Source organism: Microbulbifer sp. YPW1, assembly GCF_013367775.1.
GTDB lineage: Bacteria > Pseudomonadota > Gammaproteobacteria > Pseudomonadales > Cellvibrionaceae > Microbulbifer.
On the sequence record NZ_CP055157.1, the window covers coordinates 518586 to 576256 of the forward strand.

The window sequence follows — 57671 nt, forward strand, 5'->3', positions numbered from 1 at the left end:
CGCGGTTACCGGACAGCTCGGCGGTGCGCTGCACAAAACCGAACGCATTCCAGTCTGCACCGGAATCGTAACTGGCCTGTACCGCCACATCGGTACGCTCACCCTGGGTCTGGGTAACCGGCACCACCGGCGACAGGTCCTCGCGGGAATCGGAGCGGGCCGCAGCGGCCAGGCGCCAGCGATCGCTCAGGCGATAGCCCAGTTCCACATCGGTCGCTTCGGTCTGCAGGCCCTGCTGCTGTTCGCGGGTATCGGTCTTGAGCCCCACATCAAAGCGCTCACCAATCGGTACATTGACTGCCGCACCGTATTGCTCGGTCTCGCGGGTGGCGAGCTGGCCAGGGCCGGAGAAGCCGGCATCGCGCTGCTGTGCATAAACAGAAGCGGAACCGCGCATGCCCTCAAAGAAATCCCCAACCTGCAGCGCGGCTTCAAACTTGTTGGCACCGGCCTTGTCTTCGGGATCAAACGGCGCGGCCTGATCAAAGCTGCCCTGTTCGAAACTGCCCGGGTTAAAGCTGTAACCACCGTCCAGGGAAGAGAGACTGTCGAGGGTATTGCCCTGGCTCTCTGCCACTTCCACCTTCATCCAGGTGCCGGCGGTTTTACGCAGGGTCAGGTCGACGCCGCTCAGGGAAGACTCGTTGTCCTCTTCATCCTGCTGGCTGGCGCTTACCCCGATTTTCACGTGATCGCCGGCCCAGTAATGGGCACGGCCACCAACCGCAAGGGTATCCAGATCGTCAAAGCCCGGCGTGTATTCGTAGCGGGCAACCAGGTACTGCGGATTACCGTTGTAGGATCCGTCCTGCACGATCAGGTTGTCATTGGCGATGGCCGACAGCGGACGATTCAGCAGCACGCGGCCCTGGATGTAATCCATGTCGTAGTCGATGACCGGGGTGAGGTTTTTCACTCCCAGTACGATGCCCGAGTTTTTGTCCCGCACTTCCACACGCAGGCGTTCGGAACCGGTGAGGATATCCTGGTGACGCATGTAGTAGAGAGAGCCACCGGTACCGCGGAACTCATCCCGTCCAGCAATGGTGCCCGGCTCTGCACTGAAGGCATCGATCTGGAAACGTTTCTCGCCGAAGTCGGTCACGTCGTCGGTTTCGAAGTGGAAGTTGGCCCCGTACAGCGCGCGGTCAATGTGTGCCAGCTCGTTGTCGGTGTAGGACGCGTTGAAGTTACCCCACAGGCCGTAATCGTCGTAATTCTCCAGCTTGATATAGAACTTGCCGGAGGTGGGGGCATCTTCCACCACGGTAGAGTCGTCACCAAAGGTGGGGTAGTACAGATCGCTGTCCAGACGGCGGAACAGCGCGTCCGGGGTTTTTTCCATAAAGTTGGTGAACAGGTCCTCTACCGGGCCCTCTTCGGTATCCGCACTGGCGGACAGCTGCCAGCCGTCACCAAAGCTGCCGCTGGTGTAGAACGCCAGGCGGCCATCGTAACTGGCAGAGTTGTCGTAGTGGGTTTCGTCACCGGTCACCAGTGCCGCGGGGCCATTGGTCTTGTCGCGGGCGATGGTCAGGTCGGCAATACCCACAGTAAACCAGTCGTCGCGATTGAACTCGAGGTCGCGCAGGAACAGTTCGCCGTTGCCGCTGTCATCCAGTACCGCCACTTCCACGGTGTGCAGGCCCTTGGCAAAAATTTCCTCGGCAACAAATTCACCGCTGTTGCTGACCGGTACTTCGCGCCCCGCCAGCCACACGCTGTGGTTTGCGGGAATATCCGCACCGTTCACCAGCACCGCATTGCCATTCACCGGTATATTCTGCTCCGCAAGACGGTTTTCCCCGTAACCCACCAACAGCTCTTTCTCGGTGGTGGTTTCCTGCAGTTGCGGTTCGAAGTTATCCACAATCCACAGGGTCTGCGGACGGGTTTCGTCGAAGCGCTGTTTCCAGTCGTAAACCCGCAACACGTATTTCAGCTTTTTCAGCGGCGCCTGGTACTCCTCAAAGTCCGCATCCCAGCTGCCCTCACCGTTCTGGTCGAGGGTGACCACCGCAATGGGTTCATCGCGCAGGGACTGCTCTTCCTCGAACAGGCGCACTTCCGCGCGGGTGATGAACGACGGATAGTTAGTGTAGCGCTTGAACTGCACGCGACTGTCGGCAATCTCGGTCTCCGGGTCATCCGCATAACGGATGGTGCTCGGGAACGCAGTGACGTTCAGACGCGGCTGCATGGTCTGGTTGTCGAAGCGGAACTGGATATTGGCTTTTTCCAGTGCCACGTCGGTACAGCGCTGCAGGTCGGCGGAATTTTTGTGAGGGTCGTATTCCGGCGCACCGTCCACGGTGATACGCATCAGGTTCAGGGCATAGGGGTTGTGGGCCTCGGCCTCCTGCTGAATACGCTCGATCTCGAGACGGTCTTTTTCCGCGAGTACCGCGAGCTCGTCGTAGAGCACCTGCACTTCTACCCGCGCGCCATCCATGTGGATAAAGCCGGTCTGCACCACGTCTTTGGATTCCACAAAGCCTCGACCTTCGAATTCCACCTGCTCGTCTTCCAGGCCCAGGTGCTGCTGTACCGCGCGCATGGTTTTTTCCGCACGCGCCGAGGACAGGCCGACATCATCGCCGTACACCATGGCTTCGCGGCGTTCCATGCGCTCGTTGTCGCTGTAGCCGATAAAGCTCAGGCGCACATTCTGCTTGCCGGAAACCTCGTCCATCATGCGCTGCATTTGTGCCAGCTGCGCGCTGGAAATCTGCGGCTCGCCGCTGTCGAGGAAGATCGGCGGCACGTCGCCCGTGGGGGATTCGTGGGCAATGGTGATGGTTTCCGCAGCCGCCGATTCCGGACACGCCTGCAGGCCATCGGCAGCGGTTTCCAGTAGATCGTCGTACCAGAACTCCACTTCCACGCGGCGGTTGAGGGCGCGGCCCTTGGCGGTGTCATTGGCGGCGATGGGCTGGCTCGAACCCTTGCCACTGCTGGTTACCATATAGCCCGGCATATTCAGCTGATCGGCCACCGCCAGCGCTACGCGGCGCGCTTCCGCGCGGGAGAGTGCCATCTGGTCGTCGTAGAGTTCGGCAGGGCCTTCCGGCAATGGCTTGCCATCGGTGTGACCGACAAAGTGGATGGTGAGATTGGGTTTATCCAGCAGGGTGTTGCGCACTTCCTGGATACGGCGCACAAACGGCATCGGCAGATCCACCTGCCCCGGTTGCAGTCGCAGCGGCGACACCAGGTTTTTCAGGCGCGCGCGCTTGTCGGAACCGGCGGTGTAACGCAGTTTACACACGGTTTCCTGGCGACAGACCTGTACCCGGTTCAGCTGAGCCGCTTCGGCGCGACGCTGGGCATCGCGGGCCTCCTGGTCCAGTTCAAAGTAGCGCAGCTTCACCTCGACGCGACGGTTCAACTCGCGGCCTTTTTCGGTGATGTTTTCTGTCAGCGGTTCGCTGTCGCCGCGGCCTTCAAATACAACGGCCTCTTCCGGCAGTTCCAGTGCGGTCTGGAAATATTCCGCGACCAGCTGCGCACGGGCACCGGTAAAGGCTTCTTTATCTGCGAAGGCATCCAGCTGCTCTTCACTCAGGGGATCGCTGTCGGTGTGGCCGGTAAAGATCAGTTGCAGCTCGTGCGCGTCTTCCAGTTCGGCGAGTTTTTCCTGTAGTTCTTCCACCAGCTCGGGAGCGATCTCATCGTCGACTTCCCGGTACACCAGCGGCGGGAGTACGTCGGTTTCCAGCACCGGTTCCTGCGGATCGATAAACGCTTCCGCGTCCTGTACCCACAGCTGGCCAGCTGCGGGAATCAGGGTGGTTTCGGTATTGCTGCCGAGTGGCTTTTCGCTGTACTCACCGTTGCTCTCGACCCCCGGGGACAGGCCGGGAATCAGCTGCCACCAGGCACTATTGTCTGCAGCGCCCGTCTCAGCAGCATTCTCGGAAGTCGCATCCTGTGCGAACACGGATACGCTGCTGGCGAGAACAATGGCAAACGCACAACCGGGTTGGATCATTCGCTTCAAGTTAAAAACTCGGTTAGAAGGACGGAACATCAATGGAATCCTCCCTGATCGCCATCATTTCCTAATGCGCGATCCACACTGCGTTTAAGGCCATCGAGCAGCCCGCCCCGACTGGGCGGCGCCCCTCTACGCCAGAATATTTCGGTTTCGATATTGAGCGGGTAGCAACAATCCAGTGCCGCCCAGTCTTCCGCGATACGTGCCTTGATGGTTTCAAGACGCGCGTCTACCAGGGCCGGATCTTCATTTTCCGCCAGGTAAGACAGACGCAACACGGAAGGCGCATCTTGCAGTTTTTCCAGCAGCAGTTCTGTGCGCGAATGCCACTGCGGACGCAACTCGGTGGAACCGGGCTCGAATACCGCTTCCGCCAGGTCCAGACGTACCACGCGATGCAGGCTGGTACCGAAGTTGAACTCCAGCATCTTGCCTCGGGTGGCGCGCTCTACCCGCGGGTTTTCCGTGGTCAGGCGGTAGCCGCTCGGCAGGCTGCGGTCGTCCAGCTTCAGTACAAAGTTGGAACCGCGATCCGGGTTGGGCACTGCCGCACAGGTAATGTGGAAGCGACCGTGGGCGTCGGTGGTGGCCCGCAGGCCCTGCGCCGTCACCACACGCGCTCCCGGCACACCGCCTTCGCCGCTGTCCTGGTAACCGTTCAGGTTCTTATCGTCGTACACCTTGCCGATCACATCGGTACAGTCGAAGGTCGGGTCGGGTACCACACGCACCGTCGCAGAAGCTTCACCGGAAGCCTGCTGGCCGGAGAGTTCATTGAACATGCGTGCGCGGTTGACGTACTTGCCTTCGCCCACACCGGAGCCCACCACCAGCAGCAGCTTCAGGGTGCGGGTCTGCTCGCCCTCGGCGCGCAGATGCGGCCACTGAAGTTGCAGGCCGTTTACCTCCGGCTCGACCGGGACACCATCCAGATTTGCAGAACCGGCCACATACTTGAAGCCCGCGGGGAAGTAATCCACCAGCTGCAGGTCGGTCAGCGGCACCGCCATGGTGTTGGTAAAGGTGATGGTGTACGGCACCAGCTGGCTGCGGGTCACATTGGTCATGGCCGAGGTCTTGGTAAGCGCCAGCGCGCCTTCCAGCAGCGGATCCAGGGCAATGTGGTTGTTGTACAGCTGGCTGCTGCCCGGCTGATTGGTGTCGTCCAGGTTCAGGCGCAGGTAGTAATCCGTTTCACTGGAACGCGCATCCATATCGATGGGCGGCGGCAGTTCCGAAAGCTGGATTTCACAGTGATTCGGGGTACCCGGAATCAGGTCCGAAGCACTGCCGAGACAGGCGCTTACATCAAAGGCGCCGGTTTCGGTACCGGTCTGCGGCGGAATAATCTGGGACGGGCCGGACATATAGTCTTCGTTCGGCACTTCCACTTCGATCAGGTAATCCGCATTCACGGCACAGGCCGCACTACTGAAGTTCAGGTCGAACTTGTAGTAACCGCCGGGCAGTGTCACCTGGTCCTGCTGCGCCGGATCTTCGAAACAGCTGTCCGGTAATGCCTGGCCACTGGAAGCCTGCAACATGCGGACACGGGCACCGGCGATGGGCCCGCGCACCACAGAATCGTAGATTACGCCGTTGGGAGTAATCGGCAGATTCAGGTTCTGCGGGTTGGCACCGGAGCCGATATAGATCTCGCGGATCTGCTGTGGACCATTGGTGAAGTCGGAGCTGGCGATACCCAGGGACGCGGTGGACTCCACGGCATTCGGGGCCGAGTAGCGCAACTCGTAATTGGCACCCGCCATTTCCGCACCGTCCATGTTCGGCACCAGGCCGGCGAACTGGAAGTAGCCGTTCTCGTCACTCTGTACGGTTTCCAAAAACGCGTTGTTGAAGTACAGGTCCACGGTCCAGTTGCTGAGCAGACGCTCTTCACTGTCGGCGGTTTCACTGAAGTTCACATCGTGCCACAGGTAGCCGCTCAGGTTGGCGATGCCCGGGGTACCGCCGATATCGATGGCCACGGTGGCCTCGTTGTATACGGGCGGATCATTCCATTTCACCTGTGCGGTATTGAGCACGGTGTAACCCATCGCCAGGTTTTCACCCAGCTTGGCTTCAAAGCGCAGGGTGATGGTTTCGCTCGGTTCCAGGTCTCCGTAGTTGGTGCTGTAGTCGACGGTGATCAGCGAGCCGTCGACCATCACCCCATCGGGCTGGCCATTCAGGCGCGCGGAGTCTTCCACGTAAGTGAGTACCCCTTCACCTGCGGTGAGCAGGTCGTCGTAAATACTCACCAGGCTCGCGGGCACCGCACTGATGTTGGTAACACGCACGATGTATTCCAACACCTTGCCGGACTCGGCAGCACCGCCACCAACTACCGCCACCTCTTTGGTGATGGACAGCTGCTGGGCATCCCCTACCACCACTTCCGTGGGCTGGGCGCCGTTGCTGCTGTTGCCATCCGCATCGGACAGGGTCAGCGGCAGCTCGACGCTGTAGACACTGCCCTGGTTGCTGATGATGGTGCCGCGCTCGGTGTCGGCATTGACCATCACATCGAACACGATCGTCGCACTCTGCGCGGTAGTGATCACGCCCTCACCTTCCGCCGGCATCGGCGGGGTCAGGTCGTCACTGCTTACCGGCAGACCCGCCACCAGCGGCGACTCACCGCCGTTATCGGCCACGGCCAGTCCATTCAGGGTGGTGCTGTCGGCAACATAGGTGGTGTTGTCCGGCACCAGATCCACCAGGCGGACCTCGGTCGCGTCCTTGCCGCCCATGTTGCTGATGGTGATGGTGTAACGCAGCACGTCTTCCGGATCGACGATTCCAGAGGTCAGGTTATCCACCGCCAGTTCCACGGTTTTCTGTACCCGCAGCAGCGGCACGTTACCGACAATATCAATGGTGGGATCGTCGACCACTTCCGTGGTCGGATCATCGGAAGGCTGCTCATCCACCGCCGTGTTTTCACCACCGGCGCCCAGACCATTGGCAAAGCCCTGGTTGGAAATCACGGTACCGTCGTTGACGTCATTGATGGTCACATCAAAGGTGATGATCGCGGCCTGGCTGCCGGACGCATCCGGATCTGCCAGTAGTTGTCCCTCTTCGGCATCGGGGGACTGGATAACCAGTGTCTGTGCCAGCGGCGTGCTGCCGTCGATATCATCCAGCGCGACACCGTTCAGGGTGGTGGAACCGGCAACGTACACGGTGTTCGCCGGCACCTGGTCGCGCAGGCTGGCCTCAAGCATGTTCTCGTTACCGGTGTTTTCCACACGGATGGTGTAGCGCAGGGTATCGCCCGGCATCAGGCTGTCCGGCTCACCGGTGAGGTCCTCGGAGGTTTTCTCGACCTTGAATACCGGTGCGGATTCGATGATCACCCGGGTGGGGTCCTCGTCGCCAGCTACCTGCGGATCTGCCGCGCCATTGATATTTGGATCGTCACTGTCGATCAGCGGCTGGCCGGGCAATTCCACCTGGGCCTGGTTCAGCACGGCGCTGGCACTGTCGATCACATTGATCAACTGCACCTGATATACCAGCTGAACTTCTTCGCTGCCGCTGCCGGCCGCGCCCAGGGTAATGTTGCGCACATCCACCAGACCGGAGCCATTGATTCCGCCGTTGGCATTGGTTGCGGTGCTGTCACCGGCAGCAGGTGCGCTGAGCAGCTGCAGGGTGCCGGCCGCAAACAGTGCGGGCGCATTCAGGCGATCCAGCTCGTCGGTGATCGCGATGTTTTCCACATCCAGATCACTGAGGTTGCGCAGGGTCACGGTGTACTGCAGTACATCGCCGGGGGTCGCGGTGGTCGCCGGGCTGTCACCGGAGGTGATGTTTTCCACCACTTTTTCGAACACAACGCTGGGCACCGCAGCAATCACGGTGAACACGTCCTCGTGGTCTTCCACGGACGGTGTGCCGTCGGGCGGATCGGCCGCATAAGTGCGCTCGTAAACGCGTGCATCCGGACCGTTGCTGTCCCAGCTGTACCAGCGCTCGGCGCCGGCCACATTATCCAGTGCGGTGCCATCTACAGTGTTTTCATCCAGCCAGGCATCGTAGGCAAACTGCAGGTGGTGATCCGCCGGCAATACGGCATTGGCGCCAGCGGTAGTGACCGTCAGGGTGCAGTTTTCCGCATCGAATACCACGGAGAAATCACTGCCCTCACTCAGGGTTGCCACGGCATTGCCGCCGGCATCCACAACCGAGGCTGCGAAGTTGGCAGGCGGAGTCTCACACATGCCACCCTGTTCGGTACTGGGCAGGAAGTCACGCAGGGTCAGATCCCAGGCCGGACCGGTGCCGCGGTTGTGCACATCCAGGGTGAAACGTCCGGCCAGACCGGACTGAATTTGTGCGTCGCCGGTTTTGGTCATCACCAGCTCGTAGGGTTCGACAATCTCGATAGGTGCCGAATACTCGCTGACTTCGCCCATGCCGCGACCCGCATCCGGATCGTCATTGGCATAGCTGTAGCTGTAACTGGCGCGCGAGCTAAAGGAATTGCCGAACTGGTTCTGAGCGGTATCGCGCAGGCGCAGGGTCACGTCGATGACCGCTTCGCTGCCCGCCTCGATATCGATACCGCTGGTGTTATCCACAATGGTCAGCAATCCGCCGTCTACAGAACCCTGCGGGTTGAACGGGATATTGCCGGATACCTGTGCGGCCTCCACGAAGGCGAGATCCACCGGATCGATACCGGAGTCTGCGAGGTCCATCTGGATCGCCACATCGTGCAGCGCGCCCACCGCCGGAATCGTCAGACGATAGACGAAGGGCTCGCCGATCGACGCCTGCTCCCGGGTAGTGGGCTCGACGGCAATCTGCAGCGGCTCGGCGTCCGGCGTACTGAACAGCACGCTCACTGCGTCGCTGGGGCCATACGGCTGGCGGTTATCCAGCACCGCGCCTTCGGGGATCTCGCTTTCGCCGAAGGAGTAATACCATTCGATGTAAGCGTTGTTGCCGATTTGCAGGCCAGCGGCGAGATCGCTGTCGGTGGTAACCCGGTAAACAACCTCGAGCACACCGCCCGCGGGAATTTCGTTAACAAAATTCCACACGGTTTCACCGGTGGCAGCATCAAACGTCGGCTGCAGCGGATTCGTTGTACTGCCGTTGACGGAAACAGTGTCAACACCGGCCTTGCGCATGCCCACCGGAATCACATCCCGCAGCACAATGTCGTATGCCGGTGCAGTACCGTTATTCGTAACGGTGGCGGTAAAGGTGATCGTCTGGTCCGGTGTCAGCGCCACGGTGCCGTCGGGGGTAGCCGTGAGTGCAAATTCCAGATCCGGTTGCAGCAGGTTCAGCACCTGCTCTGCCAGCAGCGGGGTGCTGGGACCGGCGGCAGTATCGAACTGGAAGCTGGCCGCGTTGCGCATCTCGATACTGGCGGCATTCAGCGGCAGGACATCCCGCTGTACACGCGTGCGGTAGGTAATCACCAGTTCGTCACCGGCGGTATTCACCAAGGAACCGAAGTTCCAGATAATTTCACCTGCCGCCTCGGCCATTGGCTCCTGACCTAGGTCGTAAGTCATGCCGTCCGCAGCAATGGAAACTGTATCTACAAACACCATGCCTTCTGGCAGGGTGTCGGTGACGATCGCATTCGGCAAGGTGCCGCGCTGCGCACCCAGACGCAGCTCGTAGGTCACCAGATCGCCGATTCGCAGTTCACCGTCGTTGAGCGGTGCGGTTTCGCTGATGACATTCTTCTCGAGTGTCGCTGTGTTGTTGATTGCCAGCGGCGGCAATTGCTCGGGACCGAGGAAGTAATTGTTCAGCGCTGCCGGGTCGGGCATATCGGAACCGTCGCGCTCCACGTGCTGTGGCGCACCGGCCTGGCTGGTCCACTGTACGCTGGTGCTGCCAGTCAGCTCCTGGCCTGCGAGTACGCTGTCGAGAACCCGCACATCAAATTCCAGGGTGCGGGTTTCACCCGCGGGAATATCGGTGTTGGCAACCGCATCCCAGTTCAGGCTCTGCGCGGTATTGATACCGTCGCCGGTAATCACCGGCTCGGCAATCGCGGCACCATTAAAGGTGGCACTGCCGGCCTCATAGGCCCAGCCGGTGCTCAGCTCTTCCAGTACGGAGAGATCGTACGCAGTGGAACCATTCGCGCCCTGCTCCGCCAGCGCCAGGCTGAAGTGATAGATATCACCAGCCACCGGCTCGGGATTGCCACTCTGGTTGACCGCGCTCTGGGTCAGGGCCAGTTCCGGCTCGACAATGGTGAGCGTCGCGGAGCCACCACCCATTTCCGTCACCACACCGGCTTCGTCATAGGTATAGGTAGCGCTGATATCGTAGGTCTGTCCGGACTGGGCGGCATCCACATTGGCGATCCAGCCGGTGAAGACTATTTCACGCACTTCATTGGGCGGAATATCGCCCACGTCGATGGTGAATACCTCACCATCGGGGACAGTTACCGGTTCACCAGCGATGGTGACGGTATCCAACACAATCACCGTGTCGCGGCCCTGAAGGGTGTTCTCGACCTTCACATCCGCCAGGCTGGAACTCGCAATGGGACTTGCCGGAACGGTGATCCGGTAACTGACCGGCTCACCAATCGGCGCGCGGCCATCGGAGGGTTCCATCAGCTGCAGCGTCAGGTCTTCCGGGTTTGCCACCGAGGTCATCAACTGGAAACAGTTCGCGGACAGCGCGGATTCACAGGCCGGCGCGGTACCTTCGTACAGGCGGCTGCTGGTGCTGTCGATATCGTTGGAAACGTAGTTGTCGATATGGAAGCGGTTGTACCAGGTGTGGCCGCTGGGAATATTGATATTCAGGCCGACTTCGTAATCGATCTGAATAGTCGCACCTTCAGGGACTACATCGCTGAGAGTAAATTCGATAATGCCCGCATTCACCGTGTGGGTGTAGTTCGCGGCCACATTATTAATCAGTACCTGAGTGACATTGACCGAAGTCTCATCGAATTCCGGGTTAGCCGGATCGATATTCAGGGTATCGGCAATCACCATACCGTAGGCAGGTGCACCGCCCGTGTTCTGTGCCTGCAGGCGGAAATTCATCACCTCATTGGCGATATCCACTACCGTATACGGGCTGGTGACGCCGCTGCGGGAATCGATTTTCTGCAGGTCGGTGATATTTGGTTGTACAACCCAGATGCTCGCCTGATCCTGCAGCAACGCTGTAGCGCCGTCGTAGGTCAGCTCGGCGCTGTTCGCCCGCTCGATTTCACCACTACCCGCAGGGAATACGGTTTCGTCGTCGAGCACCACCGCGGTATAGACGATGGTGAACGGCGGTGTGGAATCGCTCTGCGCATCGATATCCCCCAACTGCCACTGCAGTGTGCCGGTGGCACCCGTTGTCGGCTCGACTGGAGCCTGGGAACAGGTAAACCCGTTGATGCCGCAATCAATGTTATCCACAGAAACCAGTTCCAGGCCTGCCGGCAACTCGTCGGTAACCACAACGTTGCGGGTAATACCCGGCTGGATAAACAGGTTCAGGGTGTACTGCACCGTATCGCCAATACGCGCGCGATCCGCCGCACCCCAGGCATCGGAAACTGCCGTTTTGCTGAAGTCGGTGCTGTCCTGGGTGGCTACGGTTTCATTGGTAAAGGTGCAGTATTCATTCGGTGCCACGGTATCCGGGCAACCTTCACCGTGACGCTGGTAAACACCGGGATAGGAGTCCTGGCCTGGCACACCGTGATCCAGCGACGTCCAGTCCACGTGCACGATATTTTCGATCTCACTGCCGAATGCAGACAGTACCGTGGTGTTGTAGATAAGCGTAAGGGAATCACCGGGGGCGATATCCAGGCTGTTGTCACCGTTTTCACGACCCCACACAAACGCACCGTCAGCGCGAGTGCCCGGCATATAGTCGGCACCGTTAACGGTCGCGCTGTCCAGACGCAACTGTTCCGGCAGCAAGTCCGCAATATTGACGTCATAGGCGGTGGAAACATTCGCACCGGTATCGTTGGTAATGGTGATGGTGTAGTCGAGCGTGTCGCCGCTCACCGCACTGGTGGCGCTCGCGGTTTTGGTTACCGTCAGTTGCGGCTCCGCCACCTCAACAGGACCCACGTCATCACTCAGGGCACTCGGCGCATTCAGGTAATTCAGCTCCGCACTGTTGGAAAGCGCAGTGCCGGCAACCACGCTGCCGGTATTCTCGATACGCGCCACATAGTAGATGTGGATAACCGGATCGATGGCATTGGTGGCGCCGTCTCCGGTGTCATCTTCGGTTTCGGTCTCGACCTTGCCGATATTCCAGGACAGAACCCCGGTGTCACCGTTTTGCGGCAAGGCGCCGGCGAATTGTCCACAGGCGGCATCCGGCGCCTGGTCGTTGATGGTGCGGATAGTGCTGTCGTATTCACAGCGGATTTCGTAGCCGTGTGCAGGATCGGCGATGGCGTAACCCGCAGACATGGTGTCAGTCACAACCACATTTTCGGTCACGCCTTCCGGCAGGCTGATATCCAGGCGGAAAGTACGGTGTGCACCGATCGCGCGGGATTCCGGGGTGTTACCGTTTTCGGTGACGTCCTCTTTCAGGAACGCCAATCCGGCCACAGTGGCATCCACGGTTTCGCTGTTGGTTTCGTAGTCGTTGATCGCATCATCCGCGTGCGGCAGCGCACCAATTCGCTGGCCATCCGCCGCGCCATCTACACCAATCTGGCCGGCCGGATTCAGCGCAGTACCCTGCCCCGGCAGTGAGGTCCAGACCGCTTCCGCAGTATTTTCCAGTTGCTGATGTGGCTGGGCGGTGTCATCCACTGTCACCTCGAAGGTGAACTCGCGGCTGTCGCCCGGAGCCAGCGGGTTTTCTGGATTCCACACAAATACCGGCTGATTTGCACCGAACGTGGTCGTATCCACGCTATCCGGCACATTGGCGCCACCGACACTGCCAGGTACAAAGGTCATCTCGCTATCGAGCAGATCGTCCAGGATGCGCAGGTTATAGGCGTTGGCGGTACCGTTGTTGGTGGCGATCAGGGTAATGATGATGGTATCTGCAGCATCAATATCACCGCTCGGTGCATCCCAGCTTTTGGTCAGTGCAATCAGCGGCTCGGTGATCTGCACTTCCACCTGGCCGTAATCCAGGCTGTTATCGGTGCCGCTTTCATCGCGCCACTCCAGCGTGGCATTGGTTGCAGGCACACCATTGATCAGAGAGTCGGTGTCATTATTGCCCGCAGTGTTCTGGACCCGAGCGGTAAACTTGAGCTCGAACGTGAAACGATTGGGATCCCGGTCTGACGAGGGATTGGTCAGTACCACGTCACCGAAGGACCACTGCACCTGATTGTCGGAACAGATCGGCGTGACATCCCCAACATCGCTCAGATCGGGACGCTTGAAGCCGGCCGCGCTCCAGGGGGCGTCGTTGCTAAGGTCGATGGTGGGGGCATCCGCACACATCAGTCCCACGGGCAGTTCATCGGTTACCGTAAGCGCACGCAACTGGGCGACAGGCAGTTCTGCGGTAAGGGTGTATTCGATTTCCTCACCGATTTTCACCTGCTGTACGCCGCTACCCGCCAGCGGAGTTTCCGACAAGGCGGTAATGGTTTTCGGCTCGGTGGTCGGTTCACTGAAGGTCATAGATGCGGTTGCTTCGGTATCCGCATCGCCGGTTACCGGATAAATACGCGCACCGCCCAGCTCGCCACTGCCCGGGGTAACCACGGTCTGATTGCTATGGTCGTTGGCGCTGCCTTCCAGGGAATCGTAGTAGGTAACCTGTACGTTGTTCGTCAGGGTTTCAGACGGGGCAATGCGATCATCCGGATCCACGCGGTAGTACATGTACACACTGGCGCCGGATTCGAGACGGCGCAGACCTGTGCCATCAACACCCTGGGTGTGGGAGAAGGTGATGGTGGTCGGATTACCATCGTTCATCACGTTTCCGACAATAACCCCCTCTTCTCCGGGCTCGTCGGTGCTGCCATCGCCGTCGTTGTCGATACCGTCGCTGTCCAGGTCTTCGATAAACAGCAGGTCCGGCAGGGTATCTTCAACGGTCAGGTCGTATACCGGCGGACGAGGATGGCCGTCCGCTGCCGCTTCGCTGGTAACGGTAAGACGATAGATGTAGTCATTGGTAGTGACTGCGCCCTGATAATCATTGGTCCAGCCGGCGCCACAGGAGCCGGTACCGTTGTCGAAATCAGACGCCGCACAGATTTCCTTCACTACCTCGATGCGGGGTTCGGTAACCACCACATCGACACGACGGATAGGTTCTTTTGGATAACCGACGGTTTCACCACCGCCATAGCTACCGAACTCGTAAGTTTCCCAATCACCGGTATTGTTATTGAAGAAAATCCCTTTGAACGAGGAGTCGAGCACATTGGCGCTGTTGAGACCATGCGCGTTGGGGGCTGCCCTATCGTTCTGCAACTTGTTGAGGATACGGCTGGTGGTGTTGATGGTGAACCACTCATCGATATCAACAATATAGGAGCCCTCATCGGGCGCACCGCTGTAACCGGAGTTCTGGTTACCGGTAAAACGCCAGCCGAAGGGAGTGAATTCGCCCAGCGGAGATGTGGTGGGGTCATTGGGCGCCTGAGTCGCACCAAAGATTTGCGGCGTCACCAGAGGCACGGAGCTGGAAATATAGCTCTGTCCATTGGGAATCAGGTCCAGCACCTGGATATCGCGCACACCGATAAAATTGAAGCCGCGGGAATCAAATCCGAACCAGCCGCCGGTCTGTATACGCACGGTACATTCTTCACCGATCTGCACGTGTTCTGCAGGCTTGGTCTGGCCGGAGAAAGTATCGGCTGCGGCGCGGGTTACGCCAGTTGTATTTTCATTACAGACGCCGAGATCCGGTACACCGCCATAGTTACCGGAACCGGTATCACCCGCGGTCACCTGGTCTTTTTTCAGGTTAAAACCGATACCCCGCGACCAGTGCGCATCCAGGGAGTAAAGGTTGCCACGGTCCACTTCGCCATCACTACGGACATTGTCAGCACTACCAGGGACCGGGAACCACAAGGGATTGCCATTGGTAATCGCGGTGGGATTATTAATTGCGATGGAGGAAATACTGCGGTTACCACCGTTGGTAACCTGGTTCACACCCACGTTGCTGGTATTCACCTGAGTCGCGGCAATGGTGAAATCACTAAGAGTGAAAATTTCGCCCACTACATCCGCGCGGAAAGTCAGGTCGTCGGCCAGAATACCGGCGGAGTCCGTCGTCTTGTTAACCTCGAAGTTGAAGGTCGCACTACTGCCCGCTGCCAGGGCTGCATTCAACGGTGACCCCGTTGGCTGACACTGATACACGGTGCCATCACTGGGCAATAGCATATGCATCTTGTTGACCTGGTCGGGAGCCGGGTTCACTGCCCAGACCTTGTACGGATCCGGATGCCCCATGGGACGGCCGTTGCCGTCGACACTGGTCTGAGTAATGCTGGTCTGCGCACAGCTGAAACCGGCAGGCGCGCTGCTACTGACCACGTTGATGGTCGCACCAAAGCTGACAAATACGCTGAAGTCCCGCGCTTCGTCACCGCCGCGGTTGGTCAGGGTAACGGACAACGGTGTTGTCTGAGTGCGATCGTCGGTAATGATGAACGTAGGCTCGTTGATGTTTACATCGAGCTCTTCCGGTGCGAAATCGACCGGAGTACCGGCATCATTTGCGGCGAAGGTGTCATTCAGACCATTGCCTGTCATGACGGACTGCAGCACACCCTGTGTATCGCACAGGGTCTTGATCTGCATGGTCAGGGTGTTATCGAGAGCAGAGAAAGGACTCAGGTCCGGGTCGGTCGGCTCCGGCCTGGCGTTCAGGTCTATGGTTGGGAGCTCCTCAAGAACGTCCAGATCTGCAGCGCGGTCAAAATACTCCTTGTCTTTCATCACCACCGCAAAGCGGATCACGATCACATCGCCGTGACGCATCAGACCGGTGCTTTCCTCTGCCTGGTCGGCATCGGGGTCCGTAGTGCTGCTGGTCAGTTTAAATTGCGGGTTGGAGTTATTGAGATACTCGCTTTCACTACCGGATGTACCGGGAATGGGACCATTGGCATTCACCCACTCCAGGGTGTCTACACGCCCGTCATAACTTCCATAGAGAGAAAACGCATTTTCCATGGTGGGTTCAAAGCTCGGATCCACCACGTATTCGCTGGGCAACTCGTCATTCAGGTGCCAGGTCATGCTCGGGTCAAACCAGACGGTGCCACGGCCTTCATTGCGCAGGGTAATGGTCATCAGACCCCGGGTGCCCACAGCACCACTACCGGTAATACCGGTCAGCTGTCGCTCAACGCGCAGGGCATTGGTGCCGCCGTTCAGGCCGTAATAGGTATCCAGCAATGCCGTTTCTTCCTGCCCGGAGGGGATTCCACCGGGCGGCGTCTGCACAGCACAGCCGAACTGAACATCTTCAAAACTGTTGGTCAAACGAGCGTTCGTACAAGAGCCATCATCATGGATCTTGCCAACCACATAGAGATTGATGTTGCCACCCGTGCGGATATCGATGGCATCGGTGGAGGTTCCCGGAACCACGGAGTTCACGGTGTTCGCATAAGGAGTTGGTATATCGTCGTTATGTCCAAAGGGGGCATCCAGATCCCAGTCGCTCAAAATCGTTCCCGTGACGGCATCAGTGGGCACACAACTTGAGCCACCCGGTAGAGTACCGTTCTGGGCGGCAATCGCATTGGCATCCGCAGCGGATGGACACACGTAATTCGCGTCCATCACGTTGGCATTACTTAGCAGGTCATCAATGCGCAGATCCTGCAGTGGCGCATCACCGGTGTTTCGGATATTGATACGCCAGACGATGTCGTCGTCGTTGTGCCCGAAAACCTGGTCACTGCGGCTACCTTCGCGCTGGCCACTGTCGTAGTTCCAGCCCTGCTTATTGAGGGCTATACCCGGCTCGCGGATATCAACGCTCGCGCTGTGCTGGCCGTCAGGGCGGGCATAATCCTGCCAGAAATCCGTGGGATAATTACTCGGGTCCTCTGACCCAGAGCAACGGTTGCCACCACAGCCGTCATACCAGGTATTGTCATCGCGGAAGTTTTCGCGCAGCCCTGGGTTATCAGTACAGCCATCCGCCATGGTGTAGCTGATGGTAGCGGTAGCCTGGGGATTCGTACCGAAGAGGGACTCTGGGCTGTTGGTTGGTGCGCGATGTACCGGGATGCGCAGCGTAACGGTATTTCCTGGAGGCAAGTCCGACATGCCGTTGACGGAAATGGTACTGGTACCACTGAGCGTACCGCCCAATGGAAGTGTTGCGGCCACACCGGTGTAAAGCTCAAGGCCGTTATCCAGAGCAAGAGTCAGACCACTGGAGTTACTGAAATCGAGTGAAGGGTTTGACGAGCCGTAATCAGAATTACGGCGAGTCTGGGTTCGCGTATCACCAGAAATGGTAACCACACGCGTTTCGTAAGGCTGGTCGCCATCGGCGGCATTGGTGCCCTGCCGGTAGGGGTTGGTAATCTGCACCTCTACGTAGCCATAGCTACAAAACTCACAGTAGCTGTTTTGTACAGTCACCAGATTGGTAGGCGGGTTCTGCTGTCCCACCACACACATGCTGCCATACGCAGCGAATGCCTGCCCTGAAGCTAGCAGTAATGCAACTGACAGCAGCCACCGCACTGAATACTTCAGTGCCGCTAGTGCATTTCTGAATGATTTTCGCCCAGTTACTTCAGACTTCATCGCGTTCCGCTGCCAGTCAAAAATTTGAATTTGCCAACTGCCGCACAGGCGGCACCACCGGAGGAGGACCCGGTCGCGGAACTTTATTTCAAGGGGGGAGTCGGCGCCGTGAAGCAAGTCATACTTGCGCGCCAGGGAGGGAACTTTTTCTACGTTTGCCAAACAGTTCTCAAGTAAAGCTAAGGTACTTTCTTAAGAGCTGCAATGAGCTACCCACTACTCCAGAAATTCCGGAGCAGTGGGCTAAGCCGGCCGACTTACGCTGCGGGCAGGAAGTCGATCGGGTACAGGATGGTGATGGTTGGAACACCTTCCTTGGGACCGAAGTTGAACCGCTTCACGCGGGCAACAATCTTGCTGTCCAGGGTGGGCGAGTCCATATCACTGTTTTCAACTTGTGCCAGTGATACAGAACCATCCGGCTCGATGGTGATCTTGAGGACCATCTTGCCCTGGAGGGCCGGGTTGTTACGCAGTTCGCGATTGTAGATCCGGTAGAGCGCCGACTTGTAACGGTCGAATACGATCTGGATCTCTTCGTCGGTACGGGATGGACCCATGCCGTCGCTGAGCGGACGCTCTTCGCCGGCGAAGTCACCCTCGGTGCCGATACCACTGGATACCCGCGAGAAGCTGACCCCATCCAGCGCGGTACCTACACCACCGGCGTTGCGGCTGAGAGCGGCGGTATTGATACCGTCCGACCCGGATTTCGCCGCGGCGGTGATGAGTGAACGCTGACTGCGGTTTTCCTTCTTGCCTGCGGTACTCAACTGAGTCTGCTGGCCGAGACGCTGGTCGAGGTCATCCTGGATGAGATCCTGGAAGTTGTCCTTGAAGGCCAGTACCCCGGCGCGCTCAACCTTTTTACGAACCTGCTTCTTCTCAACATTGGAGGGCTTGGGTTCTTCCTTCGCCACTTCCTGCTTCGGTTTCTCAGGCTCTTTCTTTTTCTCTTCCGGCTTCTTCACCACCTGCTCGGGCGGAGGCTTGGGCTTGGTCTTTTTCTCCAGCACCAGCTTGGCCAGGCGCTCGGGGACCTCTACCACCTCGTTTTCATCAGGCTCGGGCAGCTGCCACATATGGATGCCGAAGCCCAGGAAGAAGGCCAGCAACAAGCACGCGAGCACGCTGAGGCGGAAGCGCCGCTCATCATCGCCGTTGGTACTCCAGGGCATGATGGCTTCGCGGAAGGCGTTGTCGCCCAGCTCGCGAGTCACTTCGTACTCGTAGTGGACATCCTCTTCCGCCTGACGGATCTCCCGGAACTCGGCATCCAGGTCGAAAAGGTCATCCCGGCAGTCTTCCATCTGGTCTTGGAGCTTGCGCTTGCGCTCAAGCAACAGGTCCAGATTGGCGTGGTAGATACTGACGGTTTTCTGCAGGCGGTGGATCAGCGCCTTGGAAGCATCCTGCTTGTAGTGCTCCGCCCAGAAGAGATCACCGGCACCGGCATCTTCGAGTTTTCCGAGACGTTCGGAAATCTCATCGAGCAGCTGGTGCTTGGCTTCATCTTCGCGCAGCGACTCAAGCTTGCCATCAACCTGGCTGCTCTCGTCCTCGAGCGCAGCCAACTGCTGGCGTACAGCTTCCTGCTTTGCTGTCAGTGCCTGTTTTTGTTGATGAAAATTATTCACAAAGGCTCACTAACTCTGAGATGCTTTTTGAATCACCGCCAGGGAAATTCGCGTGTATCCAGCATTGGTACAGCTGGACATGACCTTTTTCAGCACACTGAAGGGCACTGTACGGTCTGCCAGAATGTTCACTTCCGGGGGCTCGGCGAGCAGCTCTGCCACCTCTTCGGTGACATCTTCACCGGCAGCGGCGCGCTCGGCCAGTGCGGCCTTGGCCTCTTCCAGTTCGGTGTCCGCCATGGTGATCGCCTTACCCACCGCTTCGATCATGCCCTGCTGAATAGCCTCTACTACCAGGTCTTCACTCTGGTAGAGGTCTTCAGTCTTCATGATCGGCTTGGTTTCGATCAGTACTTCGTCGTGGGTCACCATCAAGGTGACGGTCTCCCGCGGCTTGGATTCCACTACCGAGTCCGGCAAGGTGATGACCTTGGGCGCTTCGATGGCTTCATTGCTGGAACTGTTGGTCAGCAGGAAGAACACCAGAATGGTGAATACATCCATCAGCGAGGTCAGGTTCATACCCGGCGTCTTGCGCTTGCGGCTGCGCGCCATGCGCTTCATGCGTCTGCTTTCACGTTTCATGGCGCATCCCCCAGGGAAATATCGGGAAAGAGTTCCAGTGTTTCCGGCTTGGCTTCGGGATCCGGCTGCGCGCCCTCTTCCAGTTTTGGCATGACCTGGGCGCTACGCACCGCATCCATAACGCCAACCAGATGCTCATAGGCCACATCGGGCTCCATCAGCAACGTGGAATCGGTTTTATCCGGATAGGTTTCCTTGATACGCAACAGCTGCTCGCGAAGCTGGGCCAGATCATAGATCTCCTCGGTGGGAGGAATGATCGGCAGACCATTTTCATCTACCGGCACTTCACCTGCGGCCTCGCCGTCAGCAGGAGCTTCAGCACCCGCCTCTGCACCACTCTGTTGATTCAGGTTGGGAAAACGCGCGATCACTTTTGAGCCATCGCTGATTTCCAATGCTGTTTTGCGAACGACCACTTCCAGGGTCACTCCGGGGTCTTCCGCTCCGCCCCCGGCACCGGTGGGCATGTTGAGCTCCAGGATGGTGACCCGGGAAAACACTGCGGAAACCAGCAGAAACGGTACCAGTACCACCATCAGGTTAAGGAAGGCGGTAATGTCCAGTTCCGGGGTTTCTTTTGTTCTACCGTGACGCCTGCTTCTCATTACGCGGTTTCCGGCTTGGTCTTTTCTTCGGTAGTGGCTTCAGCTTTCTGCTGGGCCTGCTGGGTTTGCTGCACGTCGCGGTTAACGGGTTTGGCTTCAGCGGCACCTTTACCTGGCTTGGCTTTCTCGTCCTTTTCCGCATCGCTGCGGCGACGGGTACCGGAAGACATGATGTTCAGAGCCTTTACGGAAACCATCTCGAGGCTGTCGACGATGCTGCCGGTCAGGGAGTTGAGCAGTGCGTGCACGATCAGCAGCGCGATACCCACCATCAGACCAAAGGCGGTGGTGTTCATGGCCACGGAGATACTGGCGGAGAGCAGGTCGGCTTTTTCCGCGGGGTTGGCGTTGGCTACCGCGGTAAAGGCTTCGATCAGGCCCATAATGGTACCGAGCAGGCCGAGGAGTGTGGCGATGTTGGAGCCGAGCGCGACGTACGGGGTACGTTTTTCGAGCTGCGGAATGGTCTCCATGATGCTTTCTTCCATGGCAATCTCGATGTCTTCACGGCGGCGTACGGCGCCCTGACGTTCGAGGCCCATGGCGAGCAGTCGGCCGACACCGGTGTTGTCGTCTTTGACCAGGTTGCGCGCACGGTCAAAGTCGCCAGCATTGAGCACCGGCTGTACTTTTTCCCAGGTAGCGCGGTTGGTGTGACGCTCGTAGACGAGGCGAACGTAACGTTCGATCGCTACCGCGGCGCCGAGCGCGAATACCACCAGAATGGGGTACATGAATGCACCACCAGTCTGAAAAAACGCGACTACACTGTTCAAGAAATCCATCACTTGCCCTCTTGGTTTTCTTTCTCGGTTCCGCGGTATTAGTCCGCTTTACCTTGGCTTGACCCTGATTGGTCGTTCTTTGGTTAGTTTTTCATTTGAGCTCTGTCTGGAGCTCGATGGCGGCAAGCCGCCTTCAATTTACGTATCTAAACTTCGTAAGCCACCTGGCTTACTCATCCGTGAGGCTGAGTTCGTAGAACTCCAGCTCTCTTTCAAACACTTCCTTATCCAGCGGCTGCAGGCTCGGGTCCAGCAGGCTGGAGTTCAGTCCGCTTTCCACACCCACTTCGGAGCTTTTCCACGGCACAATATACAGCGATTTTGGCGCTTCCTTGTTACCGATAATGGAAATACCGGAAAGTGACTTCACTTCGTTATCGACTTTTTTTCCGGTTTCCTTTTCTTCGTCCTGGGCGAATGCCTGGGGCAACCCCAGGGAGGAAAGTAGCAGGAGAGAGCCGAGGGATTTTACGATTATTTTTCCAGTCATCAGTTGGCCCGCCGTTTCAGGTCTGCCACCCAGATGGAGACTTTGGGATCTTCAGGTTGATATTTCAGGTACTGCTCGAATTGTGCGAGTGCACAATTCACATCCTGAAGATATAAGTCACACAGAATGCCGAGGTTTTTGATCAGCGGCAGATATTCCGGGTGCAGTGCGAGTGATTCGGTATAGGTTTTGCGAGCCTCATCAAAGCGTCCCTGGTGTCGATAGAGCACCGCCAGCTCGTTGCTGGCAACCGGGTCCAATGGCGCTGCGCGCAGGGCTTCAAGGAAGGATTCTTCTGCGTGCTTTTCATCACCGGTACGGAAATAGGCAATGCCCAGATTCACGTAGGGCGCGGACAGACGCTGCTCGCGGGTAACCACGTCCTGCAACAGTTCAATGGCTTCCGGGTAGCGCTCGCCCTGGATATATTCCACGGCCTGCAGGAAATCCCGGTTGACCCCGCCGGCGACCTTCACGTTCATCGGGTCGACCGGGCGATTGGAGGTTTTCGGGCCACTGGCACAGGCGCTCAGCAACAGTGCGGCAACACAGGCCAAAGCGGTGAGGAGGCGTCTGTAATTCATTATCCTTTATCCTCCTCGGTTTCCATTTCGGCGATCACAGCGGGCTCGGCCGATTCGGGCTCTGCCACGGTTTCCTCCTCAAGAGAGTCTTGCTCGAGAACCTCTTCCTGAGCCTCCCGCGAGGATTCTGCGGGAACCTCTTCAGACGGCGCTTCGGCGACTTCTTCCGGCGCTTCCGGTACGGGAACAATGGTCATGACCACATTGCCCGCATCTTCCGGACGGTCATAACGGGCGGGCACCAGGCCGGCCAGCTGACCGATACTTTTACCTACCCAGCGGTTGTAGATACCGGCCGCCATCAGGTCGATGTTTTTCTCGTGAACGGAGATGGCGCGCTCTTCAAACGGATAGATCTGCTCTTCCAGTGCCAGCTCGTACTCTTCGAGCTCCATGGCGTTCAGGTTGGTCGGACGCTCGGAGTCTTTCAGTGCACGACTGAAGTGCAGGTAGATTTCACCCAGATAGAAAGTCGCAGCGGCAGTGACGTCGGCGACCTGGTAATCGATCAGGTCACTGAAGGCGTTGACCGCGGTTTTCATCCGGATACGCTTGGTATTGAGGTTCTGCTCCAGTGGTGCAACCAGCGCAATTTCCCGGAACGCCTCGTATTTTGGCTCTGCCAACTGCAGGGCGGCACTACCGGCGAGATAGCGGGTGCGGTCGTTGCGCTCGTTGCCGCCGCGGGCTTCGATGCGCACCATTTCCTCAAGCGTTCTGAAGTAGGCCGCGCGGTTGCCGCTGTTGTTGTAGATGTCGGCAATTCGCTGCCGCGTCTCCAGCGCCGGCTCCATGGGGCTCGGGAACAGTTTGACGTACCGGTTGAGGACGGTGAGTGCCTTGTCATAGCTCTTCGCAGCGCCGTAAAGGTCGGCGGCCTGGGTGAGCGCTTCGCGGCGCACGTCTTCGTCGTCGGACTCGCGTTCGATGCGCTCAAACTCGGCACCGGCCAGCAGTAGCTGACCGCTCTCCTGGTAAACCACGGCGAGTTTCTTGGTGACTTCTTTCTGCAGCTCGTGCTCGGGATGGTTTGCGCGGAAGGCCTTGAGCACATTCGCCGCGCGGGCCCAGTTTTCCAGCTGAATAAGTGAAGCTGCCGCATCGTATTCGGCGGTAGCAAGGATGCTCGCCCCGGGCGCTGCGTTGCGGATGCGCAGGAAGTGTTCGGCCGCGGCCAGGTGATCTTCCGCACGACGCGCCACGTCGCCCTGCTGGTAGATGGCACCGGCGAGGTTGTCGATCAGGTCGGCGCGGTCCCTGGCGTCCGCAGCGGTCATGCCGAGCGCTTCGCGGTAGCCAGCTTCTGCATCCACATAGGCCTCGGTATCAAACGAGGCGTGGGCCACCAGCAACCAGGCGGAGCGACGAATTTCGTGTTCTGCTGCAGGGAATTTCTCCAGCAACAGACGACCATTCTGGATGGTTTCTGCAAAGCTCTTCAGCTTGTACAGATCGTCCACCGCGCCCAGCAGGATCTGCGGCGCCTTGGCGTGTTCGGGGAAGGTTTCCGCAAAGGTCAGGGAAGAGCGGATGATCTCTTTCTGGATTGCGGTCTTCTGCGCGGTGCTGCCCTTGGCGAGATCGTTCTTCAGGTGTTCGCGATAGGCGAATACCGCCGCGTACCCGGCTTCGCTGGCCTCTTTGTGCGCGGCGTACTGATACGCGGTGCGCTCGTATTCCTGGGCCGCATTGAGGAAATCCTTGTTTTCCAGCATCAGGCCGGCGAGCTGGTAGTTGATCTCCGGCGCTTTCGGCTGATCGGCAAAGGATTTCAGGTAACGGCGGTACCAGTGAATGGCTTCCGCGTAGTTCTCGCTCCGCTTCTTGGCGAACTCTTTATCCTTGGGCTTCACGTTCTGGTAAGCCGCATGATAGTGGCTCGCCAGGTCGATCAGGTTGGTCTGCAGGAACTCCACCACGGTGGCGTAATCCTGAATATCGAATACGGTCCAGTACTTCGCCTCCAGGGCGTAGGTATTGGCAAAGTCTTTCTTCGCTTCCAGCACCAGACGGGGGAAGCCGCCCTTCTGGTAAATCTCGATTACGCGAATGGAGAAGTCCGGAGATACCCGGTGCAGCGGATTGCGCTCCACAAAAGTGTTGTAGGCCTTAGCGGCGTCCTGATAGCGACGCTTGTCGAGGTAGTACTCACCCAGGTGACTGTATACGTAAGACTCGTAGTCCCGCGCACCCTTGCGAGCAAAGTAATCGACGATGGATTCCGCCCCGCCGAGATAGGAAAAGCTCAGGCTGATAACGCGGAAGGTATCTTCGATATGTTTGCGTTCGGTCTCGTTGGTCTGCTGTTCGAAGTCGTAGCCCTGCTCCACCTTGTAGTCGAGCATGTGTACGAAGTCGTCCAGCGCCATCTCGTACATATCCTGCTTGAACAGGGCCCAGCCGCGCTTGTACAGGGCAAGCTCGAAGAAACTGGATGTCTCGCCCATGTCGATGACGCGTCCGTAGGACTCTTCGGCATCGAGGAATTTTTTGCGGGTGAAGTAGTACTCACCGAGACGGAAAAAGGATTCGTCCAGATGGCGCGAGGCCGGGTACTTGGCCACCAGCTGACGCAATACATTAACCGCCTCATCTATCTGCCCGGTTTCCTCATAGGCGCGGGACAGCTGGTACATCACCTGATCGTTGCGCTCGTACTGCGGATATTGCACCAGCAGCTTTTTATACAGCGCGATGGCTTCGCGGGCATTGGCCGCAAGCAGTGCATCCGGATCATCGCCCGGCAGACTGCCGCTGACTTCCGCACCCTCGATGGCCACGGACGCTGTGGCGCGGGCCTCGAAGTCCGACAGGCTCTCGTCGCCGGTGCGGGCAACGCTGTCCAGTGCGGCCTCGGTTGCCGGTGCTGTTGCGGCAACCGCCGCGGCTTCCGGCGCATCCAGGTCAGCGCGATTGCCGGTGGTCTTGCGTGCACTGGCCGCCCCAACGGCAGAGGCTACCTCTTCTTCGGAGAGAATCCGGGTTTCGGTTGAAGAGCGGTAAGCGCCCTCCTCGGCCCGATGTGCCTGTTTGATCTTGAGGTCCGCAATACGGCGAATGGCTTCCGGAGTCAGTGCGGTTTCCGGGGTTTCCTGCAGGTATTTCTGGTAACTGGCCAGCGCCTTTTCCAGGCTCCCGTCGATGCGGGTTTCCTGAATTTCGATATCCACTTTCTGCAGGCTGCCAATGGTCTTGCCACTGTTGCTGGCACAGGCACTTAACAGCAGTGCCGCCGATGCGGCGGACACCATGGCAACCCGATTGATATTCAGGCTGAGCAGTCGTTTATCCATTTTGCGGTTATTCATCGTCTGCAGTCTCCACCCCTTCGGCCCCATCTTGTGCGGGCGCCTCCAGTTCCGGCGGATTATCTGTGGGCAGAGGCTCGCCATCGGGGTTTGCCACCGGCGCCGACTGCTGCATCTGTTCTACCTGCTCGCGGTACTGCTCGACCTTGCGCTCGTCCTCGCGCTGCTCCTGCAGCTCGTTGGCGCGGTCATAACTGTCGGCGAGGGCAAAGCGGGCCTTGATCTGGTAGCTCTCCAGCTGCGCGCGGCGCTGGTCGAGTTCGTTAATGGCAAGCTGCTCGAGCATGCTGCCCTGACGGGCCATCAGCTGATCGATACGATCCTGGGCGCGGTTGAGGCCGCCGCGCAGGGAGGCGATCTGATCGGTGTAACCCTCGTAACTGTGGGTTGCCGCCTGACGGGTGCGCACATAGCGCTGGTAGGTTTCCTGCAGGGTGGCGATCACGCCATCCAGCTCCTGCAGATTCTTGTAGGCTTTGGTAAGGCGGTCATCAAACTCGCGGGACAGGCGGAATTTCAGCACCCCTTCGAGACGGGCGATACGGTCCCGGGTTTCCTCACTGCTGAGGTTGGGATTGTAAGCGAGGATTTCGCGCATCTGCTCGAGAATCAGGCGCGCCTCGGTCTCGTCGCTCTTCGCCAGCAGCTCCGGACGGCGGTTGACCAGCAGGTTATCGATACGTGCGGCGAGGCGCTGACGCTGCTCCAGACGCATCTTGATACGTGCGTCGATCTGGCGGAAGGTCACATCCAGGCCCGGCAGGATTGGCTCGTAATAGCTGCGGCGCAGGGCGATGATTTCCTCGAACGCGTCCAGGCTCTGCAGCCAGTCGCGGTTGCGCTCGAACAGGTTGTTCAGGTCTTGATAGTTGCGCAGGAACTCTTGATAGTCATTCGACGCCATCAGGTCCAGCAGGTAATGGGTTTCCGGCGCGCCGGGCAGTTTGCGCAGTTCCACCACCCAGTTTTTCACCTGGCTGGCCTCTTTACGGCGCAGTGCCTCCAGCAGTTTGCCTTCGCGGATACTGTTAATGGACTGGGAGAGCACGTCTACCTGAGTGCCGAACGCATCCAGTGCCTGGCCGTAATTCACCGCCGCAGTACTGTGTACATCCAGCTTGCCGTAGGCATAGGGCACTGCCAGCATGGCCTCGTGCACCGCGGCATCGGTAGCGCGACGCTGCTTCAGCATCTGCCACGGCACCAGTGCGCGATCGTAGCGGCCCGCATTGGCCTCTACCCAGCCAGCACCCAGCAGGGCCTGATCGGAAAATGGTCCGGAGAGCTGTACGCGGTCAAAATACTGACGGGCGCGGTCGTACTGCTCTTCCTTCATCAGCTGGTTGCCCAGCAGCAGGTTGGTTTTGTCCTGCAGCGCCTGTTTGGCTGAACCGCTACCCGCGTTACGCCCCAGGCCATCCAGTACCACCACGCCTTTTTCCGTTTCACCAGCTTTCAGCAGTGCGATACCCAAATTGTATTCGACAAAACCCTGCAGGGATTTTTCGCCCTTCAGGTCTTCGAGCAGCTCTACCGCCTCACTAAAACGGCCCAGCTGCATATACACCCGCGCACGCAGGAACTGCTCATCGGCACGCACACGTTCCGGCACCCGCCCCTGAATCAGCTCAAGCGCATGCAATGCGTTGGCGAACTGCTGCTTCTGGTAGTGGATTTTTGCCAGGCGATAGGCGGCCTCGTTCTTGATCGGCTGTGCCACATTACCCTGCAGCACCTGCTCCATGGCCCGCCCCGCTTCCTGGTGCATGCGGTAAGACAGCTCGAGGTCACCCACGGCGAATTCCGCCTGGCCGAAGTGCACACTGAACGGATCCAGTTCCGGGTCATCCAGCAGGCGGTGCTGTTTGATTTCGGTATCCAGGGCTGAGATGGCATCGACGTAGTTGTCCTGGTAGGCATTGAACAATGCCTCACCAAAGAACAGGTCTTTGAGCTCATCGGTATGCAGCGCGCCCGGATCCACGGGCGCTTTGGCCTGCACAGGAATACTGTGCAGCGAGGTCAGTGCCGACAGCGTAACGCCGGCAATTGCGCAGGCCAGACGGGGAAACATGCTTACCAGTCCTTGAAATTGATGGCTGACTGGGTTCCGGCGATCTGGATTTCAACAAACTTGGGACCTACCGCCTTTTCTACGCTGAAGCTGGCAGTACCGCTGTACTCTTTGCCAGACTTGGATTTGCCGTGGTAACTGACCACCAGCGGATGTGCGCCGGTCTGAACATTGGCGGTGTGGATACGCTGTACACCGCCCTGCTGCAGGGCTTCGATTTCGCGATAGGTATAAAGGTGGTGAGCAACCACCTGGTTACCGAGCTTGACCTCGACAGACTCGAGGCTGAACTCTTCGCCACTGGCACTACCGGCCAGGGAGACAAAGAAAGCAGCCTGGGTATTGGACGGGAACAGGAGCTTTTCTTCCAGCCGGTTCAGCTCGGAAGTCAGGCTGATTACGTCTTTCTTGACGTCCTGAATCTGTTCATCGAGACCGCGGATTTCTTCGCGACTCACATTCTGGGCATTCGCCAGAACGGATAGTGACAGCAGCATCGCTGTTGTCAGAGTGATGAGAATTTTGCACATATCCCTAATACCTCAAACCCCGCCCCTGTTTTTATTGGTCGCTACTGCAATGGACACAGGAGTGACTCGCCAAGGGATTGTATGGCAAGGGCGCTATTGTGATATGTGAGGCGCTTCAAAACTAGCGCAGAGAGTTCGATAAGAATTTTTTCTTAAAATTCAAAGGACAAGCGTATATATCTAGATAATGTGACAGGTATCACGGCGGCTGCGCAGGGGTGAAGTGGGATGACAATCACAAAGACAGGATTATTCGGAGAAACGCATCAAACTTCGTACAAATTCAATGCGACAGATCACATAAGGACTGCGCTGTAGCGACAGCAAGCACTTACTATTTGTCAGTAAGCGATTACTGTTTTTACGCGATTAGCTATTTTTAGGCGGTTGTGTTTTTTCAGTCGGGGCGATGTTTTTAGACGAGTGACCACTCACCATTTTTTCAGTGCTTTCTCATCACTGCTGCGCGCTTCTACCCAGGCACTCTGGGTTTTACCATCGTCCCCCACCCCCACTTCTTTCTTCCAAAAAGGGGCCCGACTCTTCAGAAAATCCATAATGAAGGCACAGGCATCCAGCGATGCCTGCCGGTGGGCAGAGGTGGTGCCGACAAAAACAATTTCATCCCCGGCCGCCAGTGGACCGTAGCGGTGGATCACCCGCACCCGCCCCAGTGGCCAGCGCTCTGCGGCCTCGCGGGCGATCTCGGTCAGTGCGGATTCCGCCATACCGGGATAATGTTCAAGCTCCAGCACGCTGGTACTTTTTTTATTCGCCTTGCCTATATTTTCAGCATTCGCATCAGGCACATAAAAATCGCGCACGTTGCCTACGAACATGGCGGTGGCACCATCGGAATAGTTTTCGCTGCGCAGCCGATTATATTCAGCCCCCGGATCGAAACCTTCCGGCTGCACCGAGATGGAGATATCCACAGCCATATCAGCCTCCGGTCACCGGCGGGAAGAAGGCGATTTCATCACCATCGCTGATCGCCGCCTGCATATTGGACAGCTCTTGATTAACAGCCACCTGTAACTGTTCGTGGGAGAGCGCCGCCTGCCAGGCTTCGCCCTTTCCCGCCAGGGTGCTGCGCAGGTCGGCCACACTGCCGAGCGCATCGGCGGGTACTTCGATGGCATCACAACCGAGCTGCTCCCGCAGGCTAGCGAAGAACAATACCTTGATCACGATGCGGACTCCGATTTTTCCGGGGTCCAGTGCCCGCGTTTGCCGCCGGTCTTTTCCTGCAACTGGGTGGGCCCGATCACCATGGCCGGGTCGACGGCTTTGCACATGTCATAGATGGTGAGCGCGGCCACGCTGGCGGCGGTAAGCGCTTCCATTTCCACACCGGTGCGCCCGGCGAGACGACAGTAACTGGAGATATGCACGGTGTTGCTGGCTTCATCCAGTGCGAAATCCACCTGCACTTTGGTCAGCGCAAGGGGGTGACAAAGGGGAATCAGGTCCGATGTTTTCTTCGCAGCCTGGATGCCGGCAATACGTGCGGTGGCCAGTACATCGCCCTTCTTGTTGTTGCCGGCCTGCAGTTGCGCAAAGGCTTCCGCAGACATGGCGACGGCGGACTGGGCGCGGGCGGAGCGGTCGGTGATGTCTTTGTCGGTGACATCGACCATGCTGGCTTCGCCCTGCTGGTTGAGGTGTGTGAGGGTCATCGGGTTAGCAGCCTCAAGCAAATTATTTGGTCAGGTAGCCGACAAAGTTGCACGGCATGTGGCTGGCGGTGAGCTGTTCCTGCAGCAGTTTGCTCCAGCCGGTTTTACACGCACCGGTGGAGCCGGGCAGGCAGGCAATGAGTGTACGGTTGGCGAGTCCGGCGAGGGCGCGGGACTGGATGGTGGAGGAACCGATTTCTTCGTAGCTGACGGCCCTGAAGATTTCGCCGAAGCCGTCGATGTGTTTGTCGAACAGGGGGGCGAGGGCTTCTGGGGTGGAGTCGCGCCCGGCGAAGCCGGTGCCGCCGGTGGTGAGGATGACCTGGATTTCGGGGTCGGCGATCCACTCGGAGACTTTGGCGCGCAGTAGGTATTTGTCGTCGATGACGATGGCTTTGTCGGCGAGGTTGTGGCCGTCTGCCTGCAGGGCTTCAACGAGGTATTTACCCGAGGTGTCGTTTTCTTCGGTTCTCGTGTCGGAGACGGTGAGTACTGCGATATTGAGTTTCTGGTTTTTATCTACTGGGGCGTGGGACATTTGTTTTGTGCTCCGTCGCTTCCTTGTTGGGTGCTCTGTTTTGGGCTCTGTGGCGATCGGTCATCGGGTGAAGGGTTTCAGGACCGCTGTAAACCCATCCCTGGGCGCTTCGGCGCAAACATCCTGTTTGCGACGATCCTGAAACCCTTCACCCGACGCCCGATCTTCAATTCTGGCTTTTCTACTTCGTAAGCTGGTGGGCGTTCGAACTCTTACTATTTAGCCCCCGATAATCGACAGGTTCTGGGTGCCACCGGTGTTGCCCTGCTGCAAATAATGGCTGACTTCTTTGTTGCCGATCAGGGCTCTGACTTTTTCTGCCAGTGCACTGGCATCCCCGGTACTGATGGTTTCCCGCAGGTCGAGGCCGGCATCGGAGAACAGGCACAGGTGCAGTTTGCCCTGGGCGGAGACGCGCAGGCGATTGCAGCTGCTGCAGAAGTCTTTGCTGTACGGGGTAATCAGGCCGATGCGGCCCGCATAGTCGGGGTGGACGTATTCGCGGGCGGGGCCGGCGTCGAGCGGACGCGGTAGTAGTTGCCAGCCGTCTTCGATCAGCTGCTGCTCGATTTCCGCGCCGCGCAGGTGATTGCTGGCGAAGTAGTCGCGGTTGTCGCCGGTCTGCATGAGTTCGATAAAGCGCAGGGTAACCGGTGTGGTTTTGAGCCAGCCGAGGAACTGTTGCAGCCGCGCGTGGGCGCCGTCGCTGAGCAGGACGGCGTTGACCTTGGTGTGGATTCCGAGCTCCAAAGCGCGATCGATACCGGTGAGGATTTTGGGCAGGCAGTCGTGATCGGTGACGCGGGCGAATTCCGCAGGGTCGAGACTGTCGATGCTGATGTTGAGCTGGTCGAGGCCGTTTTGTTGCCAGCTGTCGATGACGCTCGGCAGTTTGTAGCCGTTGCTGGTGACGGCGACGCGCTGGATGCCCGGGGTTTGCCTGGCGGCCAGGATGAGTTCCGGCAGGTCTTTGCGCAATGAGGGCTCGCCGCCGCTGAGGCGCACTTTGCGGGTGCCCAGCTGGGCAAACGCGCGCATGACGGTGGAGGCCTCGGCAACCGTGAGGTCGGGCTGTTGGTGGCTGGCCTGGTAGCCGTCCGGCAGACAGTAGTCGCAACGGAAGTTGCAGACGTCTGTAACGGACAGGCGCAGGTAATAGAAGCGACGGCCGTGACCGTCCTGCAGTATGTCGTGTTGTTTCATCACCTTTCCAAATGCGGGAGGCCACTCGGTTTCCCTTGTGACCCTGGCGGGCTGGCGGAGCCGCCCGCGGCCTGCAACGCGTATCTGTGACTTAGCGATACAGGCTCGGTGTGGTTGTTGTGTTCAGTTTACGATTTTGCGGTTGCAGTCAGTGTAGCTGCCCTCTTTATCAAGGTTAGCGCGCGCTGGCGCACTGCGTAGTTCCCCCATTCTACCCGGATTCGGTGGCGGCCGTGCAACCGCGCCACCGAGAGACTATCCATGCGGGCATAGAGACCGAATGTCCGGTCACTCCATGACCTGCAGGATTTTCAGGGTATTGGTACCGCCGTGGGACTGCATCAGGTCGCCGCGGATCAGGATTACGTGGTCCCCACTCTGCACGATCCCCCGATCCTTCAACGTCTTCAGGGCGCGCTGGTTGAGTTCGCGGTCGCCCTCGTTCTCCCCGGGTACAAACAACACCGAGACCACCCCGCGATACAGGGCCATACGCCGCTGGGCGACGGGATCGTGGGCGAGGCCGACGATCGGTAGGCCGGAGCGAATGCGGGAGGCAATAAGGGCGGTGTAGCCGGTCTGCGTCATACAGGCGATGGCGGTTACGCCCTCCATATGATTGGCGGCGTACATGGCGGACAGGGAAATGGTCTCGTCGATGCGGCTGAAGCCCTGGTGCATGCGGTGGCCGGATTCCTGGGCGGAGCGCTCGCGCTCGGCACCGAGGCAAAGGCGGTGCATGGCCTCTACCGCTTCCACCGGGAAATCCCCTGCGGCGGTCTCTGCGGACAGCATCACCGCATCGGTGCCATCGAGCACCGCATTGGCCACGTCGAACACCTCTGCGCGTGTGGGCAGAGGCGCGGTGATCATGGTTTCCAGCATCTGGGTGGCGGTGATCACTGCCCGATTGAGCTGGCGTGCGCGCTTGATCATGCGCTTCTGCACACCGATCAGGGCGGCATCGCCGATCTCCACGCCCAGGTCGCCCCGGGCAACCATCACCGCTTCCGAGGCACTGATGATCTCGTCCAGGGTCGCATCGTCGGCCACCGCTTCGGCGCGCTCCACCTTGGCCACCAGGCCGATGTCCTTGCCAGCCTCCCCCAGCAGGTCCCGCGCCTCCTGCATATCCGCGGCACTGCGCGGGAAGGATACGGCGAGATAATCCACACCGATGTCGATCGCGGTTTTCAGGTCCGCCTTGTCCTTGTCGGTGAGGGCCGCGGCGGAGAGACCACCGCCCTGCTTGTTGATGCCCTTGTTGTTGGACAGCGGCCCGCCCACCAGCACGATGGTGCGCACTTCCCGCTCGCCGACCTCCTTCACCTCCAGGATCACCCGGCCGTCGTCCAGCAACAGCACATCGCCCGCGGCCACATCGCGGATCAGGTCCTTGTAGTCACAGCCCACCCGATTCTCATCGCCGTCGTTGCTGCCCAGCGCCATATCCAGAACAAATGGGTCCCCCTCGCGCAGGATGACCTTGCTATCGCGAAAGCGCGCAATGCGGATCTTTGGCCCCTGCAGGTCGCCCAGTGCCGCCACGGTCCGGCCCAGGCGATCCGCAATCTCGCGCACCTGCTGCAGGCGCCTGCGGTGATCGTCCGCGGTGCCGTGGGAAAAGTTCAGGCGCACCACATCCACACCGGCACTGATCAACTGCTCCAGTACACCGGGCTTGTCACTGGCGGGGCCGAGGGTGGCGACGATTTTGGTGCGACGCAGGGGACTGGCGGTGCGGGCGGATTGGAATTCGGGCATTGGCTCCATGAGATCCTCTCGGGCAGATGTACACCGCCCGCAACAGGTCCCGCAGGCGGCGCCGGGGCGTTTACCCGGTCACGGAAGTAAACCCTGACCAGCCCCGGAGTTATAGACACAGCTTAGTCAGCAATCGCCCCGCTGTGCCTGCAGCCCCCGAGGATCGACCCTAGGTATCCGTATCCGGAAACACCAGGATGGCGCGAAAATCATTTACATTGGTTCTGGTGGGGCCGGTAACGATCAGGTTACCGAGTTCGGCAAAAAAACTGTAGGCATCGTTGCCCGCAAGAAAGCTCTGGGGATCCAGCCCCTGGGCCTGCATCCGGGCCCAGTCACCGGGGGCGAAAAACGCACCGGCATTGTCTTCCGAGCCGTCGATACCATCGGTGTCGATGGCCAGGCCGTGGATACCCGGCGCACCTTCCAGCGCGCTGAACAATCCCAGCAGGTACTCTACATTGCGTCCGCCGCGGCCGTTGCCCGTTACCGTGACACTGGTCTCGCCACCGGAGAGCAACAGCAGTGGCCGGCGGGATGCGCTCTTGCAGGTAAGCGCCAGGGCGGCGTGTTCCGCACCCAGTTCCCGCGCCTCGCCTTCCAGATTGTCCCCCAGCACTCGCACATCCAGCCCGGTTGCCAGCGCCGCATCGCGGGCCGATTCCAGAGCATCGGCTGCTTTCGCCAGCACCGAAACGGTATCCGCGGAGAAGGCAAAGTCATCGGGGCTCGGGCTGTCCGTGGCGGACTCGAGATGCGCGCGCACTTCCGGGGCAATCTCGATAGCGTAGTGTTCCAGTATTGCCAGGGCATCCGCAGGTGTGGAGGCGTCCGATAAGGTGGGACCGGAGGCGATCAGGGTGGGATCGTCCCCGGGCACATCTGAGATCAGGTAAGTGGCCACCCGCGCCGGATGGGCCGCCGCGGCAAGGCGCCCGCCTTTGACCGCCGACAGGTGCCGGCGCACCGTGTTGATCTCGCGGATCGGCGCGCCACAGCGCAGCAGTGCGCAGTTGATGGCTTGCTTCTGTTCCAGGGTCAGGCCCGGTGCCGGCAGACTCATCAGTGCCGAGCCACCGCCGGAGATCAGCGCGATCACCAGGTCCTCTTCGCCGAGGTCGGCAACGGCCTCCAACATACGAGTGGCCGCCACTTCCCCCAGCTTGTCCGGCATGGGGTGGGAAGCCTCCAGCACCTCGATATTCACACAGTGGGCCGCGTGGCCGTAGCGAGTAACCACCAACCCGGAAATCTCCGCCTCCGGGTATTGTCGGTGCCATGCCGTTTCCAGCGCTGCGGCCATGGCCGCGCTGGCTTTGCCCGCCCCTACCACTACGGTCTTGCGCCCCGGTGCGGGCAGATTGCCGGACATCAGGTTGTCCGGGTGTACGGCCTCTACTGCGAGCCCGGCGAGGTCTTGCAACCACCGGGACAACTCGCGCTCATTCATATCGGCATGGACTGGCGGCAACTGTTTCAACTGGATCTTCTCCCTGAATTTGATGCGGTCTTCCCACTACCTGCAAAATCGGTTCCGCCCCGGATCTCAATGGCGATCAGAGAAACGCAAACTTGGCCAGGAAGATAGCGCTCAGAATATACAGGCTGGGGGAGATCTGCCGGTGCTGGCCGGTAAACAGCTTGAGCGCGGTATAGGTCAGGAAGCCGAGGGCTATGCCGTTGGCGATGGAAAAGGTCAGCGGCATCATGATCATGGTCACCACCGCCGGAATGGCGTCGGTCAGATCCTCCCAGTCGATATGGGACATCCCCCCCATCATCAGCATCGCCACATAGATCAGCGCGCCCGCGGTGGCGTAGGCCGGGATCATGCCCGCCAGGGGCGCAAAGAACACACACAGCACAAACAGCACACCCACTGTGACCGCGGTAAGCCCGGTACGGCCACCCGCCGCCACACCCGCAGCACTCTCCACAAAACTGGTCACCGGCGGGCACCCCAGAAAGGCACCGAGCACACTGGAGCTACTGTCTGCCTTGAGCGCCCGCGGCAGCTTTTCGATAGTGCCATCCGCCTCAATCAGGTTGGCGCGATGGGCGACCCCCATCAGGGTGCCGGCGGTATCGAAGATGTTGATAAACAGGAACGCCAGAATCACGCTCACCATGCTCAGGTCGAGGGCGCCGAGGATATCCATCTGCATAAAGGTCGGCGCCAGGCTGGGCGGCGCGGATACCAGACCGCCGTACTGCACGATCCCCAGGCCAAGACCGATCCCGGTGACGATCAAGATACTGATCAGGATGGCGCCGAACACGCGCCAGAAACTGAGCACCGCGATCAGCAGGAAGCACAGCGCCGCCAGCAGCGCCGGCGGCTCGCGGAAGGAACCGAGGGACAGCAGCGTCGCCTCATTGGGCACCACAATACCCGCCGCCTTGAGGCCGATCAGGCCCAGGAACAGCCCCACTCCGGCACCCATGGAATACCGCAGGCACATGGGAATACTGTTCATGATCCACTCGCGCACCCGCGACAGGCTCATCACCACAAACAGCACACCGGCAATAAACACCGCCCCCAGAGCCACCTGCCAGCTGTACCCCATCTCGCCGACCACGGAATAGGCGAAGAACGCCGTCAGCCCGATCCCCGGCGCCAGCCCCACCGGCCAGTTAGCGTAGAGCCCCATCAGGAAACAGGCAATGGCACTCCCCAGGCAGGTCGCCACGAAAATGGCGCCGTGATCCATACCGGTGCCCGCCAGCATATTCGGCGTCACAAACACCACGTAGGCCATGGTGACAAAGGTGGTCAGGCCCGCCAGCAGCTCGCCGCGCACCGTGGTTCCATGGGCTTGCAGAGCAAACACACGCTCCATCAAATTATTCGACTGCTGAGGCACAGGGTTCTCCGACAGGTGGATTCCGGGGCACACGGAACGCGAGCCCAATCATTATTGTGGCCAAAATAAACCCGGGTGCCCACCACCAGTGCCCTCCCCGGCTTGCCGGCGGCTTCTCCCATGACTTCTGCGTGACTTCTATTAGTCGCGGCGCCCCAGTAAAATCGCCTGCTTTGCTGACAAGCAACATTAATAAGCAACTCAACAACCAACCCCACCGCAATACCCAGCGTTACCGGAGCACACCCATGGGCAGAGCCTACCAGAACCGCAAAGAGTCAATGGCCAAGACCTCGAATATGAAGGCCAGGGTCTACAGCCGCTACGGTCGTGAGATCTATGTGAGCGCCAAGTCTGGAGGTGTCGACCCCAACGGCAACCTGGCCCTGCGCAGCCTGATCGAGCGCGCCAAGAAGGAGCAGGTCCCCACCCACGTGATCGAAAAGGCCATCGACAAGGCCAAGGGTGGCGCCGGTGAAGACTTCGCCCGCGCCCGCTACGAAGGCTTCGGCCCAGGCGGCTGCATGGCCATCATCGAGTGCCTCACCGACAACCCCAACCGCACCTTCGGCGACGTACGCCAGGCCTTCACCAAAACCAAAACCAAGATCGGTACCGAAGGCTCCGTCAGCCACAGCTTCGATCACCTGGCCATCCTCGTGTTCAAGCACGACGATGAAGAGGCAGTACTGGAAGCGCTGATGGAAGCGGATGTCGACGTTACCGACATCGAGAATGAAGACGGCAAACTCTCCGTATTCGCGCCGCACACGGATTACTTCAAGGCCAAGCAGGCGTTAGTCGACGCATTTGGTGAGATCGACTTTGAAGTGGATGAGATTCAGTTTGTGCCGCAGACGTATACCCAGATCAGCGGGGATGATGTGGCGTTGTTTGAGAAGTTTATGAATATGCTGGAAGATTTGGAGGATGTTCAGGCGGTTTATCACAACGTTGAAAACCACTAAATATAAATCTACCCGTGCGCGCATGGCGGGCAGATTCAGCTCACCAACTAGAAACAAAGATTGATAGTGAGCAAAAATAAAAAAGCCCCGCGATGCGGGGCTTTTTTATTCGCTTTAAATTATAAAAAATAAATTAAAGCCTTTGATGTGGTGCCCAGGGCGGGACTTGAACCCGCACGAGCATAGCTCACTACCCCCTCAAGATAGCGTGTCTACCAATTCCACCACCTGGGCAAAAACTTTACAGTTTTTGATTTAGCCTTTCGGCTTATTGAGGCTGTTCCTCAGTTTCTGCTTCTTCACCTGCTTCCGGCAGTTCAGCCTGAGGGGCTTCTTCTACTGCGGGCAGGTCGTCTGCGGCCGGGGCTTGCTCCTGAATTTCAGGGATGTCGCCTTCGGTCGCTGCCGGTTCGCGGGATTCTACTGCTGCAGGAACCTGCGGCATACCGTCGACTGCCGGTGCTTCATCGCGGCTGGCGAGGATAGCCAGGCCGAAGCTGGTGACGAAGAATACCGTCGCCATAATTGCAGTCAAGCGGGAAAAGAAATTTCCGCTGCCCTGGCTGCCAAATACGGTGTTGGAGGCGCCTGCGCCAAAGGAGGCACCCGCTTCCGCACCCTTGCCCTGCTGCAGCAAAATCAGGCCGATGATGCTCAGCGCAGTCAGGATGTGAACGATTAAAACCAGTTTTTCCATTGTCCAGAAAACCTGCTACCGGGCGTCAGCCCTTGCTCAAAAAATTTTAACCTGTCGCGCTACTTAGTCAGCTGCGCAGCAGATTTTGATAAATTCGTCTGCCTTTAATGAGGCACCGCCTACCAGCGCGCCGTCAATATCCGCCTTGGCAAACAGTTCTGCGGCGTTGGCCGCTTTGACGCTGCCTCCGTAGAGGATCTGCGTCTCTGCACCGGCTTCGCCCAGTTGCTGACGAATAAACTGATGCACTTCCTGCGCCTGCTCCGGGCTGGCGGTTTTGCCGGTGCCGATGGCCCATACGGGCTCGTAGGCGACGACGGCATTCTGCCAGGTATCCGGCAGGTCCAGGGCGCTTACTGCCTGAATCTGTTCGGCAACCACTTGCAGGGTATTGCCGGCTTCCCGCTCTTCGAGGCTTTCGCCTACGCAGAGGATCGGGGTCAGGCCTGCGGCCTTGGCGGCGGCAAACTTGGCTGCGACCAGCTCACTGCTTTCGCCATACAGGCTGCGACGCTCTGAGTGACCTACGATCACGTAGCGTACGCCGCAATCGACCAACATCTCCGCGGAGACTTCACCGGTGAAAGCACCGGACGCCTGCTCGCTGAGGTTCTGCGCGCCGAGGGCGGCCTGGCCGATGCTGTCTGCAACGCTACCCAGATACGGGAACGGCGGACAGATCACCACCTGTGCAGAGCACTCGCCGGACTCAAGTCCGCTGTTCAGCTCGGCCAACAATTGCTCGGCAAATGCTTTGGTGCCGTGCATTTTCCAGTTGGCAGCTACCAGGGTTTTACGCATGGGTGCTCCTCCAAGGGGCGCAAATCTTAGCGGTATTGCCGGTAACATACAACCAGCGTTTTCGGATATTTATTGATTTTTCAATGGCTTCCGCCGCCCTGCCCGGTTCGGGCACGAGCGGCGGACGGGATCAGGCGTTGCCCACCCGCTCCACGACCTTGGCGATCTCGCCGGCCAGCTGTTTGACGGTCTCCGGGTCTTTCCCCTCAACCATGACCCGGATCAGGGGTTCCGTGCCCGACGGGCGCAATAATACACGGCCGCTGTTCGCCAGTTTGGCTTCCACCTGGGCCACGGCGTCCTGTACATCGCTGTGCTCGAGCACGCCGTCGCGGCTGGCGAGGCGCACATTGATCATGTGCTGGGGCAGCATCTCCATTTTGCGGCTGAGCTGGTCCAGGGACTCGCCGAAGTCGCTCACCGCACGCAGTACCTGCAAAGCAGAAATAATGCCGTCACCGGTGGTGGTCACATCCGTGCACACAATGTGGCCGGAGGATTCCCCACCCAGGGTCCAGCCGTTCTTATACATCTTCTCCAGTACGTAGCGGTCCCCGACCTTGGCGCGGGCAAAGGGGATGGCGCGATCCTTGAGCGCCAGCTCGAAGCCGTAGTTACTCATCTGGGTGCCCACTACGCCGCTGCAGCCACCGAGGAACTGCTGGCGATGGATGGCGATCAGGAACAGCAGCTGGTCGCCGTCGATCAGGTTGCCGTGCCTGTCCACAAACATGACCCGGTCGCCGTCGCCATCGAAGGCGATGCCGAGATCCGCGCCGCGCTCGACCACGGTCTGCTGTAGCTGCTGGGGCTTGGTGGAACCGCACTCCAGGTTAATGTTGAGGCCGTCAGGCTGCACGCCAATGGCGTGCACCTCTGCCCCCAGCTCGCGGAACACCTTGGGTGCGATGTGGTAGGTGGCGCCGTTGGCGCAGTCGAGCACGATATTGAGCCCCTGCAGGGAGTAGCGCCAGGGAGTGCTCGCTTTACAGAATTCGATATAGCGGCCGACAGCATCGTCGATCCGCCACGCCTTGCCCAGGTCCTTGGCGGTTTCCATGGGCAGGTCGAGGGCGGCCTCGATCTCGGCTTCCACCTGATCCGGCAGTTTGCTGCCGTCGGCACTGAAGAACTTAATGCCGTTATCCTGGTAGGGATTGTGCGAGGCGCTGATGACGATCCCCGCCTGAGCGTGGAAGGTGCGAGTGAGATAGGCGATGGCCGGGGTGGGCATGGGGCCCAACAGGCCGACATCGACGCCGGCATTGATCAGGCCCGCTTCCAGCGCAGCTTCGAACATGTAGCCGGAAACGCGGGTGTCCTTGCCGATCAGGATGCGCTTGCGGCCGCTGCCGTTGGCACCAAGGACCTTGCCGGCGGCATAGCCGAGGCGCAGCATGAAGTCTGGGGTGATGGCGCCCTCGCCTACATGACCGCGGATTCCATCGGTGCCGAAATATTTTCTTGTCATCTCAGTCTTACTTCTTGAGTTCAATCGCTAATTTTAACCTTCACGGTGCCCTGTAGGAGCCTGCCTTGCAGGCGAACAGCTGTGGAGTGGGTTCGCCTGCAGGGCAGGCTCCTACAAGTTTTCACCTCCGGGTGGGTTAGCCTGCAGGGCAGGCTCCTACGCGGGGTTGTCCACCATCTGCTGTAATTTCAGCACATCCACGGTGGCCGCAACATCGTGCACACGGATGATGTGTGCTCCGCGCTGGGCGGACAGCATGGCCAGCGCGAGGCTGCCGGGCAGACGTTCGTCCACATTGCGGTCCAGCAGGCGGCCGATCATGGACTTGCGCGACAGGCCCACCAGCAGCGGAATATCCTGCGGCGCCAGCTGTTGCTGGCTGCGCAACAGGGCCAGGTTGTGTTCGTCGTTCTTGCCAAAGCCGTAGCCCGGATCGTAGATCACCCGCTCGCGGGGGATACCCGCGGCAATACAGGCCTCCAGGCGCGCGTCGAGGTAAGCGCGCACTTCCGCCACCACATCAGTGTACTCGGGCTTGGACTGCATGGTGCCGGGCTGCCCCTGCATATGCATGACGCACACGGGCAGTTCGGTGGCCGCCGCTGCTTCCAGCGCACCGGGGCGGGTAAGCGCGCGCACGTCGTTGATCAGGCCGGCGCCGACCGCGGCAGATTCCCGCATCACCGATGGGGTGCTGGTATCTACCGAGATGACCACGTCCATGCGCTGCAGTATGGCCTCTACCGCCGGCACCACGCGCTCCAGCTCCTGCTGCTCACTAACCGGCGCGGCACCGGGACGGGTGGACTCACCGCCGATATCGATGATGGTACCGCCCTCGCTGACGATCTGTTCCGCGCGCCGCAATACCAGGTCGATATCCAGCCCGCCGCCGGCGTAATAGCTGCCGCCGTCGGAAAAGGAATCGGGGGTGGTATTGAGGATACCCATGACCTGGGGACGGGAAAGATCCAGTGTGCGGGTTCCGCAGAGCAACTTCATAGGCGTATCGGGACGTGTTCGTGAACGGGGTTGGGTCTGGCCGGCGGCAATTGCCGGAGACAGATACTGCAGTTAAACAAAGCGGGCCCTGTGGCCCGCTTCGCGTGGGGTGCATTGTACACCCATTTGTACCGCATCTTCTGCGACGGAGCGCTCAGCTCAGTGGCCGTTGACCGGGCCACCCACCGGGGTGTCTCCGTCCTTCGGCTTTTCATCGGCCTCGGTCACATCGTCTGCAGGGCCGCCGCCGGTGTAGTCGTTGTCGTGCCAGTCCTTGGGCGGACGCACCTTGCGGCGGGCCATCAGGTCGTCCACCTGCTCTGCATCCAGGGTCTCGTATTCCATCAGCGCGTCTTTCATCGCTTCCAGGATATCCCGGTTGTCTTCCAGCAGTTTCTGCGCGCGGTCGTAACAGCTGTCGATGATGCGGCGGACTTCCTCGTCGATCTCGTTGGAGGTCTTACCGGAAATCGGGTTGCCGTGACCGGGCTGGCCGCTGTCATCTTCACCGTAGTGCAGCGGTCCGAGCTTCTCGGACAGGCCCCACTTGGTGACCATGTTGCGGGCGATATCGGTAGCGCGCTCGATATCGTTGGAGGCACCGGTGGTAACACCGTCGATACCCAGGGTCATTTCTTCTGCAATACGGCCGCCAAACAGGGAGCACAGCTGGGATTCCAGGGCGCGCTTGGACAGGCTGTATTTGTCTTCCTCGGGCAGGAACTGGGTCACCCCAAGAGCGCGACCGCGGGGAATGATGGTGACCTTGTGTACCGGATCGTGCTCCGGCACCAGGCGACCAATGATGGCGTGACCGGCTTCGTGGTACGCGGTGTTGGTCTTTTCCTTCTCGTTCATCACCATGGATTTGCGCTCGGCACCCATCATGATCTTGTCGCGGGCGCGCTCGAACTCGTCCATGGTGACCATGCGACGGTTTGCGCGGGCGGCAAACAGGGCGGCCTCGTTCACCAGGTTGGCGAGGTCGGCACCGGAGAAGCCGGGGGTACCGCGGGCAATGGTCTGCGGGTCCACCTTCTCGTCCAGCGGCACCTTGCGCATATGTACTTTCAGGATCTGTTCGCGGCCGCGGATATCCGGCAGGCCGACGAATACCTGGCGGTCGAAACGGCCGGGGCGCAGCAGCGCGTTGTCCAGTACGTCCGGGCGGTTGGTGGCGGCGATGACAATCACGCCCTCGTTGCCTTCAAAACCGTCCATTTCTACCAGCAGCTGGTTCAGGGTCTGCTCGCGCTCGTCGTGACCACCGCCTACACCGGCGCCACGGTGGCGGCCGACGGCGTCGATTTCGTCGATAAAGATGATGCACGGGGCCTGCTTCTTGGCCTGCTCGAACATGTCGCGCACCCGGGAGGCACCCACACCCACAAACATTTCCACGAAGTCGGAACCGGAAATGGAGAAGAACGGTACCTTGGCTTCCCCGGCAATGGCCTTGGCCAGCAGGGTTTTACCGGTACCGGGAGGGCCCGCCATCAGTACGCCGCGGGGAATGGCACCGCCGAGGCGCTGGAATTTGGACGGGTCGCGCAGGAACTCCACCAGCTCCTGTACGTCTTCCTTGGCTTCATCCACGCCCGCCACGTCGGCGAAGGTGGTTTTGATCTGGTCTTCGCCTAACAGACGCGCCTTGCTCTTGCCGAAGGCCATGGGGCCGGAACGGCCGCCGGCGCCGCCCTGCATCTGGCGCATGAAGAACATGAACACGGCGATGATGATCAGGATCGGGAAGCTCGCCACCAGCAGCTGCTGCCAGATACTGGGGGATTCCGGCTCGCGGCCGTTGAACTTGACGCCGCTGCGCACCAGCTCATTGGTGAGCTCGTCGTCGATAATCTGCGGCTGAATGGTCTTGAAGCGACTGCCATCGGCTTTTTCGCCGGTAATCACCAGGCCGTCAACCAGCGCGTTTTTCACCTGGCCGGCCTGCACGTCCTGCACAAACTCGGAATAGCTGAGGGACTCGTCCCGGGATTGCGGCTTGAAGTTCTGAAAGACCATCAGCAGTACAGCCGCGATGATCAGCCACAACACCAGATTCTTTGCCATATCATTCAAAGGGTATGCCCTCTTGCCTTCGCCTTGGCTATTGCCTTAGCCGGTAATTCCATTCCACCCAGTATAGGCGGCGAAAATCGTATATCTGTCGTCCCGGTCATCCGGGCACAAAAGTGGCCCTGTATAGGGCCCGTTAGCGCTTTTACTGCTTCACTTTTACCACACTGGGCGCACTGACCCAAACCGGCGGATCCGGTGCCGGCTCAGCCCTTGAAGCCCTTGGCTACAAGGTAGACTTCACGGGAGCGGGGACGGGATGCACCGGGTTTGCGGGTAACGAGGGTTTGATACTGACTGCGCAGATCGCGGATCAGCTCATCAAATCCTTCGCCCTGGAACACTTTGGCAACAAATCCGCCGCCGGGTTTCAGGACCTGCCGCGCCATATCTACCGCCAGCTCCACCAGATACATGGAGGCCGGCTGATCCACAGCGCGCACTCCACTCATATTGGGGGCCATATCGGAAATCACAAGGTCGGCGCGATCTTCCCCGAGCTTTTCCAGCAGCTCGTTGAAGACCTCCTCCTCGGTGAAGTCGCCCTGGACGAAATCCACACCGGCCAGGGCATCCATCGGCAGTATGTCCGATGCAAGAACCCGACCTTTGTGGCCAACCAGTTCTGCCGCCACCTGGGACCAGCCCCCGGGTGCAGCGCCAAGATCCACCACCGTCATGCCCGGTTTGATCAGGCGGTCCTTGTCCTGCAGCTCCTGCAGTTTATAGGACGCGCGCGAGCGGTAGCCCTCTTTTTGGGACTGTTTGACGTAGTGGTCGTTAAAATGTTCACGCAGCCAGCGGTGGCTGCTCTTTGATCGGGCCATCAGTTACAATACATCACTAATTTCTGGGGTTGTCCGCGCTGGTGTCCCGCGCTTGCTTACCCGAGTATGGGTTAAATTTAAGGATGGAGTATTGTATGCCTTTAACAGCCGACCGCAAAAAAGCCTTGCGCGCACGCGGCCACAGCCTCAAGCCAATTGTCACCGTTGCCGACAAGGGACTGACCGAAGGTGTGCTGGAAGAATTGAACCGCGCCCTGGAGGATCACGAGCTGATCAAGGTCAAACTGGCGGTCAATGACCGCGATACGCGACGCGAGCTGATCACCGAGCTGTGCCAGCAGAGCAAATCCGAGCTGGTGCAGGAGATCGGCAAGATCGCCCTGATCTTCCGCAAGGCCGGCAAGCCCAACGCCCGCCTGTCCAACCTGCTGCGCCCCTGATCGCCCCGCTGCGGCCACAGACCTGCAACCGGGTCTGGGGCCGGGGCGAGCACTTCATCTGCCCGCCCCTTCTCATCACTTACGCTAGTTTCAGTATTTGAGCGCCAGATCAATATTTGAGCGCTAAATGCTTCGGATCCGGGGTGCGCAGGTGCTGGGTCAGCGGGTGCTCGCGCTTGCGCAGTTCCGCCAGTACCAGCTGCGCCACTTCCCGGGCACCCAGTTGGTTCAGGTGGGTGTCGTCGCGCACGCCCACCGGATAGTTGGGGTGCAGGCCCGGCGCGATGTGCATAAAGCGCAGCGCGGAGTCGCGGTCGCCCATGGCCTGGAAGTATTCCCGGGTCACCACTTCCATATCGATGAACTCGACTTTCTCCTGCTTGGCCACTTCCCGCACCAGCGGCGCGTAGGGGTGGGTGTGCTTGATCTTATTATCGCCGTCGAAGTAGCGACGGGTGATCGGTGACATCAGAATCGGCTCAGCACCGGCCTTGCGCACATCATTGATGAAACGGGAAAGGTTCGCCTTGTACTGCGCCGGTGTGGTGTAGCGGTCTTTCTTGCTCTCGGATTCATCGTTGTGGCCGAACTGGATGATTACGTAATCGTCGGCCTGCAGCTCATCCATGATGCCTTTCCAGCGCCCTTCCTCGATAAAGGTGCGGGTGCTGCGGCCATTCATGGCTCGGTTTTCCACCCTGATGCCGTCGGCAAAGAACACCGCAAAGGGTACGCCCCAGCCGGTTTCCGGGTAGTCCTTGATCTCTTTGATAGACATTGTGGAGTCACCGGCCATGAAGATGGTGGTCTCCGCGTCTGCGGCGAATGCGCCACTGGCGGCAACCAGTGCACTGGCGGCAGCCCAATGTTTCAAAAACTTCATAACATCTCTCGTCATTGTGGGTGGATTATCTTGTTGTTCATTCGCAGCTCGATTCACGTTCCGCCGCTCAGAACCGGGTCGGTGGCAGGAAGCTGCGCGGACGCTCGGTGGGCATCGGGATGGCGCGGCTCGGCAGCGGTGCGGCAAAGCGCAGCGGGCCGGACTCGCCGACGCAGGCGGGATTCAGGTTCTGCCCCCACCCCTCTCCGGCACACAGCGCGATCGGGGTGATGGTGCGCAGGTGTGCGTCCGCCTGCGGCCAGGCTTCGGGCAACAGGCCCAGCACCGCGGTGCTGGCGCGCTCGCGAATACGCTCGTCGCCGATGCGACCGCGCTGCCCCTGGTACACCTGGTAGTCGTCTGCAGACAGCGGACGGATTGGCATATTGGTCACCGCGATATCCCGCTTGATGCCGTAGCGGAGACTCATCATGGCCTCCTCGAACAGCATGGCGGTGTCTTCCCAGGGGGTGGTGTAGCTGTAGAAGTCATTGGCGCTGTCGGGGAAGAAGAACCCGGCCACATCCCTCGGCGTGTAGGACTGCTGCTCCAGGGTGGCTTCGGCACCCCGGTAGCGCACATCTGCCAGGGCATACAGCTCGGGGGACATCGGACCATAGACCGCGGTGACCGATTCGTTGACGAAAGCGCTGTCGTGGGCCTGGTTGAAGAAAATGTCGTCCGGGTTCAGGCCGCTGTTGATCTTGTCCTGGGACAGGGCGTCGTTGGCGTGCGCCAGCTCGTGGTACAGCAGCGAGCCCAGATCTGCCTCCAGCTCGCTGAAGTTGCGACTGAGGCGGTCCGCCGGATAGTAGTAAGAGAAGGCGTAGGTGTTATTTTTAACGTAGCGCCAGGGGGTCACGAAGTTGAGCGCGGAACCGAAGCCGCTGCGGTAGTCCGGCTGCTCGTTGATCACATCGCGCTCTTCCGGGGTCAGCCACAGGCTCTCTGGATCGAGATAGATGGCGCCGGTAAGCGACCAGTAAAACGACGGGCGCACATCACTGGAGATCACCACCGCGGTGGTGGCGCGCAACAGGCGCGCAAAATCATCGTGGGGATCCAGTTCGCTCAGGAAGCGCTCGAAACGCGCGCCCATCCAGTCGTGGGAAACCAGCACGTGATCCATGATCTGGTCCACGGAGGGCGCACTGCTTTCCATACCGATCGCGGGAAGATCGCGCAGGGTGCACAGGCTCTCGTCCACCAGCTGATTGGAATAGACGCAGTCCGCCAGGTAATCCCGGTAGGGGCTGTCTGCGCGGTAGGTATACACACTGTTTAGGGGCGAACTTTTTGCACAGTAGTCGCCGTCGCCATCACAGAAGTATTCGCTGGTCACCTCGGGGCGGTCCTGCACCACTACGTAGGCAATGTCGCTGAAGGAGCCGGCGCTGGTGGTCAGGGTGCCCTCGAACACCAGCACCTGGTCACCGGCGACCTCCGGGGCGGTAACGAATAGCAGCGGCTGGCCGGAGTCGTCCTCGCTCAGCTGGGCGGTGGGGCCGGACAACTGCCGAAACTCCCACGACGGATTGGTGCCACTGGACGTACTGGCATTCAGGCGCAGGGAAAAGTCCGCGCCCTCGCTCACCGAGCGGTCCGCGCGCAGCTGGACCTGGGTGCCGCTGCTGGCTGCAGACCCGACAGAGATGTCGAAGGTTGCAGTGTGCTGCTCCCCCAGGGGATTGCTGGCGGTGAGCTGGAAACTGTACTGGCCGCTGAACACCGCGTCGAAGCTGATACCCGCGGAGCCGTTACCCGCAAGGGGCTCGACGTTTGGCCCGGACAACTGCTCCCACACGAAGCGGTTGTAACCCTGCTCGGTGAGGCTCGCCACCACCCCCACGGAATCCCCCGCCTGCGCACTTTCGTCGCCGGTCAGGGTCAGCACCGCCGGTGCCTGATTGATGGGAGGGGGTGTGATGCCGGTATCTCCGTCATCTGAACCACCACCCCCGCCACCACCGCAGGCGGTAAGCGTGGAGAGTGCGGAGATCGCAAGAATTCCCAGGGGAAGCCGGAGTGGATTTTTTAACCCGCTGAGGCGGGAAAACGGGTATCGGGATACGATTGCCATGTTCAGATCTTTTTATAGTTGGTGCTCTGATGGCATAGGTTACCACCGGCCTGACCAATGGGCGAGACTCTCTACCGGCACCTGTACAGGCCTGACGGGCATAAAAAAACGGCCCCTCGCGGGGCCGTTTCCGGGCTGTGCGTTACCGTCCTGAGAGCATCAGGCCGGGTTCAGCTTGCCGAGGACACTCTGCAGGCTGTCTTTGGCGTCGCCGAACAGCATGCGGGAGTTGTCTTTGTAGAACAGCGGGTTGGCAACGCCGGCGTAACCGGAGGCCATGGAGCGCTTCAGCACCACCACTTTGCCTGCCTTCCACACTTCCAGTACCGGCATGCCGGCGATGGGGGAACCGGGCTTCTCCACCGCGTCCGGGTTGACGGTGTCGTTGGCACCGATCACCAGTACCAGGTCGGTTTCCGGGAAGTCGTCATTGATCTCTTCCATCTCCAGCACGATGTCGTACGGCACGTTGGCTTCTGCCAGCAGTACGTTCATGTGTCCGGGCAGACGGCCCGCTACCGGGTGGATACCGAAGCGCACGGTCTTGCCGGCCTTGCGCAGCTTGTCGGTGAGATCGCTCACCGCCTGCTGGGCGTGGGCCACTGCCATACCGAAGCCGGGTACGATCACGATGCTCTTGGCCGCTTTCAGGTCGTCCGCCAGCTCGTCGTGGGTGGTGGCAACCGCTTCACCTTCCACTTCACCATCGGCGCCTGCCACTTCACCGTCGGAACCGAAGCCGCCCAGGATCACGCTGACAAAGGAACGGTTCATGCCGCGACACATGATGTAACTGAGGATGGCACCGGAGGAGCCTACCAGGGCACCGATCACGATCAGCAGGTCGTTGCTGAGCATGAAACCGGTGGCCGCCGCAGCCCAGCCGGAGTAGCTGTTCAGCATGGAGATCACCACCGGCATGTCGGCACCGCCGATCGCGGCGATCAGGTGAATACCCAGCAGCAGCGCGATACCGGTCATCACCAGCAGGTTGATGATGGTGGCGCTGCTCACGTCCGCCGGAATGAACTGGGCACCCAGCACCACACAGATCACCAGTGCGATCAGGTTCAGCCAGTGGCGCGCCGGCAGCATCAGCGGTTTGCCGGAGATCAGCCCCTGCAGTTTACCGAAAGCAACCAGGGAGCCGGTCAGAGTGATGGCACCGATGAATACGCCGATATAGATCTCGGAGTTGTGCACGATGTGCGCCGCACCTTCGAGATTGATGCGCGGATCCAGGTAACCGCCCCAGCCAATCAGTACCGCGGCCAGACCCACAAAGCTGTGCAGCAGGGCTACCAGCTGCGGCATGGCAGTCATTTCGACCTTGCGCGCCAGGTGGATACCGATCACCGCACCCACGCCCATGGCGATGGCCACAGGCAGGTAAGCACCGGAAGTGATACCGGCAATGGTGGCGATAATGGCAACCGCCATACCCACCATGCCGTAGTAGTTGCCGCGTCTCGCGGTCTCGTGGGTAGACAGTCCGCCGAGGCTCAGGATGAACATCACCGCGGAGAACAGATAAGCCATGGAAATTACACTATTCATGTCTCTTTCTCCTTAGCGACGGAACATTTTGAGCATACGGTGGGTAACGAAGAACCCGCCGAAGATATTGATACTGGCGAACAGTACCGCGATAAAGGCCATCACCGTGACGATGAAGGAACCGGTGGCTCCCACCTGCAACAGCGCACCGATGATCACGATGCCAGAAATGGCATTGGTCACACTCATCAGCGGAGTGTGCAGGGCGTGGGATACATTCCAGATCACCTGCCAGCCGATAAAGATGGACAGAACAAACACGGTGAAGTGGGCAACAAAGTCCGCCGGTGCGGACTTACCCAGGGCCAGCAACAGTGCACCGGCCACGGCCCAGAAGGCCACCAGGGACAGCGGTGAAGATTTCTTCTCCGGCTTGGGCTCTACTTCAATCTGCGGCTCCGGCTTTTTCTGCGGCGGTGCGGCAGAAATTTTCGGCGCGGGCGGCGGCCAGGTGATTTCACCTTCCTTGACCACGGTGGCGCCGCGGATCGCCTCGTCCTCAAAGTTGATGTCGATCTCGCCGTTCTTCTCCGGTGTCATGTCGGTCAACAGGTGACACAGGTTGGTGGCGTACAGGGTGGAGGACTGGGTAGCCGCGCGGCTCGCCAGGTTGGTGTAACCGAGGATGGTCACGCCGCTCTTGACGACTTTCTTGTCCGCTTCGGTAAAGTCACAGTTGCCGCCCATTTCCGCGGCCAGGTCCACCACCACGGAACCGTCGGCCATGGTTTCCACCATGTCCGCCAGCCACAGCTTCGGCGCCGGCTTGCCGGGGATCAGTGCAGTGGTGATGACAATGTCCACTTCCTTGGCCTGCTCGCGGAACAGGGCCATCTCGGCGTCGATAAACTCTTTCGACATCTGCTTGGCGTAGCCGCCAGTGCCGGAGCCATCCTCTTCGATCTCCACGGTGAGGAATTCCGCCCCCATGGACTCCACCTGCTCGCGCACTTCCGGGCGGGTGTCGAAGGCGCGCACGATGGCACCCATGCTTTTCGCGGTACCGATGGCGGACAGGCCCGCAACACCGGCGCCGATGACCAGCACCTTGGCCGGTGGGATCTTGCCCGCGGCAGTGATCTGGCCGGTAAAGAAACGGCCAAACTCGTGGGCCGCCTCGATCACCGCGCGGTAGCCGGCGATGTTGGCCATGGAGCTCAACGCATCCATTTTCTGTGCGCGGGAAATTCGCGGAATGGATTCCACGGCCAGCGCGTTGATGTTTTTGTCCGCCAGCTTCTTCAGCAGCGCTTCATTCTGCGCCGGCTTGAGGAAGGCCACCAGGGTGGCACCGCTGGGGATCAGGTCCAGCTCCGTGTCATTGGGTTGCTGTACTTTCAGTACGATGCCCGCCTGGCTCAGGCAGTCTGCTGCGTTGGCACACAGCTTGGCCCCGGCCTGCTCGTATTCCGTATCGGGGAAGCTGGCTGCTTCACCGGCCCCCTGTTCGATGACAACATCAAAGCCCAGCGCCTGTAAGCGCTTTACGCTGGCTGGCGATGCCGCGACCCGCGCCTCGCCCGGCGCGGTCTCCTTTGGTATGGCAATAATCACCGTTTGTGCTCCCGTTTTAAAAAATTGTCATTGTTATAAAAGTTTATAAAGCTCTGAAAATGAGCCGACCCGATTTTCCGGGTCAATTATGTACCGCTGACATTTAATCCCGATTAACACATCCCGTCATCAGGATTATCTGATTTTGGCGTGAAAGCGGTCCTCTCCGGAAAAAACAATTTTTCCCGGAAAACTAAATCCGTTTCGGCAGGACGATGAATTAAAGAGAATAAATTAGGCCAACGGAAATAGAGGATTCTTATTACTCGTTTAGCGTATTTTTATTAAAAATGCCGAAAATCGGTTAAAAAACAGTAGATTAAGTTACACGAGTAACGAAAAACCGCAGCCTGGACATGACTTTAGTGACATTTCGTCAAATTTAGCAGCGGATGAGAGCAGACTGTCCGAATGGAAAAATTATCGAAAAAATATCCGTACAGGTTCATATAAAAGAATATTTAATTAACTATTCCAAACTGTTTCTATTTAATCGTGAAAATAATAACGCTTTGATATGGGAATAATTCAGCATTGGAATAGGTAACAATTAAAACCATTTATGGTTATTCATTAAATTGGAATTACTTGAAACTTTTTCTATTGAAACTGGTTGATTAGCGTACGGCTTTTCTCCCGATTTTACCGAGTGCCAGCAGACGAATCTTCTGCTGCCAGAAAACCCAGTTCGGCCAGTTGCTGCTGCACCTCGTCCGAACGCAGATATTGCAGCAGCCGGATGGCCAGGGCGCGCTCACGGGTGCTGCGCAAAATAACCATCTGCTGGTGGATCGGCGGATAGAAGTGCGCGGGAATCCGCATGAACTGCCCGCGGCTGCCGGTGGCCAGGGCCTGCCCGAAGGGGATCAGCCCCATATCGCCCTGCCCCTGGTACAACAGGATCTTGGCGTGACCCGCGTGCCCCGCATAAATCACCCGCCCGCGCATGCGCGGCCACAGGCGCAGCTTCTTGAGCATTTTTACCGCGGCATCGCCGTCCGGAGCCAGTTGCGGGTCCGCCACCACCACTTTGTGCTTGCCGCGCCCCAGCAGCAGAATCAACTGCCGCGGAGTGAGCGCAGTGTCGGTGCGCGCGAGCTTTGCGCTGAGGGTGGAAAAACCGGAGGATTTATCGGTGGAAATTTCGCGGCTGACCCAAAGGGCCAGCTGGCCGCGGGCATAGGTCTGGCGGCTTGCGGGTACCGTCAGCCCGGCCTTTTCCAGCAGCACCGGGCGCGCCGTATCGGCGGAGAGAAACAGGTCGAAGGGTTCGCCGGCGCGGATCTGTCCATACAGCAGGCCGCTGGCACCGGCGGTTACGCGCAGCCTGCAGTTGCAATCGGCCTCGAACCCCTCGCGCAATACCTCTACCGCCGGATGGAAACTCGCGTCCACCGCCAGTTTGAGTTCCGGGGGCTGGCGCAGGCCGCAGCCGCCGAGCAGCAACAGCAGAGCGCACATCATTAACCGCGTTGCCATGGACAAATACCTCCCTGTCCCGGAACCCTGATTCGTAGCCCCCAGCGCCCCCGCCTTGTGAGAAGAGGCTATCCCCTAGCGCGCCAGGCGCTGAAAGTCCTCCGGCCGGTTGACGTTCAAATGCCAGTCCCCTGCGGGTACCGGCAACTGCATACAGCCGACATAGCCATACAGCGCGCGTATGGAGGCGATGGCATTACCCTGGGCTGCGGCGTCGAGATACCGCCTGCAGCGGTCGTCCAGCGGCAGCCAGCAGGGCAGGTAAAAGTCCCCGAAACACACCGCCTGCTCCACCGCCTGCCCGGCGGCACACAATTGTTGCAGCAGCGCGGGGCTCAGTAGCGGCATATCCACCGGGATCACCAGCAGGGCGTCACAGGGAATTTCCCACGCCTGCAGGTGTGCCGCCACAGCCTGCAGGCCACCCAGCGGCCCCGCTGTCGGGTACCGGTCCGCCACGCCCCCGGGGCGGGTGCCGCTGACCAGCGTGGCCAGTCGCTCGACACCTTGCGGCAGGGTAAAAGTCTCCAGTACCTCTTTGGCCTGCTCCAACAGAGTGTGCCCATTGGATAATTTTAGCAGTGCCTTGTCTTTTCCCATGCGACTGGACAACCCGCCAGCCAGTACCACCGGGCAGACACGCTTGCCCACCGCTTGCCGACTGCCCTGCCCGCTGGAGAATTCAGAGTTCACGGTCATCTGATTTACATCTTTCCTGTACAACCCGGGGCGCGCCCAGGGCACACCCGCAGCAAATTAGCCGCGCCAATTTTCGCACCATTACGACGCATGATTACACCAGCTCGCACCTGAAGTGTGCGGTCCGGCGCCACACAGTGCACCACTTTTACTGGCGCGGCCACAGTTTTACCAGTCTCAGCTAGATTGGAATCAATTGGTACGAGTTTTGATTGTATAAATGCCACTGGCAAAGAAGCCCGGCAACACAATCAGTGTCGCCGGGCTTTTTTTATGCCCATGGAAAGTATCCGGGAGAATGTCATGCCTTCAAGCTCCAAAAGAGCACTGCATACTACTGTACACACTTTATCCGCTAGCGCAGTTCTCATGTGTACGGCCCCCTGCCTCGTGTTTGCCGATGACAATGTGGTACAGAACGCCGGGGATATGATCCGCGAAAGCACCTTCAACCTGAATTTCCGCCCGCGCTATGAACACGTGCGCGATGTGGCCTTCCCCCACCACGCCACCGCGGGCACCCTGCGCAGCCGCGCCACCTGGACCAGCGGCCGTTGGGACGGCTGGGAGTTTCTGCTGGAAGGCGACAATGTCACCTATATCAGCAGCGAAAAATTCAACAATACCGAAAACGGCAAAACCCGGTACCCGGTGATCGCCGATCCGGACTATAGCGAAATGAATCGCGCCCAGGTCAGCTATGCGCTGGAACAGGGAAAATTCACCGTGGGCCGCCAGCGCATCAACTACGACGACCAGCGCTTTATCGGCGGGGTGGCCTGGCGCCAGAACGAACAGACTTACGACGCATTCCGCGCCGAGTGGGGCTTTAACGACAGGCTGTCCCTCGATTACACCTATTCGTGGAACGTGAACCGAATCTTCGGCCCTGACGGCGCCGACGGTAATATCGGTGGGCCGGTCAATGCACTGGACGTCGATTACAAGATCCGCCCCAACCAGACCCTGAAGGGATTTATCTACAGCCTCGACTTCCACGAGCAGGAACAGCTCGCCAGTGCCACCGTTGGCCTGGAGTGGGCGGTGGATTGTGACACCTTCCGCTGGCACCTGCGCGCCGCCACCCAGAGTGATATCGGCCGCAATCCCTACGATTACCGGGCGGAGTATTACAACGCAGAATTCGGTACCAAGCCGGTACAAAAGTACAAGTTAACCGGTGTTGTGGGAACGGAGTGGCTGACGGGCGATGACCAGTGGGCCTTCCAGACGCCGCTGGCCACCCTGCACAAATTTCAGGGCTTTGCCGACAAGTTCCTGACCACGCCGGTAGACGGCATCCGCGATTACTACGCTGGCGGCTCAGTCGTTGTCTCTGGCATCAAGATTGCAGCGAAGGTACATAAATTCTATAGCGATCGCGACAGCCAGGAGTACGGCAACGAACTCGACCTGGTAGCGACCTATTCCATAACAAAAAATATCGGCCTGCTCGCCAAATATGCCACGTACGACGCTGACGATTTCAGCAGCGATACGGACAAATTCTGGCTGCAGTTCGAACTGAAGTTCTAAGAGCGATGACGACGACACCCATTAGTATTCTGCTGGTCGACGACCAGCCAGAGCGCGCCGCTATGGTGGGCGAGCAGCTGACCGCTGCCGGCTACAAGCTGCTTGCGCAACTCTCCAGTGCCGAGGGCCTGCTGTTTCAGGTAGAGCGACACCGGCCGGATATCGTACTGATCGATATCGAATCCCCCGACCGCGACATTCTCGAGAGCCTCTCGGTCATCAACCAGCACAACCCCACACCCGTAGCGATGTTTTCCGCCCGCGGCGGCGCCGAGTTCATCACCAGTGCGGTGGAGGCCGGGGTCAGCGCCTATATGGCAGAGGGGCTATCCGCAGAGCGGGTCGCGCCGGCCATCGAAATTGCCATGGCCCAGTTCCGCAGTTACCAGCACCTGCGCCAGTCCCTGCAACGCACCCAGCAGCAGCTGGATGAGCGCAAGATTATCGAACGCGCCAAGGGCCTGCTGATGGCGCGCAAGAACATCAGCGAACAGGCGGCACACCAGACACTTCGCACCCTGGCCATGAACAGCAACTCCACCATGCGCAACGTGGCGGAGCAGATAGTCGCGCACCTGCAGACACCGACAAAATAACGTGCGGCCCGCGCCAATTAATAAATGAAAGAATTCGAGAGTAAAACCGTGAGCAGCCTGCAAGCAGAAAAGCCCAACCTGAAACTCCTGTACCTGCGCCTGACCGACAGCGCGCCCCTGATCATCGCCCACGAATTGGGCTTCTTCGAGCGCTACGGCCTGCGGGTCGAGCTACAGCGGGAAACCTCCTGGGCCACCCTGCGCGACAAGCTGATCGGCGGTGCCGCCGATGCCGCATCCATTCTCGCCCCCATGCCGCTGACCCTGGAGCAGACCCTGCCCCACTGTGACGAACAACTGCTCAGCGGGCTGATCCTGAGCTGTAACGGCAACGCCATTACCCTGTCGCACTCTCTGTACGAAACCCTCGGCAATCACCCCGAGGGCACCGGCGCCGCACTCAAGGCCCACCTGGACAAGCGCGACGCGGACGCCAAACCGTTGACCTTCGCCAGCGTGTACCCCTTCGCCAGCCACACCCTGCAGCTGCGCCACTGGCTGTCCAGCGCCGGTATCAACCCCGATAGCGATGTGCGTATCGTGGTACTGCCGCCGGAGCAGATGGTGGATCACCTGCGTCGCGGGGATATCGATGGTTTCTGTGTGGGGGAACCCTGGAACACGCTGGCGGTACAGGAAGAGATCGGTGTCATCGCTACACCGAGCAACGCGCTGATGCCCACCATGCCGGAAAAGGTGCTGGCGGTGACCCGCAGCTGGCACGAGGCCAACCCGGCAACCCACCTGGCACTGCGCGCCGCCTTGCTGGAAGCCTGCGCCTGGCTATGCGACCGCAGCCAGCGCCGGGATGCCGTGGCCATTCTCGCGCGCCCGGAATATCTGGATCTGCCCGCGGCCACCATCGCCGCTTCCCTGGATGACGAACTGGTGGCACCGGGTGGACAGACACCGAGTAAAAACCCCGGCTGGCACGTGTTCGCCAACCCCACCACGGAACACGGCCGACCCACCGAAAAGAAGGCCCGCGAACTGCTCGCACTGTGCAACGAAATTGCGCCAACCGATGATAATAGCGCGGAGCTGTTCCGCTCGGACCTGTATCAGCAGACCCTGGATTTTATCCGTCACAAAACGCCGCATCAGACCCGTACCGTTTAATGTTCCCCGGTCGGGCACAGCACCGCTGCCCGACCGGAGTGCACCAGCCTACACCTCGGCACACAGGAAAACCCCAAAACAGGGCAGCAGTGGGGGGCTGGCGCACCAATTGGTGCGCTACCACAGCCCCCGATGTCGCCGATTTCACCCTCAATACCATTACGCCCCAATAATTACCGGGTCTACGCACCAGCTTCTCCCTTGTGCCCAGATATGGCACAGAACTTGAATAATAAATAGGGAGACCGCCACGAGTATTGCGCGGCACCAAAAAACGAAATAGCGGACAACGAAGTCCACCGGCAACAGCCCAGCTGTGCCCGTGGGCTTTTTTTATGCCCGCATGGCAGGTGGCTGATGAGAGAGAGTTAACAAAGCGAGTATCAGAAACCGCGTTCAACTCCCCGCTGTTAAGCCTGTTGGAGATGGGACTCCCGATGTGGGAAGTGCCCTTTTCTTTCAGGCCAGAAATTCATAACTAACGGGATAAGTCCATGTCCAGTAATTCAATAAATCTGTTTTCCTTCACGGGAAAGATCCGGGTGCTGCATCTGACCTGGATTGCTTTCTTTATTACCTTCTTTGCCTGGTTCAACCATGCGCCGCTGCTGATGGCCATTGCCGACAGCCTGTCGCTGACCTCTGAGCAGGTAAAAACCCTGTTGATCCTGAACGTGGCGCTGACCATTCCGGCGCGGGTCATCATTGGCATGCTGACGGACAAGTACGGTCCGCGTCTGACTTACTCCCTGCTGCTGGCGATCGGCAGTATTCCCTGTTTTATCTTCGCGCTGGCAGACAGCTTTATGGCGGCCGCCATTGGCCGTTTCCTGCTGGGATTTATCGGTGCGGGCTTTGTCATCGGTATCCGCATGGTATCCGAGTGGTTCCCGGCGAAGCAGCTGGGTACCGCGGAGGGGATTTACGGTGGCTGGGGCAACTTCGGTTCCGCCGCTGGCGCCATGACCCTGCCGACCATCGCACTGCTGTTCGGTGGTGAGGACGGCTGGCGCTACGCGATCGGTATCACCGGTGTGATTGCGCTGGTATACAGTGTGATTTACTACCGCTCGGTAACCGATACGCCGAAGGGCGGCACTTACTTCAAGCCGAAAAAAATCGGCGGTATGGAAGTTTCCAGTCCTTCTGACTTTGTGCTGTTGTTGATCATGAAGCTGCCGATGTACGCGGCGCTGGCACTGCTGGCCTGGAAGCTTTCCCCGAGCGGTGTGGGCATGCTGGCGCAGCCGGTGGCTATCGCGATTTATGTTTCACTTGTTGCACTCTACGCTTTCGATGCGAAAAAGTGTTACGACATCAATAAAGATGTCTTTGTGAAGCTGCCGGAGCCGATGCACCGCTACAAGTTCAAGCAGGTTGCGGTGCTGAACATTCTCTACTTTGCCACTTTCGGTTCTGAGCTGGCGGTAATTTCGATGCTGCCGCTGTTTTTCTCGGAGACGTTTACGCTGGATCCGGTGAAGGCGGGTCTGCTGGCTTCCGCTTATGCATTTATGAACCTGATGTCCCGTCCGGC

37 protein-coding genes, 1 tRNA gene and 1 riboswitch (2 of these 39 cut by a window edge) are annotated in these 57671 nt (G+C 59.3%); of the genes, 6 read left to right on the top strand and 32 right to left on the bottom strand.

What is annotated here, in order from left to right; translation table 11 throughout:
- The 19 genes from HUW35_RS02255 to HUW35_RS02345 form a co-directional block, all read right to left on the bottom strand.
- Positions 1 to 3991, bottom strand: partial view of an OmpA family protein gene (locus HUW35_RS02255; RefSeq protein ID WP_181255424.1) — the 5' portion only. It extends 1172 nt beyond the left edge of the window; only the first 3991 of its 5163 coding nucleotides appear in the window; the start codon lies at positions 3989 to 3991; its stop codon lies off the left edge, out of view.
- Positions 3992 to 4029: 38 nt separating this feature from the next.
- On the bottom strand, positions 4030 to 17673 hold the full coding sequence (locus HUW35_RS02260) for an isopeptide-forming domain-containing fimbrial protein (protein ID WP_181254087.1): 13644 nt from the start codon (positions 17671 to 17673) through the stop codon (positions 4030 to 4032).
- A gap of 320 nt (positions 17674 to 17993) precedes the next feature.
- The gene (locus tag HUW35_RS02265) at positions 17994 to 19373 is read right to left on the bottom strand and encodes an AgmX/PglI C-terminal domain-containing protein (RefSeq protein WP_181254088.1); all 1380 of its coding nucleotides are present in this window, start codon (positions 19371 to 19373) and stop codon (positions 17994 to 17996) included.
- Positions 19374 to 19382: 9 nt separating this feature from the next.
- Positions 19383 to 19958, bottom strand: a complete 576-nt coding sequence (locus HUW35_RS02270) for a biopolymer transporter ExbD (protein ID WP_255463426.1) — start codon at positions 19956 to 19958, stop codon at positions 19383 to 19385.
- On the bottom strand, positions 19955 to 20566 hold the full coding sequence (locus HUW35_RS02275) for a biopolymer transporter ExbD (RefSeq protein WP_181254089.1): 612 nt from the start codon (positions 20564 to 20566) through the stop codon (positions 19955 to 19957). The genes HUW35_RS02270 and HUW35_RS02275 overlap by 4 nt, the downstream gene beginning before the upstream one ends.
- Positions 20566 to 21351: a MotA/TolQ/ExbB proton channel family protein gene (locus HUW35_RS02280; protein WP_181254090.1), complete on the bottom strand. Its 786-nt coding sequence runs from the start codon at positions 21349 to 21351 to the stop codon at positions 20566 to 20568. Before HUW35_RS02280 ends, HUW35_RS02275 begins: the two co-directional genes overlap by 1 nt.
- A 169-nt stretch (positions 21352 to 21520) precedes the next feature.
- Positions 21521 to 21841 (bottom strand): hypothetical protein, encoded by a 321-nt coding sequence (locus HUW35_RS02285; protein ID WP_181254091.1) that lies wholly within the window; start codon positions 21839 to 21841, stop codon positions 21521 to 21523.
- A complete protein-coding gene (locus tag HUW35_RS02290) occupies positions 21841 to 22425 on the bottom strand; it encodes a tetratricopeptide repeat protein (protein WP_255463427.1) in 585 nt (194 codons plus the stop codon). The genes HUW35_RS02285 and HUW35_RS02290 overlap by 1 nt, the downstream gene beginning before the upstream one ends.
- Positions 22425 to 25733: a tetratricopeptide repeat protein gene (locus tag HUW35_RS02295; RefSeq protein ID WP_181254092.1), complete on the bottom strand. Its 3309-nt coding sequence runs from the start codon at positions 25731 to 25733 to the stop codon at positions 22425 to 22427. The genes HUW35_RS02290 and HUW35_RS02295 overlap by 1 nt, the downstream gene beginning before the upstream one ends.
- Positions 25726 to 27807, bottom strand: coding sequence for a lipopolysaccharide assembly protein LapB (locus HUW35_RS02300; protein ID WP_181254093.1), 2082 nt, complete (start codon positions 27805 to 27807; stop codon positions 25726 to 25728). The genes HUW35_RS02295 and HUW35_RS02300 overlap by 8 nt, the downstream gene beginning before the upstream one ends.
- Before the next feature lie 2 nt (positions 27808 to 27809).
- Positions 27810 to 28337 (bottom strand): hypothetical protein, encoded by a 528-nt coding sequence (locus HUW35_RS02305; RefSeq protein ID WP_181254094.1) that lies wholly within the window; start codon positions 28335 to 28337, stop codon positions 27810 to 27812.
- A gap of 431 nt (positions 28338 to 28768) precedes the next feature.
- On the bottom strand, positions 28769 to 29278 hold the full coding sequence (locus HUW35_RS02310; RefSeq protein ID WP_181254095.1) for a molybdenum cofactor biosynthesis protein MoaE: 510 nt from the start codon (positions 29276 to 29278) through the stop codon (positions 28769 to 28771).
- Between the two features lies 1 nt (position 29279).
- Positions 29280 to 29528, bottom strand: coding sequence for a molybdopterin synthase sulfur carrier subunit (moaD, locus tag HUW35_RS02315; RefSeq protein ID WP_181254096.1), 249 nt, complete (start codon positions 29526 to 29528; stop codon positions 29280 to 29282).
- The gene (moaC, locus tag HUW35_RS02320) at positions 29525 to 30016 is read right to left on the bottom strand and encodes a cyclic pyranopterin monophosphate synthase MoaC (protein WP_181254097.1); all 492 of its coding nucleotides are present in this window, start codon (positions 30014 to 30016) and stop codon (positions 29525 to 29527) included. The genes moaD and moaC overlap by 4 nt, the downstream gene beginning before the upstream one ends.
- 22 nt (positions 30017 to 30038) lie before the next feature.
- On the bottom strand, positions 30039 to 30554 hold the full coding sequence (gene moaB, locus HUW35_RS02325; protein WP_181254098.1) for a molybdenum cofactor biosynthesis protein B: 516 nt from the start codon (positions 30552 to 30554) through the stop codon (positions 30039 to 30041).
- Positions 30555 to 30773: 219 nt separating this feature from the next.
- A complete protein-coding gene (gene moaA / locus HUW35_RS02330) occupies positions 30774 to 31757 on the bottom strand; it encodes a GTP 3',8-cyclase MoaA (protein ID WP_219932634.1) in 984 nt (327 codons plus the stop codon).
- Positions 31741 to 31880, bottom strand: a riboswitch (molybdenum cofactor riboswitch). (Overlaps the previous gene by 17 nt.)
- A gap of 165 nt (positions 31881 to 32045) precedes the next feature.
- The gene (gene pyk, locus HUW35_RS02335; protein WP_181254099.1) at positions 32046 to 33521 is read right to left on the bottom strand and encodes a pyruvate kinase; all 1476 of its coding nucleotides are present in this window, start codon (positions 33519 to 33521) and stop codon (positions 32046 to 32048) included.
- 169 nt (positions 33522 to 33690) lie between these two features.
- The gene (locus HUW35_RS02340; RefSeq protein ID WP_255463429.1) at positions 33691 to 35001 is read right to left on the bottom strand and encodes a glycerate kinase; all 1311 of its coding nucleotides are present in this window, start codon (positions 34999 to 35001) and stop codon (positions 33691 to 33693) included.
- A 76-nt stretch (positions 35002 to 35077) separates the two neighbouring features.
- Entirely contained in the window at positions 35078 to 36364 is a 1287-nt protein-coding gene (locus HUW35_RS02345; RefSeq protein WP_219932683.1) for an NCS2 family permease, read from the bottom strand.
- A gap of 272 nt (positions 36365 to 36636) precedes the next feature.
- Between HUW35_RS02345 and HUW35_RS02350 the strand changes: the two genes are divergently transcribed.
- Positions 36637 to 37356, top strand: a complete 720-nt coding sequence (locus tag HUW35_RS02350) for a YebC/PmpR family DNA-binding transcriptional regulator (protein ID WP_181254101.1) — start codon at positions 36637 to 36639, stop codon at positions 37354 to 37356.
- Positions 37357 to 37504: 148 nt separating this feature from the next.
- Here the strand turns inward: HUW35_RS02350 and HUW35_RS02355 are convergent.
- From HUW35_RS02355 to rlmE, 7 genes are all read right to left on the bottom strand, one after another.
- Positions 37505 to 37590: transfer RNA gene (locus HUW35_RS02355), tRNA-Leu, on the bottom strand.
- A 34-nt stretch (positions 37591 to 37624) separates the two neighbouring features.
- Positions 37625 to 38053 carry a preprotein translocase subunit SecG gene (gene secG, locus HUW35_RS02360; RefSeq protein WP_181254102.1) on the bottom strand — a complete coding sequence of 143 codons (429 nt, stop codon included), beginning with the start codon at positions 38051 to 38053 and terminating at the stop codon, positions 37625 to 37627.
- 63 nt (positions 38054 to 38116) lie between these two features.
- The gene (tpiA, locus tag HUW35_RS02365) at positions 38117 to 38854 is read right to left on the bottom strand and encodes a triose-phosphate isomerase (RefSeq protein WP_181254103.1); all 738 of its coding nucleotides are present in this window, start codon (positions 38852 to 38854) and stop codon (positions 38117 to 38119) included.
- A gap of 130 nt (positions 38855 to 38984) precedes the next feature.
- Entirely contained in the window at positions 38985 to 40325 is a 1341-nt protein-coding gene (glmM, locus tag HUW35_RS02370; RefSeq protein WP_181254104.1) for a phosphoglucosamine mutase, read from the bottom strand.
- Positions 40326 to 40481: 156 nt separating this feature from the next.
- Positions 40482 to 41327, bottom strand: a complete 846-nt coding sequence (folP, locus tag HUW35_RS02375; RefSeq protein WP_181254105.1) for a dihydropteroate synthase — start codon at positions 41325 to 41327, stop codon at positions 40482 to 40484.
- A gap of 159 nt (positions 41328 to 41486) precedes the next feature.
- Entirely contained in the window at positions 41487 to 43397 is a 1911-nt protein-coding gene (ftsH, locus tag HUW35_RS02380) for an ATP-dependent zinc metalloprotease FtsH (RefSeq protein WP_181255434.1), read from the bottom strand.
- Between the two features lie 212 nt (positions 43398 to 43609).
- The gene (gene rlmE / locus HUW35_RS02385) at positions 43610 to 44230 is read right to left on the bottom strand and encodes a 23S rRNA (uridine(2552)-2'-O)-methyltransferase RlmE (protein ID WP_181254106.1); all 621 of its coding nucleotides are present in this window, start codon (positions 44228 to 44230) and stop codon (positions 43610 to 43612) included.
- A gap of 95 nt (positions 44231 to 44325) precedes the next feature.
- Between rlmE and yhbY the strand changes: the two genes are divergently transcribed.
- A complete protein-coding gene (gene yhbY, locus HUW35_RS02390; protein ID WP_181254107.1) occupies positions 44326 to 44631 on the top strand; it encodes a ribosome assembly RNA-binding protein YhbY in 306 nt (101 codons plus the stop codon).
- A gap of 109 nt (positions 44632 to 44740) precedes the next feature.
- Here the strand turns inward: yhbY and HUW35_RS02395 are convergent, their stop codons facing one another.
- The 6 genes from HUW35_RS02395 to HUW35_RS02420 form a co-directional block, all read right to left on the bottom strand.
- Positions 44741 to 45514 carry a rhamnogalacturonan acetylesterase gene (locus HUW35_RS02395; protein WP_255463430.1) on the bottom strand — a complete coding sequence of 258 codons (774 nt, stop codon included), beginning with the start codon at positions 45512 to 45514 and terminating at the stop codon, positions 44741 to 44743.
- Positions 45515 to 45581: 67 nt separating this feature from the next.
- Positions 45582 to 47594 carry a hypothetical protein gene (locus HUW35_RS02400; RefSeq protein WP_181254109.1) on the bottom strand — a complete coding sequence of 671 codons (2013 nt, stop codon included), beginning with the start codon at positions 47592 to 47594 and terminating at the stop codon, positions 45582 to 45584.
- A gap of 159 nt (positions 47595 to 47753) precedes the next feature.
- Complete coding sequence (gene pntB, locus HUW35_RS02405; RefSeq protein ID WP_181254110.1) at positions 47754 to 49151, bottom strand: Re/Si-specific NAD(P)(+) transhydrogenase subunit beta; 1398 nt, start codon at positions 49149 to 49151, stop codon at positions 47754 to 47756.
- A 12-nt stretch (positions 49152 to 49163) separates the two neighbouring features.
- On the bottom strand, positions 49164 to 50705 hold the full coding sequence (locus tag HUW35_RS02410) for a Re/Si-specific NAD(P)(+) transhydrogenase subunit alpha (RefSeq protein WP_181254111.1): 1542 nt from the start codon (positions 50703 to 50705) through the stop codon (positions 49164 to 49166).
- 642 nt (positions 50706 to 51347) lie between these two features.
- Positions 51348 to 52184: a molybdate ABC transporter substrate-binding protein gene (modA, locus tag HUW35_RS02415; protein WP_181254112.1), complete on the bottom strand. Its 837-nt coding sequence runs from the start codon at positions 52182 to 52184 to the stop codon at positions 51348 to 51350.
- Between the two features lie 75 nt (positions 52185 to 52259).
- Entirely contained in the window at positions 52260 to 52883 is a 624-nt protein-coding gene (locus HUW35_RS02420) for a molybdenum cofactor guanylyltransferase (protein ID WP_181254113.1), read from the bottom strand.
- A gap of 369 nt (positions 52884 to 53252) precedes the next feature.
- Between HUW35_RS02420 and HUW35_RS02425 the strand changes: the two genes are divergently transcribed.
- From HUW35_RS02425 to HUW35_RS02440, 4 genes are all read left to right on the top strand, one after another.
- Positions 53253 to 54419 (top strand): alginate export family protein, encoded by a 1167-nt coding sequence (locus tag HUW35_RS02425; protein WP_181254114.1) that lies wholly within the window; start codon positions 53253 to 53255, stop codon positions 54417 to 54419.
- 5 nt (positions 54420 to 54424) lie between these two features.
- Entirely contained in the window at positions 54425 to 55015 is a 591-nt protein-coding gene (locus tag HUW35_RS02430; protein WP_181254115.1) for an ANTAR domain-containing response regulator, read from the top strand.
- Positions 55016 to 55063: 48 nt separating this feature from the next.
- The gene (locus HUW35_RS02435; RefSeq protein WP_181254116.1) at positions 55064 to 56134 is read left to right on the top strand and encodes a CmpA/NrtA family ABC transporter substrate-binding protein; all 1071 of its coding nucleotides are present in this window, start codon (positions 55064 to 55066) and stop codon (positions 56132 to 56134) included.
- 494 nt (positions 56135 to 56628) lie between these two features.
- Positions 56629 to 57671, top strand: the 5' portion of a protein-coding gene (locus HUW35_RS02440) for a NarK family nitrate/nitrite MFS transporter (protein ID WP_181254117.1). It continues 424 nt past the right edge of the window; only the first 1043 of its 1467 coding nucleotides appear in the window; it begins with the start codon at positions 56629 to 56631; its stop codon lies beyond the right edge, outside the window.

Bases quoted from the DNA above. Each gene is read 5' to 3' on its own strand.
- HUW35_RS02310 (WP_181254095.1), bottom strand. From the start codon at position 29,278: ATGGCTGTGGATATCTCCATCTCGGTGCAGCCGGAAGGTTTCGATCCG.
- HUW35_RS02275 (WP_181254089.1), bottom strand. From the start codon at position 20,566: ATGAGAAGCAGGCGTCACGGTAGAACAAAAGAAACCCCGGAACTGGAC.
- modA (WP_181254112.1), bottom strand. From the start codon at position 52,184: ATGGCAACGCGGTTAATGATGTGCGCTCTGCTGTTGCTGCTCGGCGGC.
- yhbY (WP_181254107.1), top strand. From the start codon at position 44,326: ATGCCTTTAACAGCCGACCGCAAAAAAGCCTTGCGCGCACGCGGCCAC.
- HUW35_RS02400 (WP_181254109.1), bottom strand. From the start codon at position 47,594: ATGGCAATCGTATCCCGATACCCGTTTTCCCGCCTCAGCGGGTTAAAA.
- HUW35_RS02345 (WP_219932683.1), bottom strand. From the start codon at position 36,364: ATGGAGCGTGTGTTTGCTCTGCAAGCCCATGGAACCACGGTGCGCGGC.
- pyk (WP_181254099.1), bottom strand. From the start codon at position 33,521: ATGCCCGAATTCCAATCCGCCCGCACCGCCAGTCCCCTGCGTCGCACC.
- HUW35_RS02420 (WP_181254113.1), bottom strand. From the start codon at position 52,883: ATGACCGTGAACTCTGAATTCTCCAGCGGGCAGGGCAGTCGGCAAGCG.
- rlmE (WP_181254106.1), bottom strand. From the start codon at position 44,230: ATGGCCCGATCAAAGAGCAGCCACCGCTGGCTGCGTGAACATTTTAAC.
- HUW35_RS02430 (WP_181254115.1), top strand. From the start codon at position 54,425: ATGACGACGACACCCATTAGTATTCTGCTGGTCGACGACCAGCCAGAG.
- HUW35_RS02280 (WP_181254090.1), bottom strand. From the start codon at position 21,351: ATGGATTTCTTGAACAGTGTAGTCGCGTTTTTTCAGACTGGTGGTGCA.
- HUW35_RS02350 (WP_181254101.1), top strand. From the start codon at position 36,637: ATGGGCAGAGCCTACCAGAACCGCAAAGAGTCAATGGCCAAGACCTCG.
- tpiA (WP_181254103.1), bottom strand. From the start codon at position 38,854: ATGCGTAAAACCCTGGTAGCTGCCAACTGGAAAATGCACGGCACCAAA.
- pntB (WP_181254110.1), bottom strand. From the start codon at position 49,151: ATGAATAGTGTAATTTCCATGGCTTATCTGTTCTCCGCGGTGATGTTC.
- ftsH (WP_181255434.1), bottom strand. From the start codon at position 43,397: ATGGCAAAGAATCTGGTGTTGTGGCTGATCATCGCGGCTGTACTGCTG.
- HUW35_RS02270 (WP_255463426.1), bottom strand. From the start codon at position 19,958: ATGAAACGTGAAAGCAGACGCATGAAGCGCATGGCGCGCAGCCGCAAG.
- HUW35_RS02305 (WP_181254094.1), bottom strand. From the start codon at position 28,337: ATGTGCAAAATTCTCATCACTCTGACAACAGCGATGCTGCTGTCACTA.
- HUW35_RS02300 (WP_181254093.1), bottom strand. From the start codon at position 27,807: ATGTTTCCCCGTCTGGCCTGCGCAATTGCCGGCGTTACGCTGTCGGCA.
- HUW35_RS02290 (WP_255463427.1), bottom strand. From the start codon at position 22,425: ATGAATTACAGACGCCTCCTCACCGCTTTGGCCTGTGTTGCCGCACTG.
- HUW35_RS02425 (WP_181254114.1), top strand. From the start codon at position 53,253: ATGTGTACGGCCCCCTGCCTCGTGTTTGCCGATGACAATGTGGTACAG.
- folP (WP_181254105.1), bottom strand. From the start codon at position 41,327: ATGAAGTTGCTCTGCGGAACCCGCACACTGGATCTTTCCCGTCCCCAG.
- secG (WP_181254102.1), bottom strand. From the start codon at position 38,053: ATGGAAAAACTGGTTTTAATCGTTCACATCCTGACTGCGCTGAGCATC.
- moaB (WP_181254098.1), bottom strand. From the start codon at position 30,554: ATGTCCCACGCCCCAGTAGATAAAAACCAGAAACTCAATATCGCAGTA.
- HUW35_RS02395 (WP_255463430.1), bottom strand. From the start codon at position 45,514: ATGAAGTTTTTGAAACATTGGGCTGCCGCCAGTGCACTGGTTGCCGCC.
- glmM (WP_181254104.1), bottom strand. From the start codon at position 40,325: ATGACAAGAAAATATTTCGGCACCGATGGAATCCGCGGTCATGTAGGC.
- moaC (WP_181254097.1), bottom strand. From the start codon at position 30,016: ATGACCCTCACACACCTCAACCAGCAGGGCGAAGCCAGCATGGTCGAT.
- HUW35_RS02295 (WP_181254092.1), bottom strand. From the start codon at position 25,733: ATGAATAACCGCAAAATGGATAAACGACTGCTCAGCCTGAATATCAAT.
- HUW35_RS02285 (WP_181254091.1), bottom strand. From the start codon at position 21,841: ATGACTGGAAAAATAATCGTAAAATCCCTCGGCTCTCTCCTGCTACTT.
- moaA (WP_219932634.1), bottom strand. From the start codon at position 31,757: ATGAAACAACACGACATACTGCAGGACGGTCACGGCCGTCGCTTCTAT.